The sequence below is a fragment of the Allomuricauda sp. NFXS6 genome (assembly GCF_040148835.1).
In the GTDB taxonomy this organism is placed as follows: domain Bacteria; phylum Bacteroidota; class Bacteroidia; order Flavobacteriales; family Flavobacteriaceae; genus Flagellimonas.
Genome location: NZ_JAGEMG010000001.1, coordinates 460203 through 517873 on the forward strand (window position 1 = coordinate 460203; position 57671 = coordinate 517873).

The following is a 57671-nucleotide window of genomic DNA, read 5'->3' on the forward strand; positions in this document are numbered from 1 at the left end:
GTTCAGCGCAGAATTCCAAAAAGCGACGGACATTGAATGGGAAATGGATGGCACTCTCTATACTGTTGATTTTGAAACAGCTTGGTACCTGAACCACACGGTATGGTATAACGAAGAGGGAAATATTGTGAAGCATATGGAGGATATTCAAGTAAGTAAATTGCCCAAAGCCGTTAAACAAAAGATCAAATCGGGATTTAGCAGCTATATCATTGATGATATTGAACGTATCACGGAAAATGAAAAAATAGTGTACGGCTTTGAACTTAACTCCATGATACACCAAGACTGGGATGTGGTTGTGGACAGCAAGGGAAAGATAGTGAGTAAAATAGTAGATTAGTATGTCCAAGAGTTTAGTTTCCGCACTATTTGGAATAATATGCTACTCCACCTGCCTTGCCCAAATCTCCCCTCCCGGGCTGGGTGATATCAATACTGCTGGTTGGTTTGCTATCGGATTAAAACAAGAGTTGTCAGAAAAAGAAGGGGTGACTTCAACTACTTATTTGGGTTTGGGAAGTAGTAGTAACCCAAACAACTTTAATCCATTCGAAAGAAATGTCATTTACGTTGTAAACCAAGAAATCAAGCATCGTTTCAGTACACAATGGCAATATTCAGGGGCACTGAGCTATCGTTGGCAGAACAATTATATCGATGAGCGACCTTATGTGTTGAATGACCCCAATGCCCGGCAAGAGTTTCGTGTTTATGGCAGGTTTTCTTATCTGAATAATGCATTTTCTTTGACCTATCGGCCGGAACTACGTTATTTCTTTGACCCGGATTTTAGTCCTGCTAAGGAAACCGTTCAGTTTCGTTCACGCATTAGAACAAAAATAGCGATCAACCTTAATTCATCAAAATCACAAAAACTTACCACAACCATGGAAGCCTTTTTTTCGGTGGGTAGAACAAATAATTGGGGCGTATTGAACTATAAAGAAGCTCGATTCTGTATCTATTATTCCATAAGTCCAATTAACAGGACAACATTCAATATTGGATACATGAACAACATTCTAGGTAAGTCCTTTTCAAAAACCGCTCATTATTTTGGCCTTGATATCATAGTTCACAATTTATTCTAAAATACAAGGCTGTTAATGGACTTGAATGAAAATATTGTCCATTACGGATATGATGCAAAAAACGGGCATGGTATACCACCCAAAACGGAAAAAAGTGAGTATAGCAAAATAACCAACAAAATACTGACCTACAAGCTAGTACAACGAAATATTGGGTGGTTCAATTTTGCCGTTTTTAGTGGCTCCCACAATCCGTCCCATGCACTGTAATACCTTAGTTTTTGAAGTGACGAAAAAGCTTGAATTCTCCGACAGCTTAAAATTGTCCCTTCAGGAAGCTTCGGACTACTATGGACTCCCTGGTTTGAGTTTTGCCATGGTAGAAGACCACTAAATTCTCTGGCATGGGCAGTGGGGAGTAAAAAATCAGGCGACCAAGGAATTGATCGATGAATATACGGCCTTTTCAACCGCCTCAATCTCAAAACCATTTACGGCCACGCTCTTTGCCCTATTGGAAGAACGGGGAGCAATAAATCTGGATGTACCTGTCTTGAACTACCTCAAGCGTTGGCGCTTCCCGGGAGTTTCCTCAAAAGAGGCTTCCAAAATAACCCTAAGAAGATTGTTGAGCCATACCGCAGGTACCTCACAGCATGGCTTTGTTGACTATTACTTTGGTGATACGATTCCCACCTTACCAAAAGCCTAAATGGTAAAATAGCTGGAAATGATGCGCTAAGACTCCAATTCGAACCAGGTTCGGATTGGCGATATAGTGGTGGAGGTTATGTAATAGCCCAAATGGCATTGGAGGATCATCTGGGCAAATCATTGGCCGATTTGGCCGAGACATATCTCTTCAAGCCATTAGGCATGAACTATAGTACGATGAGACAACCTCATGAGGCTGGGTTTCTCACAAATGTTGCCCAAGCTCATGATGAAAATGGCCAGATTATCCGCACTGGAACCCCTATTACACCACAGGTTGCTCCCTCCGGTCTTTGGTCCACCCCGCTTGACATCGCGATATTTATAATTGAATTTCAGCGCGCACTTGCTGGACAAGACACCAAGGTGATTTCCCAAGCAGTGGCCCAAAGTGTGGTGGATGTGGTCACCCTAAAGGTAATGGGAGGATGGAGTATGGGTTGGGGACAAAAATCCAATTTATTGTACCATTGATAGGTTGTTATAATATTGTCCCGTAGCTGATTCAATACAGGTATTCGATTGCCATTAGGGCCGTTGGCGAGCAGGATGATGGCTATAAGTATGTGGCGCCAGTAGGCTCTTTTGCTACAAATGACAAGGGTTTGTACGATATTCTCGGTAATGTTTGGGAATGGTGTTCGAGTCCGTTGTGAAACAGTACCCAATTGCGGACAACAAGCCTGAAGAAGACCAGTATGTTGATCGAGGGGGAGGCTGGGACTCCCCTCCATTTAGTGCAAGACGAAATACTCGAGGGGCGGCCAATGCTAAATTCAATGCTATCAATTTAGGGTTTCGGGTTGTATGCGATTGTGATTGAATTTTTTGATTTCTGACCTCTTCCTTTAATAACCCGCCATTCCAAAAAGATAATCTCGGCCATTTGCAATTGCATTAACAAATTCTAATACTTATCGAGCTCATGAGCATTATCATTAGAACAGAAACTGTACCTATCTATGGTATGAGAAATCCATACCCCGATGATTCAAGAAGACTAAGGTAGCAATGAAATCTGCACAAAAGCGAACGCAACGAAGTGAAGTGCTGCAAGCCCCAAATCTTACCATGTTAAAACATGCATTAAAATGAATGTTTTATTGATTTAATTGGAAACGCCGGACATGGTATACCACCTTCGCCGGATAGAATTGAGCACCCTCAAGACTAACGCAAAAGCCTGATCTTAAAATCACTAAATCCAAAAATTAGGTGGCTCTTATTTTCCGTTTTTGGTGGTCTCAACCATCCGGCTAATCCAATCGGACACCCCAATCTTGGACAGCGAAGTGTTCAAAGAACTGAGGACATCCTGCACATACAACTCTCCGATAACGTAAAGGCACGTCACATCGATCCAGCGTCCAGCAATGACTATGTCAAAGGAGGTATGGGCGACAAAAAAGTCAGATCCCAATACGAGATCTATGATTACCTAAAATCAAGATCCGTACTTTAATGGGTGGAACGGGTATGGGAAATACCGAAAGCGAGTTAATTGAACCAACGCAATTCGACCTTGATCATACCTGAAATAGTCGCCGTTTGTTTCGATCAAATAGTCCCTATTCTGGATTTAATCAACTTGATGTTCGTTTTTGTCACACCATGTTCGTCAGCCAAAGTTTCCCAATAACCAAGGGCATGCTTGGTTTGGTCTATGATTTCATTGACCTTGGATTCTTTTAAACTTGCTTCCTCCCCTAATTTCAATAAATGTCCAATGGAAGGCGATTGTCCCTCTCCCATGACCATGGTACTCTGTTGTCCCCGTGGACCTGATGAAAAGGTCAGGTCATAGGCGGGGGATAATTTCCACTCCCCGTTTTCACCCATAACAAAAGAAAAGTTCTTACCGTGGTCATCCCGGTTATGGGAGAGCACATTGAATACGGCAAGACGGAACATTTTCTCAATTTCCCGCACATCCTTGGTAAGGGCACCCGTAAGGGCAATCAAATCTTCATAGTCCAGGGATGGAGTCCTAAAGTTCGAATGCAATAGACCACTAGCTGTATGCATATGTAATCTTTTATCTCCCTCCCTATCAAAGCGTTGGGTAGCAAAATAGCCGGAACCTTTTGCCGCATTAAATAGATGTACGGGCATCATATCCACACCAGCTTCCTTGGCCATAAGGGCATATACATACTCGATTGCACCGGCATCGCTACCATCGCTACTGTTTGCAAATTTGACCAGCCAATGCTCATGGTCGGGCCCAAGGTCATGTTTTCCTGATATAATGTGGTTTTTTTTAGTATCCAAGCCAATAAGGGCTTTCGGACGGGCTCCCGCAGATGAACCATTCAGATTGATAAGTTCCTCCAGCACCTCATCGGCCGCTCCATCCAAAATCTCCTGAGTGTGCTGCGAAAGTATATCCAAATCTATCGTATCTTTTTCAGTATCCGTCATACTATAATCAGGCTCATACACCAAAGCCCCAAGTCCTGTTGCACCAACATGGGCCAACCGGTCCAAAGATGAAAAATCATCTGGCAACAAATTTTGACTTCGAATATACCGGTCGAACAGCAGCCTCCCCCAACCATCCGGCAAACTGTCATTAAAGACACCGGGCAACCCCTCGAAGGGTTGATAGTCGAACACCTGAAGTCCAGGACCAAGGGGAAGTTTGATCGGGGATATTTCCAATCCTGTTTTTATGAAATCCGTGTCGTATTCAAAATATGTTTTATAATCCCGAATGGCCAAACGGCCCACTGGAATAGTATTTTTTCCAAAATCTATCCCGACCCTTAATTCATTTATAGAAATATAAGTGCTCATTCGTGCTTACCCCTTTTGGGCTTTTTATCATCTTTGGCCAATACATCATCGATGGATGAAAAATTGCTTTCCACAGGTTCGGTAACTGTTATAAGCTTATCCATGAACCCCAGCGTCAGGGCCAACTTTAAAAAAGATTCCAGGGAAATGCTTCCCTTTTGTTCGAATTTACGCAACGAGGATAAGCTTACTCCCGAGCGCTCCGCCAATCCCTTTTGGGTCAATTCCCTTCCAAGGCGCAGATCCCTCATGTTCTGAGCTATTCTTTTTTGAGCTCTCCTTTGAGTAATAAGTGACATTATAATGATAGTTATATACAAATATACATAATAATTACCACTATAATAATAGTTACATTAAAACACCCCCATTTTTATTAAAAATCATTTCATAAATCCCATTGGGAAAAATCGGCCTAAACCCGCACCTAGAACGCTATCTGGTGGAAAGGACGTACATAGTATACCACCTCCGCCGGATTAATGTGAGCATAGCAATATTTATTGCAAACCCTTTATGGCGTAGTCTGAAACGCTTTCTTAATGATTCAAAAATATCCGCTTTCAATGGTTATCTTTGACCGTTTTTTGCAGCCTTAGTCTAAAATGTTCAAATGGAACATTCATTTTGCTTAGCTTGATAAACACAATTAGCTTTTTATTGTATTCCACAGTAAACAAATAAGATTAATCTGGTTAGTGATTCGAAACTGCAACTCGGTTCCCTTTTCGACTTACTAGTTGCTATGGCGAATCCTCTGTATTCTTTGGAATTTTCATTCAAAAATCAGCATAATCGTGTTTGCCTAAGTTTTTATCGTATATAATTGTATTTCAATGTATTAATATCAATTCAGTGAAAAGTGACCTATTCGGTGAGCATAAAATATCAAAAAGCTTGAAACCCTAATAAATAAAGGGTTCACAGAGGTAGGTTCTAGTGCCTATAGCTCCTCTAAAGTCAAAACTTGATGTTCTAATTCGAAAGCGAGCAAACAAAAAACTCACATTTTTGTTTTATGAGCATCGTATTTTACAATCCATTATTTGTTATGCATCAATAAAGAAAAAACCATACTCATTATTGAGACATGGGGTTATGGGGTTTTCCTTCCATTTCTTCATAATAAATGTTATCAATAATTATACCTTACAAAGGCCTCAATGGCGGCATAACTGACCAATCCCAATTGTTGATACTTCTGGGCCGTGTCCTTGTTCCTATCCTCCACGAGCACCCAAAACTCACGAAGACCTTCTCCTTGGAACATTACCACGTCCTTTTGAGTCTGGTGGAAGAAGATTGCCTTCCGTTTCCGTAGTACCTGCTCTGGGCTCATGGGCACCGCCATCTCTATTCCATAATCCCACTCGTGCCAAGCACCACGGTACAACCATACCCAACAATCTGTCATAAAGGGTTTTTCTCTTAAACGCTTAAGGGATTCAAAAAGAGCTTCCAAGCACACCCGGTGCGTTCCATGTGGATCAGCCAAATCCCCCGCAGCATAGATTTGATGGGGCTTTATTTCCTCAATAATTCTGTTCATTATCTCAATGTCCTATCCCCCCAAAGGGTTTTTCTTAATCGTGCCGGTCTCAAAAAATGGACCTGACTATCCGGAATTCTCAGGAAACGGGTAGCTCCAAGGCTTTCTGCCCTTCTGATACTCCCTTTGACCTTTCTGACCAGTTCCGAATCAAAGTCTCCTTCCGTTTTTTCACTGATATCTTTGATCACTTCTGAAAAAAGCCCCTTTTGCCCCATATTGGTGGCCACTTCCGCCACCTTCATCGCTTCATGGTCGGCCACAGTGATATTTCCAGATGTTTGGTATGCAATGTGCACCTCACGTCCCTGTGCCACTAAACGGTCAAAGGTTCCACCCATGGAAATGACATCGTCATCAGGATGCGGACTAAATATGATTACCCGTTTTTTGGCTGGTTCGGCACGTTCAGGGCGGTTGGTATCATCAGCATTTGACTTGCCCCCGGGCCATCCGGTAATGGTGTGCTGTAAACGATTGAAAGTTTTTATGTTGATATCATAGGATGATTGTTCGAAGCTGAGCAGGTCGGACATCCCCGAATCATTGTAATCCTTGTCCGTCAATTGGAGTAATGGTTTGTTCTTTTGTAAGCTGAGCCATACCATTGCTTTGTGGGTAAGGTCTTCGGTCCAACCACAACTGCTTACCAACCAAGGAGGTCAATCCGTGTAAGATGTGCTGCCGCCTCCCTGTCCAGCACGAAGGTGGTATTATCGTGTCCTTGTAGGTAGGTGGCCGGTACTTTGGGGCTTATCTCCCCTTCTATCGTTTCCTTGACCACATCCGCCTTATTCTGTCCCCAGGCCAAAAGCACGATATGCTTGGCCTTTCTTATGGTGCCTATTCTCATGGTAATGGCCTTTCTGGGCACATTTTCCAGACCTTTGAAGGCCGGGACCGCATCCACACGGGTAATGTGGTCCAAGGTAATGTCCCGGGTGGCGGAGTTGAAATGGGATCCCGGTTCATTAAAGCCGATGTGCCCTGTCCTACCGATCCCCAAAAGCTGAAAATCCGGTCCCCCCGGCCGCTTCAATCTTTCTTTCATATTCCTTGCAATACTCCTTTATGCCTTACAGTGGAACCGTACCATCAGGAACGTGGACGTTTTCTGGCTCGATGTCAACATGGTCGAACAATCCGGTCAACAGAAATACCCACCAAACCCAGTTGCCCGATACTCCGTTGGTCCGTACTATATCAGTTACAAGGTTGGGAGTATCGGTGGAAAAGGTCGTGGCCACCATGGACATCCCCAATAGCCACCAAGGCATGGACCGTCCCGACAAAAAATATTCAGCACTGCTTTTCCCGGAGCTTTTGGACACAAATAGGCCAATGCCCAACGTAATCGTGAAAAAGCTGAAGATGATGATGTAGTCCCAAAAATCCAATACAATCATAGTTGTTATTTTTTAAGAAGTTCCTGTTCATAAAATGCAATGGTCTCCACCAATGCGCTGTTCAGGTCATATTTGGGTACAAATCCCAGGGATTGGAATTTGGCCACATCCGCCTGGGAGTGTTTGACATCACCAGCCCTCTCGGGCTTAAAAGTGATATGGGACTTCGAACCTGTAATTGAAATGATTCGTTCCGCAAGCTCCAGTATGGTAGCGCTATGGCCCAGTGCTACATTGTACACTTCAGTACCTTTTTCCAATGCGAACATATTGGCGGCCACAACATCCTTGACATATACAAAATCGCGCGTCTGCTGCCCATCTCCATAAATGGTAATGGCTTCGTTCAAAAGCGCTTTTTGTATAAAGATGGGCACGGCGGCCGCATAGGCCGAATCTGGGTTTTGTCTTGGTCCAAAAACATTGAAGTAGCGCAAGGAAGCCGTGGGAACGTTCCACTGATCGGAATACATCCTCAGATAAAACTCCCCGTCCAATTTGGTCATAGCGTAAGGGGTAAGGGGTTCGGGCAACATGTGCTCCACTTTGGGCAACTGCGGATTATTGCCGTATATGGCCGCCGAACTGGACAAAATCAATTTGCAGCCTGATGTTTCCCTCGCAGCATCAAGTACATTCAGGGTACCTTCCACATTGATCTGCAAGCATTCGCTGATCTTTTGCAATGACTCAGGCACACTCACCAAAGCCGCCAAATGAAATATTCCCTTGGCATCACTGGCCAAATCGAGCATCAACTCTTTGTCCCTGATGTCACCCTCCACAAAATCAACATCCAAATGTGCTATGTTTTTCGTGAAGCCGGTCCTTAGATTGTCCACGACAACAACTTTATGGCCTTGCGAGCGTATTGATTCCGCAATATGGCTTCCTATAAAACCTGCACCACCTGTTATGAGATATTTATCCATTCTGGTGATTTTATTCCCAATCCAAAGTGGGATAGTGCTTTTCAAGATAATTTTTCACATCGATGATATCATCCTTAGCCGTAAGATCGGGGACATGCTCGGAAAAGGGAATGCCGACGGCAGTCTTCGGATACTCCTTTAACATGTTCAAAAATGCCGTGGGAAGTTCCTTTTCATTTCGGTCTGGATGCACGGGACAATTTTGAAGAAAGGAATCCATTTTGGCACCATCAAAGGTGAAGGCGTTCATGCTTACCCTGAGTTTTCCCATGGTATCGCGGTAGGCACCTACCTGGGGTGGTTCTGGCTTTTCCACGATGTCCGTCAAATAACCTTCATCATCCAATTTAACCAAGGCGAAGCGGGATATACGCTCTTCGGGAAACTCCATGGCATCACGATCATAGGCAATAAAGGCATTGGGAACATCTGTGTTTCTTAAGGCTGTAAAAGCTTCCACCGAGTACAGGTTATCACTGTTGCATACTGAATATCTTGTGCTCTTGAGTTCAGGATATTGTTCGGTGGCCTGATACAGGGCATCTGCGGTACCAAAAGGTTTGGCTCTATCTTTTGGAACAAATTGGGTGGCAAAAAATATTTCCATTCCATGGAACATGCTACTGTTTTCTCCCGAACCATAGAATTCCTTGAAAAGCTGCCCATTTTCTCCAATCACGATGTATATTTTTGCATATCCTGCCTTTTTTGCGTTGTATAGGACATAATCGAGCAAGGGTCGGCCTTGTTGCCCAACACCGATCAGGCCCTTGCTTCTTTCGTTCGCCTGCTTGATGTCTTCTTCACTTAGGTCTTTCTGGATAAGTGCCTCTTTTTTCATTCTGGAGGATGCTCCCCCAGCTAGGATTATTAAACTTGAAATTGGTTCCATTTTTATTCTTTTGATTTGTTAATGATTACTCCAGGATCTACTTGCACGGAATAGGCATCTTTTGCACCTGCATGCTTTATGGCATCAATAACTTTTTGCTGCTCTCCCGGACCTGCAAGCACTACTATGCTTCCTCCACGTCCGGAGCCGACGATCTTGGCACCCAGAGCACCAGCTTCCAATGCCGAATCGATCATGTTATCGATAAGTGGCAAGGTTATTTTTAAATATTCTTTCAAAACGAAATGGTGTTCGTTCATCAGTCTCCCTATCGCTTCTAAATCCAACCTAGGCTTTCGAAATTCCAATAATGCACGTTGTGTAACATCATAATTTAACACCGCTGCCTCGAAATATACCTTTAGATCGTCCGGAACGTAATTGGCATAATCCGGAAATTCTTTTTTTGATACTTGTTTTATATCAAATGTTGGTATCTTTTCCTTCACCTTGTTTATAGCCAGCATTGCTTTTTCCTTGAGTTCCCCCAACACCCCTGTGGTCTGTTTTGGAATACCGGATTCGGCCACCACCAATCCTGAAAGTTCAGCATGGAACACCTCATAATAAGGTCTATTCCCGGTCTCCAGATATATAATATTACCAATACCGATACTATAATGGTCCATCTTTCCTCCCGGGGACCCGTGGAACTCCACCTCTGCCTCATAGGCCAAGCGTGAAACAAATTCCTTGGTAATCGGCCGGTCACAACCAAAAGCAGTTAACAGAAACTGTATCCATCCAACAATTACTGCACTTGAACTTGAAGTTCCAGCATTTATCGCAATATTTCCAGATATGGATATATCGTATCCGGTATCCGGACGACATCCATAGTTTTCAAGGATTTTCATTGCGGCCAGGAGATGATCCTCTTTTTCAACGGATTCGATTTTGGAATCCAAATAGATGACGCGATACTCACCGATATCCGGTTTATCGATGCAGAACTTTCCTTTTGTATTCTTAGTAGCTCTAAGGGTAATGTGCCTGTTGATGGCACAGGCAATGACAGGCAAGCCTAAATAATCTTGGTGATCCCCGAACAAACAAGTTCTTCCAGGAGACTGTACAACTATGTCGCGCATGCTGAAAACAGAATTTAACGATTTATTAATCAAATATTTATACTTTTAAACTGATTGGACAAACAAGTTTAAACCAGCGATTTTGATGCAAGATATAAAAAAATGTGTACGTACACACTATTATTTTGTTATCGTACACACCGTAACAATCCTTTTTCTATATATTTGTTTGCGATGAAGAAAAAAATAACCATTAAAGACATTGCCAAGATTGCCAATGTCTCCATAGGAACGGTTGACAGGGTTATTCACAAGAGGGGAAAAGTTTCAGAAAAGGCCTTGCAAAAAGTAAATGATGCGCTAAAGGAGTTAGACTATAAACCCAATCCACTGGCCCGGTCCCTTAAAAACAATATAGTCTATGCCATTTCCATCTTTATCCCAAATCCCGAAAAAGATTCGTATTGGTTGCCATGCAAACAGGGCATACTGGAAATAATAAAAGAATACGAAGCATTTGATCTAGATATTTCCGTGAACTATTACGACCCTTTGAAGTCTGGTCATTTTTTTCAAAAAGGTTCGGAATTGATTGATAAATCACCAGATGCATTTTTGTTTGTACCTTTATTTGAACGTGAGAGTGACGTTTTATTAAAAAAGCTCAGCAAAAAGAACATATTGACCGCGACCTTCAATAGTTTATCTAGAAAACATGTTGACCAACATGTGGGGCAAGACCTGTATTTGAGTGGGAGGGTCGGGGCCAAGCTCATATCCAACTTTCTTCAAACATCATCCAAAATAGGTATTGTCCATATAGATGAAGCTTTCAGGAATGCTATTCATATGCAACAAAAAGAAAAGGGGTTTAGATCCTTTTTTAAAAGCTATGGTTTCAAACATGATATATGCACTAAAACCATCAATTCAGATGACATCCACAATGTTCTATTGAATTTCATAGAAAGCAATGGCATCAACACTTTTTTTGTGACCAACTCCAAAACATATGAGGTTGTGCGAACCCTTGAATTATTAGACAAAAAGGGTGTTGTTGTGGGATATGACCTACTACCGGAAAACACAAAGTACCTTGCCGAAGGAAAAATCCAGTTTCTTATTCATCAAGCACCAAGACTGCAAGCATCACTGTCACTTAAAAGTCTTGTGGAGAATTTATTGTTCAAAAAGGAGTTTCCCAAAAAACAATTCCTTCCGATTGAGATAATCAATTCAGAAAACCTAGGTAGTTACCATTAGTCGCTAACGATTTTCAAGGTTTGTTTTTATCAAATTTGATATATTGTGTTTGAGGCTCTTAAAAGATTAGAATAAAAAAATTGAGAAAACAATACGATTTCAAATCTATAGCATTGATTATCTTCCGACTGAAAAATTTCACAAAAAGAATTTCTTTAATTTATAAAATTCACTCAAATAAGCAGTTCGTTTGGTTCTTTCACTCTTTCAAAGTCGTTCATATTATATCTTAAAATAAATCTTATGCTTATTTAAAAAGTAGGTGAGATACCAAAACATGAAAAGAACAAAAAGTGCATTCAATACGAGAACAAGGTCATCAGGGAAGCCCATTGCTCCAAAAATACCATTTGTAAATATTAACCCAAAGCCCCTGAACCATTGAATACCAACGGTTTCTGAAAGGAGGTAAATAAAAATAGAATTGGTCCCGACAACTGAAAAAATCTGCAGCCATTTTTTTTGTTTTTTCCTTATGTCTATATACCAATAGAATAGAGTTAACGTTAAGAGGGTATACCCCCCTGAAACTAAGGTAAATGATGTTGTTGCTATCCTTTTTATAATTGGCGTAATGTCAGTTAAATCCAATATATAACCACAAAAAAGCATTGCCAAACCACCTAAAACAAAGATTTTCAATTTCTCCTTTTCTGTGCGTTTTGAAAGTAATAGTTGGCCACAAATCACGCCCCAAATCGTATGTGCGGCAGTGGGGATGAAATTTATTGTTACCCAACCACCATCGTTGATTTTGCCCATAAGGACCATATCCATAAAAGACCCAAAGCTTTCTCCATTGTTGTATGGGTTCTGAAAGTCATACATTCTATAAAGCACCTCAGTTAGGACAAGAAGTCCAAGAGAAATTAAAAATTGATATTTATAGGAAAGGTTCATAATGGCATAGGCAATGAGAATTGTGAATGCCAATTGGACCAATACATTCCATAACTCCCACACTAATGCATGACGGTATACACAATGCAGCAAGACACCAAAAACAAACAACAGAAAGCACCGTTTGAGAATATGTTTGGTTACTTGCCCCCTAGAACCGGTTGCAAGTCTTTTACGCAAAGAAAAAGGCATTGCAACCCCCACAATGAACATGAAGAACGGTTGGATCATATCCCAAAATCGAAGTCCATGCCATGGATGATGATGTAATTGCAGCGCTAAGGGCTCTAAAAAGGTATTTTTAGAAAATTCATAAAAATTATGGTGAAAACCCGCTGCTTCAGCAATAAGCAAAAACATAGTAAGACCTCTAAAGACGTCAAGTGAAAATAGGCGATTGGAAAAATTTTGTGTTGCTGACATTGGTTGGTTTGGTTGATTATCCTAATTGCAAAATGACAAAAGGGTTCACTTTAGTTTGATGTTTCTCAATACATATTCTCCAATAGCTTTACCTTGTGACAGGCCTTTTTCGATGGCTGGCCGATAATGGATGCCTCCATATAATCTACTTATGGCCGCTTCTTCGGCAGCCTGCATAAAGGACTGATATTTTCTTTCGGGAAGACCATAAGGTACTTCTGTAGAATCAATGAATGCATACTGAGCGCCTACCAATTCGGTTAAAACCGTTGCTGCTGCGCCAGAGGCCACACTATGACCTGAAGTATGCTCAGGAAAAGCAGGGGTCTGCAATATAGGGTTCCAATCTGGGTCTATATAGGTGTTTATGTATGTTTCAGGCCTAATAAGATTACTCCTGTATTTTTCATCCCAGCAACTTATGAATGCATCAGCTAAAGCCACACTTACCGCTGCCAAGGTGCCCTGCTTTGCTGAAAGACCTGCTTCCATGTCTTCCGTGGCTTGGCAAGTTATATGCATCCAATGACCTCCAGGGGAAATTTTTTGCTTAAAGTACATTACATGTCCTTGTGTTACCGATATATTAGGGTTACAATCCCAAAATTTTGCGATATCAACCTCCTCCTGACTTAATTCAATTACAATGGAATATACTTCCTTGGCTTCTTCATAAAATTTGGTCCCTTCTTTCTCACTGAAAGGAGTTGGAGGGCCAGGATCAAACTGTTTTGCCGAGTTTATTACAAATGGCCTCAGGGTGCTCCAATGGGGTTCAATGGCATCCATATATCCCGGAGGTGTTGGGCGCCAGCGACCTAGATTTTCCGTTACGCTGTACCTAGGAAGAGCGGTCCTTTCATTATAGCCGTCCTTTTTGGCCCATTTTAGAACTTGTTCACCTATCGCTTTTCCAAAATCAACCGAATTCTGGTAAATTTCTTTATCTATACCTATTTCCTTAACATCATCCAATATTGTTGTTTGTACCTCTTGAATACGCTCGCGGTCAAAAACAAGATTTTGTGCCACTTCGGTGAAAGCGACCATTGAAGCTAACGGAAAGTAATACAATTTGCCTGCTTGAGGTTCGGGTAAGCTTTGAAGCTCCTTTAGTTGGCCGGCAAATGATATATATTGACCATCTTCAAATCGAATGGCCTCATAACCAGCAATGTTTGAATATGCATAGATTCGACTGGCAACTGGCGGAGTAAAAATATCAGAAACTATTACATCCGTTAGCTTGTGGTTGAGCATTGTTGGACTGTTATCGAAATATAAATCCAGTGCTTCTTCATTGTACTGATTCTTGCATGCATTTAGAGCAATAAAAAGTACTAGACATAATCTACTGTAACGAACCTTCATTATATACTTTTTTAATGTTACCATCGCTATCCTCCAGAATAATGGTCTCAATGTTGTTATTTAAAAGAATACTTCTGCTATTTTGTGACAAGTAACCCTCGCCATGATAAAATTCCCGTTTATAGCTTGATCCATCTTTAAGGACAATTTCGGCGCTGACAATATTTGGGGAAACATCGAGACCTTTAAAATGACCTTGCTGCTGATTGAGTTGAAAGATTTTTAAAGTACTATCATTATTGGCAGCAAGCACATATACTTTACCGTCTGCTTTGGTCAGTTTAGATAAACCACTGGTGTCCCAATCATTTAAAAAACCGCTCTTCTCCATGGATAAGGTTGAGAATTTACCGTCGCCATTACCTTTTAAAACAATACCCTTGATTGCATCATACCTTCCAATAGAAACTTCTGTGGTATATGAATTTCCTGTCAATAATGCATCCAGAGCTCCATCTCCATCAAAATCATCAACAATGATGCCTTTAATTGGACCCATTTGACAATTTTTGGGCAACGCTCTAATGGAAAATCGTCCATCCCCTAGATTCTCTAAAAATGAACTTTCGAACAACGTACTGCGCACAATGTAGCTTCCCTCTATTTCTTCTGGCAGAAAGGCCTCCTCAAAAGTAACTTCTGAATAAGATTCATAGGTCTTAAAACGCGCCCTCATGGCATTGATTTGACCAATAATCTCATCTCTTGAGTGTACCATATATTCTTTGCCGTCTATGTAATGACTCATTACCGGATCCATTTTTCCATCTTTGTCAAAATCCTTGGCATAAATCGATACAGGTGTTTCTGCAGAAACATTGTACCTATTGTTAAGGCCCAGATTACCAACAAGATAATCAGTATCACCGTCGTTATCAAAATCGCCACCGGCCAAACTGTTCCACCATCCATTTGTATTAGACAAGCCAGTCCGTGATGAATCCAAATAATCAAGTTCCCCTTGGTTATTGTGAAATATTGTAATTGGCATAAATTCACCTACCACCAATAGGTCTCTCCAGCCATCGTTATCGTAATCGGTCCATAAAGCTGATGTAACCATAGTAAGTTTATCCCAGTTAGCTATGGACGAGCTAATATCTACAAACTTTATTTTTCCCGTGTTAGGGTCGGATACATTTTCCAAGAGATAACTTTTGGCAGGTATCGGGTAAGAACCGGGGTTTACTCTTCCACCGACAAAAAGATCCAAATCCCCATCATGATCAAAATCTGTGGCGGTTACAGTAGAACCACTAGAAGTGATTTCTGGTAAATTCATATGTCTCTTAAAATTACCCGATCCATCATTGATATATAAACGGTCTTGATACAGTTCACGGCCATTCTCCAAAGACACACCGCCACTTACCACGTATAAATCTACGTCTTGATCCCCATCGGCATCAAAAAAGAGGGCGCCCATATCTTCAAAATCAGCTTCCGGGCTAAAGGGGCTCATGCTAAACTGCCCCGTTGTATTCTGTAAAAATAATTTTCCGGGCAAGCCTGTCGCACCACCAATGTAAAAATCATCTATCCCATCCCCGTTAACATCTCCTACGGCAATTCCAGGTCCATTTCGGGAATGCATATGGGGGAGTATGGATTGCATCTTAAAATCTACCGTGGAATCTTCTTCATGTTTGTAGGTACTACCCACCAACGAATCATCCACATGATTAAAAAGTTTTGACGAGTCACTGTAGCTTTTGGAAACATAATTCTTCAATGCCGAGGCCTGGTCCAGGACAACCAATTGATTGGCCGTTATATCTGTTAATGTTTGATGCTTGTTGTCGGGCCATATAACTTCCAAAGAATCAATGGAATTATATCTTCCAATACCAAAATGTACTGTGGGATCAACGCCCGATTCATATCCCCGACTAAGATAATGTTCATAGTATTGCGTTATACTGTCCGTGGTAATCTTGATGGTGGCCCCAATTCCATCCCTGTTACCTTTTTTACCTTTCAGTTGAATCCGTAAATAATTTCTGTCTTCAAGCTTGTCCGCGGTATTTTCATATAGAAAAGCCGGTTGGTTGACATTGTTCACGACCAGATCTAAATCCCCGTCGTTATCCAAATCGGCATATGCGGCACCATTCGAGCAACTCGGCGTATCAATACCCCAGTCCTCAGTAACATTTTCAAAGGTTAAATCTCCTTTGTTTCTGTAAGCGTAGTTAATCAGTTTTGCAGGAGGAAGCTCTTGAATGGATTTAAGCTTTTGGTCAATCTTTGTTTGGGCATCTCCCAGTGGATTGTCATAAATGTTTTGATAATGAATGTAATCCAGATTTCCTAAGTCTCTTAAAAAACCATTGGTTACGTAGAGATCCTTGAAACCATCATTGTCATAATCCGCCAAAAGTGGGCTCCAGCTCCAATCCGTACTACTGATTCCTGACATAAAACCTATTTCACTAAACTCATCCTTACCCATATTGAGCTGCAAAGTATTCCGGCTATATTGGGGATCATAACCCGCTTTCAGCATCAGTTGGAACCTATCGTATCCCGTAGAGGATATAATCAATTTTTGTCTTTTGTTATCCTCTGGCCTCATATCCAGAACCATAATATCAGTTTTACCATCATTGTTGATATCGGCCACATCATTTCCCATTCCGGCGTAAGAGGTATGGTTAATGTATTCGCTAAGTTTATTTTTAAAAGTTCCGTCCTTTTGATTAATGTAAAGGATGTCACTACCAATAAAGTCATTGGATATATAAATATCAGGCCAACTGTCGTTATTGATATCAGATATACCAATTCCAAGGCCATACCCTTCCGTTAGGATTCCCGCATCCGTGGTTACATCCTTGAACTTACCATTGCCTTCATTTCGATAAAGACGGTCATTGCTAATAGACTCGCCATTAAGTTTTCTAGGTTTACTTACATTGACGCGTTGTTCATAGGCAGCCGGATTGACCATTAAATACATATCCAAATCTTGATCCTTATCATAATCAAAGAATGCAGCCTGCATGGATTGTCTTGTATCTGCAAGGCCATACTCAGGTGCCTTTTCCTCAAAAGTTAAATTCCCATTGTTTACATAGAGTAAATTAGCTCTTTCCGATTCCTTGTCTCCACCGGATACACAAACGTAAATATCCAACCATCCGTCCTGATTGATATCCACCATAGTAGCCCCAGTACCCCAACTAGAATCGAGGATTCCTGCAGTTTCGCTGATATCTTCAAACTTCAGCCCCCCTTTGTTTAAAAAGAGTCTTCCGGATACCATATTGCCACTAAAATATACATCTGGCAAACCATCGTTGTTTATATCGCCTATAGCTACCCCTGCCCCTGTATAAATATTCATGAATTGAAATACATTGACACTATCATTCTCGATAATGGTATTTTCAAATTGAAGACCTGTTGTTTTTGGGGAAAGGGATTTAAATAACACATGATCCCGACGACCACAAGAAAAAACAATAGGAAAAATTCCCATTAATAGAAAAATATATAAGTAAACCCTTTTCATTGAATTGGCAATATTTCGTGTTCATTCCCTGTATTATCTATAATTATCACGGAGCTTGCAGCAATTGGAATTGAAAATACCCTACTAGGCTGTGATAAATATCCTGAGGAACGACTGAATTCAAATCGTTGTAACGAACCATCGTCATAAGTAACCAAGGCAGCTATCTCATTTTGTTTTGGAGTATAGGTTCCATTTTTGGGTCCCTCATAATCCAAAAAAGACAGAGGTCCATCGTTGATGCTGGCAATTATTAGCTCTTTGTTTCCATTTTTTATATTAACCAAAGCCTTTGCATCTCCCTTTATATAGAAACCACTTTGCTTTGATTCAATATTAGTAAAGTTTCCTTTTCCATCACCTATCAGTAGCCAACCTATGGATGCATCATATTGGCCTGAAAAAACTTCGCTACTATAAAAATTTCCAACGGCAAGTACATCCAAATTACCATCTTGGTTGTAATCTCCAACCATAGTTCCGTACATGGGTGCTATTTGAGACATTTTGGGCAATGCGGAAAGTTTAAATTTCCCATCTCCTTTATTCTCTAAATAACTACTGGCAAAGTTTTCACTTTTTACAATAAAGGCATCTTCGAGTTCTTCTTTTAAGAATGTTTCCTCGAATGTAGCTTCGGCATAGTCGGTATAGGTTCTAAACCTACCTCTCATTGCATTTATCTGTTTTATTAGGTCGTTGCGTGAATGGGCCACATAATTTTCCCCGTTGATATAACAACTCATAACTGGATCAATTTGCCCATTTTTATCAAAATCCTTGGCATAAATTCGAAGGGGCTCATCTTTACTTACTTCAAAGCGGTTGTTTAGGCCAAAATTTCCTAGGATATAATCCACATCCCCATCTGAATCAAAGTCCCCAGCACTAATACTGTTCCACCAACCATAACTAGAATCCAATTCTTGTCCTGCCGAAATTTCTTTTAAAGAACCATTGTTGTTCTTAAAAATACGAATGGGCATAAACTCCCCTACTATGATAAGATCAATCCAATCATCATTATCGAAATCGGTCCAAAGTGCCGCTGTAACCATTCCCAACTCTTTTAAATCAGGATTGCTATTATCTTCAACAAATTCTATTTGACCAGCTTTACTTTTATTTTTGAGAAGCATACTTCTTGGTGTTAAAGGATATTCTCCAGGTCTTACCCTGCCGCCAACAAAAAGATCCATAAATCCGTCACGATCATAATCCGCAGCAGCTACGACCGAGCCGCTGAACCTATTGTCCGGCAAAGCATTTTTCTTTGAGAAATCACCAGAACCATCATTCTGATATATACGGTCTTCATAAAATTCACTGTTTTTACCAAAACTGCTTCCTCCACTAACAACGTACATATCTTCATCCCCATCATTATCTGCATCAAAAAATAAAGACCCCATATCCTCATAATCAGGATCTTGAAAGTCCATTTTGGTGAATTTTCCATTTTTGCGTTGAACCATAAGCGCTCCAGGTTGCCCTGCCGCACCGCCAATAAAAAAATCCTCCAAATCGTCACCGTTAACATCCCCTACGGAAAGTCCCGGTCCATTTCTTGAATGCATATGCGGCAATAAAGGTTGAATCTTATAATCCACGAAATCATCTTCTTTGTGAACAAATTCAACTACCGTGCTATCTTTAGGATAAAATAAGGGTGATACATTGTCTTCATCCTTTTTAATTTTAAAACCTTCGGTTGCATTCTTATGGTCTAAAGTAAGCTCATTATTTGCAGGCAAGTTTTTTAACAGCTCCTTTTTACCATCTGGCCATGTCACAATAATAGTATCTATAACATCAACGTTTCCAAGCCCAAAGTGCAATCCGGACTCAACGGAAGAAAGATAACCCCTGTAAGGAGTGTGATAACCAACTTGTTTTTTTCCCTGATAGCGAATCTCGATTTGGCTGCCCAAGCCTTCAATATTTTTGTCCTTTCCCTTAAACTTGAATTTAATGTAGTTAGAAGATTGGTTCTTGTTACTTTGGTTTTCATAAAGTCCCGCGGGATCATCTATATTATTAATGACAAGGTCTAAATCACCATCGTTGTCAAAATCTGCATATGCGGATCCATTGGAATACGTTGGCTTATCAAAACCTGCCTTATTCGTGATATTTTCAAAGCCCAGTTCACCGGTATTTTTATAAAAATAGTTTTTGATTTTAATGCCTGGTAATTTATTTAACTCCTTTAGTCTGGCCTTTCTGTTGGCCTCTTCAGTGCCCATGGTAAGGATCCTATTTCCATAAACCATAAAATCCAAGTTGGTGATATCCTGTCTGTAGCCATTGGTTATGTAAAGGTCTCGTAACCCATCTTGATCGAAATCGGCAAGCAACGGACTCCAACTCCATTCTGTTGCGGATATTCCCATCAATTGCCCCATTTCACTGAAAGAACCATTACCATTATTTAATTGAAGGGTATTCCTAATATATTGTGGTTCATATCCATAGGAAAGTGATGTTTGAAATTCATCATATTTATTCCCCACCATGGTCAGTTTCCAACGTTTGTTGTCCTCAGGCAACATATCAAGGACAATTACATCCATAAAGCCGTCATTATTGATGTCAGAAATATCATTACCCATCCCATTAAAGGTCAGATGTTTAAAATAGCTATCCAATTCATTTTTAAATGACCCATCTTTTTGGTTAACGTATAGGATATCGTTGGTCAGAAAGTCATTGGATACGTAAATATCAGGCCAACCATCTCTATTTAAATCACAAACTTCAACACCTAACCCAAAACCTTCAATAAGGATATTTGCTTCTTTGGATACATCAGTAAACGTGTTGTCCCCATTGTTTTTAAAGAGTTTATCCACTGAAGGTACTTTTCCTGATTCATCAATAGGACGTGCAGTATTTCTATTAAAGTCAACCAGTGCATTATTTAGCAGGTACATGTCCAAATCGCCATCCAAATCATAATCAAAAAAGGCAGCTTGGGTGGAATAGCCATCATAATCCAAACCCCACTCTGCTGCAGATTCGGTAAAGGTTAATCCCTGTCCTGATCCGGTGTTATTAATGAACAATAAATTCCTCCTAGCGTCTTTCTTATAACTTCTAGGTCCACCACAACTCACATATATGTCTGGATATGAATCTTGGTTTATATCAACAATAGCAACCCCATTTGACCAATTTTGGGTACCTGTATTTGATTTGACGGTAATATCCTCAAATTTCCAATCGCCCAAATTTCTGTATAATTTATTGCTCGACATATTGGCGGTAAAATAGATATCCTGAAGACCATCCAAATCAAAGTCAGCAACAGCAACACCTGCACCATTGTACATATATTCAAATTCAAGAACGGACAATTCATCGCTTAAGATTAATCCATTCGAGAAATTTACACCAGTTTCTTCAGCTGTTTTGGCTTTAAACAAAGATTTGTCATCATCGCCACATCCTAAGCTAAAAATTAAAACTGGAAATAATAGAAATAGTTTAACATTGATTTTTTTAAGAAAAGGACATGAAAACATAATCATACTTCATCTTAGCGTATTTGTACATAAACACAATCCAATCTAATAAATTAGATTGGATTGTTGAATTAAAAGTAAATAAATCAAACTAACTACTAAAGACTTATAATAAACTATTGAGTGTGATTGAAAAATTAATATCCAGGGTTTTGCTGTAGCAAACCATCAGAACGCTCAATTTCCGATAATGGAAAAGGAAATACGCTTAAACGGTCATTCCAGCTGCCACCGAATACTTCGGGACCAATACCCCATCTTGTAATATCAAACCACCTATGAGGCTCAAATGCCAGCTCAACTCTTTTTTCTTGTCTCATTGCAGTCAATAAATCAGCCCCTGCTGCTAAATCGTCCAAACCAGCTCTATTACGTATATCATTAATCTGTTGTTCGGCAATACCTAGGTCACCACCTCCTTCAATGAGTGCCTCCGCATATAACAACTTGAGTTCAGCAAAGCGGAACCAACGTTCATTATTAAATTCTGCGGCACCATTGGAGGAACTATTGGCATTTACCGTATTAACAGGTCCCCTATATTTCTTTGAAGTATAGCCCGTTGAAGACCATGTATTATCATAAGGCAATTCTATTTGCCCACCTGCATCAATGGTGTAATACATATCACCATCTTGATAAATGATTGAATTTAACCTAGGATCGCCAGGCTCAAAAGCATCAACCAAATCTTGGGTTGGAGCAAACCAACCATTCTTCCCTCCTGGGACGCCATTCCCTCCAGCATCCCAATAATAGCCTCTGGCAATACCTTGCGAAGCTTTGAAATCCTCAGAATGTGTATCGTCAAACACCCATATGTTGTCATCCGCAAACGGTCCTCCAAATTGTATTTCAAAAATGGATTCCGTATTGTTTTCCGTATTGAAATTAAAATTATCTTCAAAACTCGGCATTAACGAATAGGGGCCATTATTAACAACATCGGCCAATGCAATGATGGCCGTGGGCCAATCCTCCTTCCATACATTCACTTTTCCAATATATGACTTGGCCGCCCAAGAAGTTGCCCTTCCTGTATTTCCAGTATCCCAAGAATCTGGTAATCCAGCAGCTGCATCAGCCATATCAGATAAAATAGCATCGAACAAATCTGCTTTAGTGGCATTTGGCAAAGCTTGATTATTAATACCCTCAACAATCTCCATGGCCAATGGTGGTGTTCCATATAACTTTAATGCCTGAAAATGGAACCAAGCCCTAAGAAATTTGGCCTCTGCCGCCAAAACTGTTTTGTCATTTTCGGTAAGTTCATTCTCGCCTTCCAGCCTATCGAGTACAAGATTGGCCCTGTAAATACCTTCATAAATCTGTGTGTACGCGGCTGCATAAGGTACATCCGCTGCTCGAACCTGCAGCGCATCTATATCTCTTGAAATCTGATCTGACTGGACTGCATCAGCAGCAACGTCATCGGTAACTACCACCGTTAGTTTCCAAAACTCCCCTCGTTCGGATAAAGTTTCAGTACTCGTTCCCCATAAATCCTGAATTGAAGAATAGGATGCAAAGATAGCGCCATCAAAATCCGCTCTCGTTTTATAAAAGGTATCAGTAGTCAACCTATCCAAAGGTTGCAGATCCAATTGGTCACTACATGAGAATAAAGTACCCAAAATGCAAACAGCAACAATAAATTGGTTTATTTTTTTCATGATTATCTTATTATATTTTTCCTATTAATTAAAGTTTATCGTCCATCCTAACTGGATTATTCTAGGCAATGGTGAAGCACCGCCGTCCTGGCCTGTCGCGAGTGTAAACTCACCCTTTTGAAAACTTTGAGCACGTCCCACCTCAGGGTCATATCCTGAATATTTTGTAAAAGTAGCCAAGTTTTGTGCTCCTATGTAAAAGCGCATATTGGTTATAAAATTGTCTGTCCAACTTTTCAATTTTTCCTGTGGCAACGTATACCCTACAGAGATGTTCTGAATTCGTAAATACCCAGCATTCTCCACCCATCTATCCGAAAAACGATTGTTTCCGTTAGGATCGTTTAATGCCAATCGTGGGTTTGAACTTGAATTGGTAGTTCCCTCACCGGTCCATCTATCCAAAATCTGGGTACTAAAATTGCCTTGTCCCGTCATACCCTCTAAACCAATCCTACCAGAAAAGTAAATCTGTCGATCACCGACACCCCTTAAGTTCATGGAAAAGTCCCATCCCTTATATTCAGCATTGAAATTAAACCCATAGAAAAATCCTGGGAACGGACTTCCCAGTATAGTCCTATCGTTAGCATCCACAACACCGTCATTGTTAACATCCACAAAACGGATATCTCCAGGTGAAGGTGTTCCGTTTACATCTGGCACTGCCGCGTCAACCTCAGCATCATTCTGATAGAGACCATCGGTTTTGTAACCATAGAAATGTCCCAAACTCTCTCCAACAATAGTTCTGTGGGTCGAAGCACCCCCAATACCACTGATTATCGATGGTATCGGACCTAAATCCGTAACCTCATTCTTTACAGTAGTAAGGTTACCCCCAAAACTATAATTGAAATCACCTATTGAATTTGCGTAGTTGAATGAAAACTCTATACCTGAGTTCTTGATCTGACCAATATTTGCATCAGCAGGCAGAAAAAATCCAGATACATATGGAAGTGGAAAGCCTATCAAAACATCGTCCGTCGTTTTATTGTAGTAATCAAACGTAGATGTCAACTTACCGTTAAAAAAGCTGGCATCAACACCAATATCAAATTGAGTACTTGTTTCCCACTTAAGATCGGAGTTTGCAAATGTTGTCGGAGCCGGGGCAATTACCGTCCCATCTCCTTCACCTATGGCATAGCGAATATTACTATCTATAGCGCTGAGGTATGCAAAATTGAGGCCCGTAAACTGATTTCCAGACTGGCCCCAACCTGCCCTAATTTTTATATCATCTATAGCCGTACTTTCCGGAAAGAAATTTTCATCCGTTATTCTCCACCCAACAGAAACTGAAGGGAATATCTGATCCCTATTACCAGGGGCAAATCTTGAAGTTTCATCCCTTCTCACATTGGCAGTTGCAAGATATTTTCCCTTGTAATTATAAGTAACACGTCCTAGCCATCCCTGCAAGGTCCATAAATCTGCTTCATTGGCACCTGTAACAGCCCTTCCGGTAGAAGCGAAGTTCAAATTAAAAAGGTCATTACCCTGTAGCCTTAATTTATCGAAGCGAAATTTTGTCTGTTCAAATCCAAAAATAGCTCCTACATTGTGGTCCCCATCACCAAAGGTTTTATCATATTGAAGTGTCGCGGCAGTAGTAAGAGTCAATTCAATAGGCCTTTCCTGAACTAAGCGTGACGCCGGACTGCCACCATCCAATGCCGGAAGATTACTTGTAAAATAATCCCCAACACCTACATTGTAGTCAACACCCAATGATGTTCTGGCCTTCAAACCATCAGCTATTTTGAGTTCACCATAAAAATTCCCCAAAACCTTACGTGTCTGTATAGTCGTTGTGGTAAATCTATCATCGGTAAAATATAAGTAGTTGGCCGCCGATCCATTACCAACAGTTTCTTGGTTTATAAGGTTGTACCCCAATGGACCATCACCATAAGGCTGATAGTAGGGTGCATTGCTAGCGGAGTTGAACCCAGCAAATATTCCAGGTTCACTTTGGACCTGTCTATCAGTCTGACTTATCAAAATGGACTCACCAAATTTTAGTCTGTTTCCGATTTCAATATCCGAATTTGCCTTAAAGGAATATCTACTAAAGGCTTGAGCCCGCTCTATACCCTCTTGATCCATATATCCCCCGGATATGAAATAGGTTGCTTTTTCGTTTCCACCGCTCACTGAGACGTTGTGATTTTGGACAAAACCGGTTCTAAACATCAAATCCTGCCAATCCACAAACGGCTGTCCACTGAATTGTGATAAATCCGTTCCCAGCTGACCTTGAATATCGATATATTGCTCCACATCCAACACATCAATTTTATCTCGGATACTTGCAAAAGAAGTGTATCCATCATAGGTGACCCTAGCATCACCTCTTTTCCCTCTTTTGGTGGTAACAATGATAACTCCATTCGCAGCCCTTGCGCCATAAATAGCAGTGGATGCGGCATCTTTCAAGACATCTATAGACTCAATGTCATTGGAATTCAAACCTGCCAATGGATTGGAGTCTGTTGTAGATGAAGTATTGACCGTTATGTTGGTGGTTTGAACTATCGGCACACCATCAATTACCCAAAGTGGATCATTCACCCCTGGAGTCCCTACACCTCTTATACGTACACTTATGGGTGCGCCTGGGTCACCACTACGATTTGTAATATTAACCCCTGAAATAGTACCGGCCAGTGCTTGGTCAGGACTCGTAATTGGCTTGTTGACGATTTCAGAGGACGCAATTGAGCCTACAGAACCGGTCAAATCAGCCTTTCTCTGTGTACCATAACCAACAACAACAACCTCCGATAAGGATTGCGCATCAGGTTCCATGATAACATTAATAGTGGATCGGCCGTTAATTTCTACTTCCTTTTTTTGGTAACCAATATAGGTAAATACCAAAACATCTTCCCCTTGGGGTACTTCAATTGAATAATTGCCGTCGAAATCAGAAGAAACCCCGACGGTTGTCCCTTTGACAACAACATTCACCCCTATAAGAGGTCCAGATTCATCTGAGACATTACCCGTAACTACAGTTTGTCCGTGAACCCACGGTGTTCCCATAGCCATGAACATGAACATGAAAGCCGAGAGAACTTGAATTCGAAAGCACATAACAAGAATTCGTTTCATAATTTAAGTTTAGTTTAGTTTTAGATGGTTTTCAAAAGTATTTCACACGGTTAGTAAACCTTTTTTTTATGCAAAACATTTCTTTTTATTTCACTTTACAATGATGCTAGCGAAATTTTATTAATTACATTATAACCAATAATTTAACCGCTTATTAATCAAAGTTAAAAAAATATTAATATTACGCAACCTTTTTTTTTAATATTTTTATCTTATTTTTCCTTTTTAATTTTTAATTACTCAACTTGCAACAACATCAATAAATGATAACTCCCTTTACCACTCTTGAAATAGCACCAGATTTTGAGGGAGAATCAGGTTGAAGTTTTAAATCCAAGGATTTGAAGAACCCCAAGAGTTGACCAAATAAAATAAAACAAACCGCAAGATACTCTTCAGGAACATCATAGGAGTCACCCCCACCCACAGCAATACTTCTGTCTATCTGTATTTTATCGATAGATTTTACCGACATCCCAATTTGACCTAAAGGCTTTTTCCCAACATCCATACCAACCACAAGGTCGGTTTCATATCGTAAAACATCCTCTTTATTGGAAAAATAATATATAAGCAGTGTAGTATGGTCCACAACTGCTTTTGGACCATGACGAAAACCGAGATAGGAATCGTTCTTACAAACAATTTCGCCATCCGTTAATTCCTGTAATTTAAGGTGTGACTCCATAGCTGTCCCATAGAGAGGACCCGAACCCAAAAAAACGGCACGTTTGAAATCCAAAGACGCCATTTTTGTAATTTCATCTATGACACTGTTGCCCAAAATGTTGTTTCCATAATCCATTATTGCCTGGACAATTTTCCTTTGACCCTCCAACCTTTTATAATTGCCAATCAAAAGAGCCGTTAGGAGCATTCCTGAATAGCTTCCTGTCATGGCCAGGCTCTTGTCATTGGAATCCGGTGGCAAAAGAAAAACCAAACTCTTGTTCTTTGATTTGTAATTTGCCAAATCACCTTCCTCACTACAAGTAATAATCAGGTGAAAGCATCGGTCTATATGTGAATCTGCCAGAGATACTGCCGCCATACTTTCTGGACTGTTTCCAGACCTGGCAAAGGAAATCATTAAAGTAGGTCTTGCTTTTTCAAAATAATCCTGCGGGTGTGAAACCAAATGTGTTGTGGGTATCGATAGCGTTGTGATTCCAAAATTTCGTTGTAAGAGTCCCTCAACAGAGCAACCTATATATGCGCTGGTCCCAGCACCAGTTAGCATTATCTTTTGGGAAGTAAGCAAAGCCTCATCTAAAAATTCACTTATCCCATCCTTTTCCCTTAGCAATTTTTCAAATATCTTTTCCCATAGTTCTGGTTGACCTGATATTTCTTTAGCAGTATAAAGTGCACCAAAGTCTTTAAGTTTAGTATCTTCTATATTTAGGTACTTCATTAATTTAAATAATTACCAGTTTAAATTACATTTAGTTTCATTTCCTTGTGTTACAAATATATGTAAACTTATTTATACTTACTTTATCTATTATTATTTATTTGTTTGTTCCTTTAATTTAAATTATCGCTCTAAGTTTATATCTTGTTCAATAATTATTAAATGAATTTAAATGAAAGGCAAGAGGTCAAAGCGTTCCACGGTTGAGAGACGAAAAAAAATATTGAATATGCTTGAAACCAATGGACAGGTGTTTGTCCATGAACTTAGTGAAGAATTCAATGTTAGCGAAGTGACTATCCGTAACGACCTTGAATTGTTCGAATCAAAAGGGCTGCTCATACGTTCAAGAGGTGGGGCTATGCTTGTTGAAAATACCGTAGGCATGGATTACCGATTGTCCGATAAGGATAAGATTAATTATAATGAGAAAATACTTATCGGAAAAAAAGCAGCTGAGCTGGTTAATTCAGGAGAAACCATCATTCTAGATTCAGGTACTACTACTTTGGAAATCGCAAAAAATTTAAGCCCAAATAAATCTATAAATGTGATAACCAATGCCCTAAACATTGCCAATGAATTACTCAAGGTACCTGATATCAATATTATAGTTCCTGGCGGAACACTGAGGAAAAACTCACATTCCCTAGTAGGCCCATTAGCTGAAAAAAGCATGCGACATTTTTATGTTGACAAGGTTTTTTTGGGTGTCGATGGATTTGACACTACCGAAGGAGCTTTTACGCCTAACATAGAAGAGGCATCACTGAACCAAACCATGATAGATATCGCAAGAGAAGTCATACTGGTTGCAGATTATAGTAAATTTAAAAGAAAAAGCCTGGCATTTATATGTCCTCCAAAAAAAATAGATACTGTAATTACTGATGACAAAATAAGTTCCGAAGACAAAAAGTGGCTTCTTGATCAAGGTATTCAAGTAATAATCGCCTAAAAAAAGTCATGCAAATTATTGGCTTTATTAGCTTCAAACGACAAACAATTTGGTAGCGTGATAATTATTAGGTGCGCTAAAAGCATTAATAGCCATTATTTTTCACACTGCCAGAGCACACTCTTGGTTGTAACAGGATTTTAATTTTTTAAGGGATTGAGGGTTTTGGTCCATACTAAGACCGAGGAGTCCCTTCAAAATACCTCGTTCAAACTTAAACTTCTTGGTTTTCGGATTTACTCTAAAGTCCATTTCCTTAATACTTGTGCCATTTACCACTAATGCATTGGTACAATTCCGAACATGTAAACCAATAGATTACAACTTACTCAAAAAATAGCAGTACATTTTTAAATCGGCAGTCAACACACCCCATATCAGCAAACACAAGGAAATTGAAGCGCTCTAGGAACATGGCCTGGTTTGATGCTAAATAAAATATTTTTTTTAACTACATTTCATATTTGAAACAAAAAGAAACTATAAAAAAGATTTTTTAGTAGTTTAAAAAGCTTATGTAAGTTTTAAATTATATATTTACATAATTAATCTAATTACATGTTTAAACATGCAGATTAAAAACGCAGGGTTCTCTTTTAGATGCATTCATGATTATTTACAATAGTAATAATTGCAATTAATGAAATATTTCTCTTAAAAGAATCAAGAATGTAAATTGAGTATTGTAACACTATTCCTGCTTATGCACTTTTTTAGGGAAAAAATTGTAGAATAGTTGGGATTAAAATTCAAAAATAGGAACATAAAATGACTTCTTTTGATGTTTTGGTAATTGGAGAATTGAATGTTGATATTATCCTAGATGACATTCAAGGTTTTCCAACCGTTGGAAAAGAAATTTTAGCAAACGAGCTTAATGTAACCATGGGGAGCAGTTCTGCCATATTTGCGAGCAATCTGAGTTCGCTGGGAAAGTCTGTAACCCTTGCGGGGTTGATAGGCGAAGATAGCTTTTCCGATTTAATCAGAAAATCTTTAAATGGCAAAGGTGTAAACACTGATTTTGTTACAAATACTAACAAATATAGTACGGGATTAACCATAGTTATGAATTATGGAATGGATCGCGCCAATGTTACATTTCCAGGAGCAATGGAACATCAATTGGAAAAAGACATCACGGATGAAATGTTGTTGAGTTCCAAACATATGCACTTAAGCTCAATATTTTTGCAAAAGGGAATAAAGAATGAAGCTGTAAAACTCTTTAAACGTGCCAAAAAATTGGGGCTTACAACATCCATGGATCCCCAATGGGACCCTGATGAAAATTGGGACTTGGATTTGGAGGAATTATTGCCATATATAGACGTTTGGATGCCCAATGTTGTGGAGTTTAAAAAGATTACCGGTACGGATAAAATATCAACTGGTATTGAAAAAGTAAAGAAATATTCAAATCATATTGTGATTAAAGATGGTATAAATGGTGCTCATCTTTGGGAAAACGGAAAACTTACTTCTAAACCTGCATTTCAAAACAGTGAAGTAGCTGATTGTATTGGGGCTGGAGACAGTTTTGATGCCGGATTTATCAGCGAATTCCTAAAAGGGTCTAGCATGAGCCGTTGTGTGGAAGTAGGTAATATTATGGGGGCAATCAATACACTTGAACCTGGTGGAACAGCAGCATTTGCAAACATGGAAACTGTAAAGAAAATAGCCAATGAAAAATTTGAATTCACACTCTAACCAATGAAATTAAAACAAAGATTAAAGGAAAATAAAAAAACAGGAAGGGCTCTACTTGCAACAAACTTCTACAATTTTGAAACGGTTGCTGCGGTCTTGACAGCAGCCCGTGACACAAAATCAGATTTAATTCTACAGCTTTCAGAAAGTTCGTTACACTATATGGGATTGGAAGTAGCTTCCTCACTTGCCCGTGCAGCTATTTTGCAGTATGGCGTAAAAGCATGGCTTCATTTAGACCACGGTCAAAATGTAGCATTGGTAAAACAATGTATAGATGCAGGATTTGATTCGGTGATGATAGATGCCAGTGAAAAAACGTTTGATGAGAATATAAAGATAACCAAGGAAATTGTCGAGTATGCATCAGGATATGATATCAATGTAGAAGCAGAGTTGGGTTACATTTCAAAACTTGGGCAAGAACAAAAAATGGTTTACACGCGCCCAGACGAAGCTAAGGCTTTTGTAGAGGCCACAGGTGTAAATGCGTTGGCGGTAGCGGTAGGCTCTGCCCACGGATTTTATAAGGAAGTGCCCAATTTACAGCTCGACCTTATCGCTGAAATCAATGAGGCGACTGATGCCGCCCTTGTACTGCACGGAAGTTCGGGAATCCCTGACGACCAATTACAAAGTGCCATTAAAATGGGCATAACCAAAATAAATCTGGCCACAGAAATCAAGAATATTTTTATGAAAACACTTCAAGAAATTTTGAAAGATACAGACAACATCGACTTGAGGGAGGTATTTCCAAAGGCCACATCCGCAGCCACAGCGCTGGTAACCAATAAATTGAGAACAATAAACTTTAATCAATTATGAACAGAATAATTATACTCCTACTCTGTATTAGTTTCGGAATTTTGCCCAGTAGGGCCCAAGAGGATGTCTTACTCAAGGATTACAGGCCAAAATCAGTGTACAATATTCAAAAGACAGAAGTTGCCAAGGCTAAATACCCTGTAATCGATGTCCACTCCCATCCCTATGCATCTTCCGATGAAGAGATCAGGGAATGGATAAAGACCATGGATGAGCAAGGAGTTGAAAAAACCCTGATCTTATCCTACCAAACAGGTGATAAGTTTGATAGCATCTATAACGTATATTCCAAATACGGCGACCGCTTTGAAATATGGTGCGGATTCGATTACACCGGATACGAAGAAAAGGGATGGACCGAAAAGGCCATCAAAGAACTAGAACGCTGCTTTAAAGTAGGTGCCAAAGGTGTAGGGGAATTGGGCGACAAAGGTTTAGGTCTCTTTTATTCAGGACCGAGCCCAGCTCCCGGTATGCACATCAATGATCCTAGGATGCAGCCCTTACTAAAACGTTGTGGAGAACTGAGAATGCCTGTCAATGTCCATGTTGCAGAACCTATATGGATGTACGAGCCCATAGACAACCAAAACGATGGCCTGATGAATGCAGAAAACTGGCAGATTGATAAATCCAAACCAAATCTCCTGCTTCATGGGGAACTGATAAACACCTTGGAAGAAGCTGTTTCCAATAACCCGGGCACCACCTTTATCGCATGTCACTATGCCAATTGCAGTTATGACCTGAACATTCTGGGAAGGCTATTCGACAAATATGAAAACCTATATGCCGACATCTCTGCCAGATATGCCGAAACGGCGCCCACACCAAGGGCCACAGGAGCCTTTTACAAAAAATATCAGGACAGACTTTTATATGGTACGGACATGGGCATGGAGCCGTCCATGTACAGAACAACCTTCAGGATTTTGGAAACAGGTGACGAACACTTTTATGAACACGACCTGTTCGGTTATCATTGGGCCCTGAATGGTCTTGACCTGGATGATGAAACCTTGAGAAAGGTGTATAGTGAAAACGCAAAAAAAATTTTAAGATAAGATGAGGAACTTTAATCTTCGAATTATATTCTGGGTTGTTTTGATAAGTCTGGTCGGTTGCAAGACCGATTCGGGCAACAAGACGGTGCTTCAAATCCAACACGGTGCTTTGAACTATGAGGTGGATGGCCTGCTGCGAACCAAAATATCCAGTACCTTGCCCAACACCAAATCACTTGTTTCCTCTTTTCAACCATCGGAGAGCATCAAAGTGAACGATCATATCGTTATTGACAAGTTTGAACATCAAGGAACCAAAGAGTCTAATATTGTTGGAGAACTGTCAGGCAAACAATGGGTTTTGGAAGGGATTTATGACCATGATGGGATAAGAGTTCAAAAAACAGTACGGCTGACCACGTATGACTCCTTTCCAGACCTAGTGTCAACACAGGTGACCTACATCAATACTTCATCTGAAAACCTCATCTTGGATAATTGGTCCAACAACTCATACCATGTGGATTCCCAAAACGATGACCCACCCTTTTGGGCTTTTCAAGGAAGTTCCTCCTCTTCGCGAAGCGACTGGGTGAAGCCTTTGGAGGCCGGTTATTATCAAAAAAACTTCATGGGCATGAACGATTCCGACTATGGAGGTGGGATTCCTGTAACCTCCGTTTGGCGAAAAGATGTAAATGTCGCCGTGGGGCACTTGGCACTGGTCCCCAAACAGGTCAGCCTGCCCACAGAAGTAGTCCCAAACCCCACTCAAGCCAAGGTAAGTGTAAGAGAGGATTTTGAAGACCGTAAGCTATTTGAGCCCAATGACACTATTCAAACACTGGAAACTTTTGTTTCCATAAGTACTGGGGATTATTTTGCCAATTTGTCCAAGTATTCAGAACTCATGCAGGCAAAAGGAATTTCCATAGTGGAGCCTGAACAGGATGCGTTTGAACCCATTTGGTGCGCTTGGGGCTACGAACGTAATTTTACCTTGGATGAGGTAATTGGTACGTTGCCAAAAGTCAAGGAACTGGGAATCAAGTGGGCGGTACTGGATGATGGTTTTCAGATTGCAGAGGGAGATTGGAACGCTGACCCCAAAAAGTTTCCACAAGGAAATATTGAGATAAAAAGATTGGTCGATAAAATACATGAGTATGACCTGAAGGCCAAAGTTTGGTGGGCCCCACTGGCAGCAGATCCAGGCAGCTGGGTGCTCAGGGAACACCCCGACAGTAAGATTGTAAAGAAAGATGGTTCGCCACAATACATTACTTGGTGGAATTCCTATTACCTGTCACCAACAAAAGAGGCCGCAATTCAGCACACCAAGGAAACCATTCAGCTTTTTATGGAAGAATGGGGGTTTGATGGATTGAAAATGGATGGACAGCACATGAACGCCGTTGCTCCTGACCATAGCCTTGAACGTCCTGAAAATTCCGTAGAGGGAGTACCTGCCTTCTTCCAGATGATATATGATGAGGCCCGCAGGATAAAACCAAATGCAGTGGTGGAAAACTGTCCATGCGGCACATGCATGTCCTTCTATAACATGGCCTCAATGAACCAAGCTGTGTCCTCCGACCCCCTATCAAGTTGGCAAATTCGCCATAAGGGAAAAACATACAAGGCATTGGTTCCAAACACTGCCTACTATGGTGACCATGTCGAGTTAAGTGATGGAGCTGATGACTTCGCCACTTCGTTCGGTATTGGAGCGGTACTTGGAACGAAGTTCACCTGGCCCAAGGACAACCCCAGCGCTTCCGGTAAATATCTTCTGACACCAGAGAAGGAAAAAGTATGGAAGAAATGGTTCGATCTATATAATACCATGATGCTTTCCAAAGGGACCTACTTGGGAGGCGTTTATGACATAGGTTATGACAAACCTGAAGCACATGTCATCCAAAAGGATGGTAGTCTTTTTTATGCCTTTTATGCCGATACATGGGATGGGGAAATCACTTTAAAAGGTCTTGATCAAGATAAGACCTATCTTTTGAGAGATTACTTCAACAACAAAGCATTGGGTGAAATATCCGGAGCAAACCCGGTTTACAATGGCTCTTTCGATGATTTCCTCCTTTTGGAGGTCACACCAAAATAGTACCTGATATAACAACCAAGAACAATGATTATGAATACCAGAAGAGATTTTTTGAAAAACACCACTTTGGCAGGCGCCGGCCTCTTTGCTGTACCCAGTTTTGCCACTCAGTATTTCAGTGAAAATGATAAATTGAACGTAGCATTGATCGGAGTGGGACTTCGGGGCACCAACCACCTCAATAACCTCCTGTTACGGAAAGACATCAATATCACGGCGATATGCGACATTGACCCGGAACGCATCAAAATAGCACAGGACCATATTGGAAAAGCAGGATTCAAGGCTCCAAAAGTATTTGGAAGTTCTGATTATGATTATCGCAATATGCTGGAATTGAAAGAAGTGGATGCTGTCATCATTTCAACACCTTGGCTTTGGCACACGCGAATGACAGTGGACGCCATGAAAGCGGGCAAATATGCCGGGGTGGAGGTTTCGGCCGCCAATACCTTGGAAGAATGCTGGGATCTGGTCAATACCCATGAAGCGACCGGAACCCACATGATGATACTGGAAAATGTGAACTACCGAAGGGATATTTTGGCTGTTCTTAACATGGTAAAACAAAACTTGTTCGGTGAACTGGTGCACTTTAGATGTGGTTATCAACATGATCTTAGGCACGTGAAATTCAACGATGGAAAAACAGCTTATGGGAAGGGTGCTGAGTTTGGAGAAAAAGCAATTTCGGAAGCCAAATGGCGTACCGCTCATTCCGTAAAACGAAATGCGGACCTCTATCCCACACATGGATTGGGGCCCATTGCAGTTATGGCAGACGTGAACCGAGGCAATCGGATGGTTTCCTTGACCTCACACGCCACAAAGGCCATTGGTCTACACAACTATGTGGTTGCCGTAGGAGGTGAAGATCACCCTAATGCAAGCGTCAACTTTAAACTTGGCGATGTGATTACCACGACCGTTGATACGGCCAATGGAGAGACCATTATCATAACCCACGACTGCAACTTGCCAAGACCCTACTCACTGGGATTCAGGGTACAAGGAGCCAATGGGCTTTGGGAAGTAGATGGAAACAGAATCTATATTGAAGGTAAATCCAAATCGCATGAATGGGATGAGGCCACATCTTGGTTGGAGCAATATGACCATCCCCTTTGGAAAAAATATGGAGAGTATGCCCTAGGTGCCGGTCATGGCGGCATGGACTTTTTTGTACTCAATTCCTTTGTTGAATCTGCAAAAGCCAATATTGCACCGCCAATGGATGCCTACGATGCTGCAGCTTGGAGCGCAGTGACACCACTGTCCGAAGCCTCCATTGCCAATAATGGGGAACCCCAAGATTTTCCTGACTTTACCAGAGGCCAATGGATAAAAAGAAAACCCTATCCGTGGATGAAGGAAAACTATTAGGCCACACCATTTTTCTTTCATTACTCATGGATTGACCTTATAGCAATTCCCCCAAAAAGGACATACTTTCCCTATTTGACCAATTACAGGGAAAGTATGTCCAAATTTTAAATGTCCAACCTCTCCAAACTTTGGGATCTATACATTCAATTGAAATAGAAACATTGACCAACGTCTCCCAAATTATTCCAATAACATCAAGCTGCTAAACTTCCTCCGTTAATCACAACGAAAAAATGGTCTTGAATCATACTGCAGTTGTACCGGAATTTATTTATCCTTTACCGAATCCCCATGTAACCAAATAGGTTTCGTATCAGACTTGTGGTCCGCACCGATTATGTCCCTGTAAAGTTCCGGTCTCCGTGCGTTCCTGTACCTCCAACCTCCTGAAAGCCCGATTTTTTCTTTGGTAACCTTGGCCAAGGTTATCTCATCATCAAATGATTTTATTTCGGATAAAATTTCCCCATATGGGTCAATGATCATCGAATTTCCATTTTTCAGATGTTCTCCGTCATATCCAATCGGATTGGTGAAGGCATAGTAAACCCCATTGTCATAAGCCCTTGTCGGAAGCCAATGCATCAGCCAACCCCTCCCTTTTGGGCCATCAAATTCCATTCGAAGGGAAACTGGGTCATCTTCCCGATTTTGCCAATATTTGTCCGCAACATAATCTCTGTGGGGCATCGCTGAGGGCGTGCAACCCGTAACGTGCGGCGCAAAGATGATTTCAGCCCCCATCAGACTTGTTGCCCTAACGTTTTCAATGATATTGTTGTCATAACAAATCAAAATCCCGCATTTCCACCCGAGCAACTCGAACACACAATATTCATTTCCGGCAGAGAGATGTTTGTTGATGAACGGATGTATTTTGCGATATTTTGCGACTACGCCATCACCCGTTACACACACATAGCAATTGTACATCTTTCCTTTCGCCTTTTCAACCAAGCCTGCCAAAATAGGAATGTCCAATTCTTTGGAAATGGCAATCAATTCCTGGATACTTTTTCCATAGGGCACCTCTTCGGCCAGATCCATTAATTGTTCCCGGCTCAAGTCTTTGGTGAACGTGTAAGCTGTTATGGACATTTCGTGAAAGCTGATCAAGTCGGCTCCCAGGCTTTTGGCCTTATTGGCGAGGCTTCGGATTATGGACAAATTATATTTTTTATCCCCGTCCTTCGGTTGAAACTGGGCAACAGATATCTTCATGTTTTATTTTTTCAATATAAATTGTTCTAACTATTCTTTTTTAATTCTCACACCCACATTGATACGAAAACCATTAATATTGAATTCCCATATTTTCGATGTGAACCACATAATAAAAGTAAGACCTTAATGGGTAATATCTAAAAAGGCTGTCAATCCTAATCAGTATCATTTTTTCCTTCTGCAAGTGATATAGCATCCAGCTAAAATATAAATGAAACTGCATGAAGAATTCATCATGAAAGTGGCTAACTCAGTACACTTTAAAATTAATAACTTTATGAAAGTATAAAATAATATAAAGAAAGTATTTGAAATATTAAATATTATTTTTACTTTAGTTTAGATTACCCAAAGTAAACAACCTAAATCGAGCCAAATACATAAGAATAGCTGTCACTACTATAAGAAGTTCATTTTGCCCGACGGAAGAGTATTCTTAAGCAAACTTTTAGGGATTGTGTCCCGAAAACGGCAAAGAACATGAGTGTTGTGAGACGGGCATTCATAAAGCAGATTTTTATAAGCAGGACCAGCTCATCAACATTTGTCCCTGATCAATGGCAATGAACACTTTGGACAAGGTATGGGGCATTTGTCACTGAAATGTCAAAAGCTTTCTTTGTTCCATTTGTTTCACATGGATGCTTGGCAACCAAATAGGTGTTTCAACGCTAGAACAGGGATGAGCTTTTAGAGACCTTTATAACGCTGAATTTTAAATAAAATAAGACAGATTTAATCCATCATGCAAAAAGAGTTCATTTTTTTACTTTGCATTTATTCATTGGGAAGCTTTTTTGCGCTTCAGAGCGTAATTGACCCCCCACCAAATGTGAAAAAGCAAGAAGATTATTATCAACTTGAAGATTTTGGGATGGTCAAAAAATTCGATATCCACATCCATATCAACACATCGGAAACTCATTTTATCGAACAAGCTGTTGAAGACAATTTCTATTTTCTGGACATTGTGGATGACCGTCCATTTGGATTGCCCATGGAGAAACAACAGGAATTTGCCTTGTTGCACTTAAATAACTTTCCACAACAAATGGAATTTGCCACCACCTTTCCCGTTTCCGATTGGGCAGAAAAGGATTGGGTGCAAAACACCATAGCCGATCTTGAACAGTCTTTCGCCAAAGGCGCGTCTGCCGTTAAGATCTGGAAAAACATCGGTATGGACCTTAGGGATGAAAATGGGGCTTTTGTAATGGTGGACCATCCAAGAATCGATTCTGTACTGACCTACTTGACCAGAAAAGGAGAGCCCTTGTTGGGGCATAACGGTGAGCCAAGGGATTGCTGGTTGCCTCTGGAAGAAATGACCTTCAGCCAAGGATATTACAGTGAACACCCTGAGTACCATATGTATCTGCATCCAGAATATCCCTCATATGAAGACCAGATTACGGCTAGGGACAATATGCTTCAAAAGCATCCGGAGTTGAACTTCATGGGCGCGCATCTCGGCAGCTTGGAATGGAGTTTGGATGAACTCTCAAAGCGATTGGACGCTTACCCATTAATGAGGGTAGACCTTACCCGTATGCCGAACCTGAAGTTACATACATTAAAGAATCGGCAAAAGACACGAAATTTTTTTATGACCTATCAGGACCAACTGATCTATGGGACAGATTCTGCAATAAATCCAACGGACAACCCAGGGGAATTGAAACAACGCATCCATGAAAAATGGTTGGACGGATGGAAATTTTTTGCAACGGATGCTCCTATAAACCTAAAAGGGTTTGGTGAATTGCGAGGATTGAAACTTCCGAGGCAAGTTATTGACAAAATTTACTTTGAAAACGCTTCAAAGCTATTGGGATTTAAAACCAGGGAGTGAGCAACTCCTGGTAGAAACATAACTGTATGAGCAATAAGGACTACAACCGAAGAAAATTTTTAAGGCAATCCTCGGTTGCCATGGGGGGATTGACCGTGGCCGGTATGGGGGTTCCAATGAACCTTTTGGCCCACGAAGGTCCCACACAATCAAACAGAACAATAAGGCTAGGCTTCATCGGCATTGGTGGCCGGGGCTCCTATCATCTTGATGTAGCATTGGGAATAGAAGGAGTAGAAATACCGGCAATTTGCGAAATCAAACCAGATAGGCTGCACAGGGCCAAAAGATGGATTGAGGAAGCGGGGCAACCCTCCCCGAGACTTTATGATCGAGGCCCTACAGATTTCGAGCGCCTATGTCAAGAAGAGGAACTTGATGCCGTAATCATCAGCACTTCCTGGAAATGGCATGCCCCCATTTGTCTGGCCGCCATGAACTACAACAAGCATGCAGCTTGTGAAGTTCCATTGATTCAGACAATTGACGAGGGTTGGGACCTGGTGGAGACTTTTGAAAAAACCGGTAAATGGGCCAGTCTTGTGTTGGGTGGATTTGGCGATATGACCCTTCTCAACATGGTTCGAAAAAATCTGCTCGGTGATATTATCCATGTGGAAAGCGGTTATGTGCATGATCTGAGAAGGGTGAAGTTCGACCCGGATGAGGAACCCTGGAGATTACAACATGCGGTTGACCGAAATGGAAATCTATATCCCGATCACCCCATGAGAAATATGATGCCCGTAATGGACATCAATCACGGAGACCGATTTGACCATCTCGTTTCCATGAGTTCCAAATCCGTCATGCTAAACAGATACGCGGCTTCCATGTATGGTGATGACCATCCGTATGCCACTAAAAAAATGGCCTTGGGTGATTATAACGCAACCCTGATAAGAACGGTAAACGGCAAATTGATCACCCTAAACCACGATACGCATACCCCCCACCCCAGAGAGAGCTTCCGTATTCAGGGTACCAGTGGGGTTTATCTGAGGGATAGGGTAGATTCCAAAATATATATTGAGGGACTCAGCCCAGAGGAACACCAATGGGAGTCTGCAGAAAAATATGTGAAAGAGTACGAACACCCCATGATCAAAAATTACAATCCACCAAAAAGAAAAGGTGGAGCCATTAGAGGTCATGGAAGCAGCGATACAAAGACACCAATCAACTGGCATCGATTGATCGCTGCCCTTCGAGACAACACCTTGCCCGATTGGGATGTTTATGATTCAGTAACAAGTAGTTCAATTTCACCACTTTCAGAAGCTTCAGTTGCGGGAAGGAGCAAAGCTGTGGACATCCCTGATTTCACCAAGGGCAAATGGAAAGAACGAACTCCTTTATACAGTTAGAATTTCAAAAAACAATGAGACCAACCCTTTTTTTGAGAGCAACAATACTACTGGTCATTTTTTTGGGAACCACGGTATGTTTTTATGGACAAAAATCATTTCCCAAAGGAAAGCTCCTGAACGAAATCAAATCGCACAAGAAAGGTTTGGCGGTATGGTGGACTGGCCATAACGGCTGGCTCATTAAATACAACGATATACTGATCGGGACTGATCTTGCCCTGGAATCGAAAGATCGCGCCATAGAGGCTCCCATTTCGGCTAAGGAACTGGCCCTAGAACTGGATATATCCTTTATCAGCCACGAACACGGTGATCATTTTGAGAGGGAAACCAGTAAGATCCTGTCCCAAAATGGAAATTGTGCTTTTGTCATGCCGGCCAATTGCAAAGAAACGGCAATAAAGGAACTCAATATTCCAGAAGACCGCATAAAAGTGGCTTCCCCAAGAACACCTTTTAACATTGGCAATGTCAAAATTGAACCTGTCAGGGCCATTCATGGCAATCCAAAATTTGCCGTGTTCTATGGTGCCAATCTGGAAGATTGTGGTTATTTGATCACTATCGGCGGGAAGCGTTTTCTACAGATGGGCGATACTGTATTGTTGGAAGACCATTTGTTTCTTGAAAATGTAGATGTGCTTTTCTTCTCACCCACCGAACACAATACCCACATCGACCCCTCCGTAGTGTTGATAAATGAACTGGAACCCGCATATATATTACCACAGCACAGGAACACCTTTACAGTTACGGATCAAAATAGATACTGGACCAGTGGATATGCGCATGAAGTGAAATTTCGGTTGTCAAAACCGCTTCAAGAGCGATACCATATTCTGGGAATTGGTGAGCGAATCGATATTGACAATACGCTAAAAGCAGACAAAGATTAAATGAACATGCATCTTTTCATACCAAAACCTCCAAGCAAACATCATTAAACCAAAAGATTATGATAAAACTGAACAAAAGCGGTATAATACCAATCCTATTCATGCTCATTTTGATGGATATGTCGGCTCAGATAGGTGATCTAAAATTGGTGGACTGGCAACCCGTTAGCCAGCTCGTCACCAAAAAAACCAACATCACCAAGGCCAAATTTCCTGTCATTGACATCCATAACCACCTTGGTGATCTTGAGAACACAGAGCACTACTTGGCCGAAATGGATAAAGCAGGAGTATGGAAATGTGTAAGCCTCGATGCCCTATCAAAGGATGATTTTTACAAGGAACACATCAAGGTATCCACTGAAGTGGGCAATGATCGTTTTCTGCCTTTTTTCAGGCCCGATTTTAGCAAAATAGATGAACCGAACTTTGGTGTCAAAGAAGCTAAGAAATTGGAAGAAGCCTATAAAATGGGGGCTCGAGGAATAAAAATATCCAAGGCACTGGGTCTGGGCCATAAAGATGCCTCAGGAAAATTTGTCACGGTTGACGATCCCCGCATCGACCCAATCTGGGCAAAATGTGGTGAACTCGGCATCCCGGTTGTGATCCATGTTTCGGACCCCAAAGCTTTTTTTACACCCATTGACAAATACAATGAGCGTTATGACGAATTGGGTGAAAACCCCGAATGGTCTTTTTACGGAGAGGAGTTCCCATCCAAAATGGAAATCTTGGAAGCCCGGAACAGGGTCATTGAAAAACATCCGAATACTATTTTTGTTGGAGCACATTTTGGAAACCTTCCCGAAGACCTGTCGGTTGTGGGTGGTTGGCTGGATACCTATCCCAATTTTTATGTGGATATAGATGCCCGGATCAGCGAACTGGGAAGACAGCCCTATACTGCCCGGAAGTTTTTCATTAAATATCAAGACCGCATCCTCTTTGGAACAGACACTCCCTGTGATGCTGAGGCATACCGCCTATATTTCCGCTTTTTGGAAACCGATGATGAATATATAGACCCCACCCCGGCTCACAAATTACAGGGCCGCTGGATGATTTATGGACTTTACCTACCAGATGAGGTGCTGGAAAAAATTTACAACAAAAATGCCCTCAAAGTCTTGGGTATGTCAGAGTAACGATGTCAGGCAAAACTCAACAGGAAAATGATTTTTATCCAATTGAAAATCAAATAGGAACAGAATGACAGAAGTAAATACAGCGCTGATCTTCAAATAAAAAAAGTTGCCCTTATCCAAATCGTGGTCAAGGCTTTCATGTTTTAAATATTGTAGTAATGAAACAGATCAAAAGAAGGAGATTTATAAAGAACACCATATACTCCGGATTGGGGGCATCCTTGATACCATCGCACCTAATGGCTCAGACACAAGCTGAAATGGACGCTCTTGACATCAAAAAGCAGGCATCGGGCAAGGCCAAAAAAATCATCGTGGCAGGAGCTGGGATCAGTGGTCTTTGCTGTGCATACGAATTGATGAAAAAAGGGCACGAGGTAACAGTGCTCGAAGCCTCTGGGCGATTTGGTGGTGCAGTACTCTCCGTCCACGATGGATTGGCCGATGGACTTTATGCCGACTTTGGGGCCGAAAACTTTACCAAACCCGGCTATAAGAACTATTGGAAATATATCGAAGAGTTTAAACTTCCCGTCCTTCCATATCATCACAGGGAAGATAGGTTGACAAGAATTGATGGCGTGTGGCACACTGAGAAAATGCAAAAAGATGCTCGCGAAAAAAAGGTGCAAGAGATGGGAGGTTTCAATAAGAAAGAATTGAAATTTCTCCAATCGAACCCTGTCAGCAACCTACAATTGCTCTATCTGGAACCCTACTTTGAAAAATTTACGGACGAATACCAGCCTTTCGGGATCGGATACGACCATTTGGAAAACATATCGGTCTCCCAAATCTATAAAAAAGCGGGGGCTTCCAAGGCAGCAATGTCACTCTTGGGTGGAGATCAGACCTCTGCCCTGTACAGTATTTGGCAAGCCTATATCATGCACAAACGGGGTTACGACAGTCCATTTGAACTATTTCGCCTCAAAGGAGGGAATCAAGTATTGACCAATGAACTGGGGAAACGATTGGGAACAAAGGTAAAGTTGGGCTGCCAAATTTTGGAAATTGAACATAATGATTCAGGGGTCAATGTAACCTATAGAGAGTTTGGGGAAGTAAAACAGATGTCGGCCGATTACTTGGCTAGCTGCCTAAGGACAACGGCTCTTAAAAAAATCCTATTCAAACCAGCTCTCCCACCACAAAAGCAATATATAATTGATAACATAAAATATGACCAAACAACCAGAATTGTATTTCAAGCCCGATCTAAATTCTGGTTGAAGGACAATATAAGCATCAATCTGTCATTTGACCATCCAGCACTGGCCCATATTTGGCAAGTTGCCGATGAAGTTGATACAGACAGGGTTTGCTTGATGGCAAAAGCTCCGGGGGGAACCAATCCACTCCGTGCTTTGGAAACCTTTAAGGAGCTCTACCCGGGAAAAAAATCCAACATAGACATTGAACAAATATTGGTTAAGGATTGGTCAAAAGATACTTTTGTGCACGGTTGTGAGCGTCATGGTTTTTCAGGCTTGGGCGAATTATCCAAGTTCTGGCCCCATACGATGTCAGCCCATGGCAGAATCCATTTTGGGGGAGCCCATACAGACAACAGAAGCTGGGGAATGGAAGCGGCCACAAATGCTGCCAATAGGGTAGCCATGGAAATCGATAAGGCTTAATAATCAAATAGTTTAATAAAAGTGATGCGAAATATTGTACTTGTTATTTTTCTTGGTTCAGCATTGAGTATTGGAAACGGTCCCATAAAATTGCCAGACGGTCATAGTTTATCTGAAGTATTGACCAAACATTTAGAATTGTCCTTTTTTTCAACAAAAAACCAACAGGAAAAATCGATTCCCGAAGTAACATTACATCTTTCCGAAAATGAAAACCTTACTTGGGGTAGCTTTATCCGCTATAGCATTGAAGTTTCCGATGAAGAAGACGGAGAGTCAAAATATGGTGAGATACTGAAAAACAAAGTGCTATTGGAAATTGAGTTCAAGCCCATTATAAATGAAAATGGACAAAACCATAATACCGCGTCAAACAAAACGGAGCCCAACAATAAGGGGTTGTCATTGATGATGGAGTCCAATTGTTTTGCTTGTCATGCGGATAAAAAAGCAATGACCGGGCCTTCATTTTACGAAATTGCTGGAAGATATGAGAAAAACCAGAACAATATTACATTCCTGGCAAATCATATTTTGGAAGGATCATCGGGGCAATGGGGCAGCATGGAGATGCCATCTTATCCAAACTTAACGGTTGAAGAAACGGAGAAAATCGCCGCATTTATCCTTACCCAGGGCAGTAGAAGAAATCAGCAAATTTTAACCGGAATGGAAGGAGTATTCCAAATCATGGAAAAACCTGATGGTACCGATCAGGGAGTATATATTCTTAAGGCAAGCTATACCTCCAGTTCCTTGATGAAAGGACAGCATAGTATTACATTGCAAATCAAGTAATATGGCATAATTAAATTAAAAACATCTGATGATTCACATAAAGTACACTCAATATTAAAACCCTTTATTATAAAGATTTAGTGGTGAATGTCGATAGAATCATCTTTAAGATGACACATATATATTCTCGATATGGTAACAAACTAAAACAATAACCATGTTAAAATTAACATATTGTATATTGGCATTGATGCTATTCACATCATGTCAAAACGAGGACCTGCCCCCTACCTTGATTTACTATTCTTTTTCTGGAGGCGATAGTACCGGACAAGGTAGTTTCGCTAATCTGAAAAACCAAGGGACAAAGAATTCGATAGATCGGTTTGGAAATCCAAACAGTGCCAGATATTTTGATGGGAAGTCTGCCAGTATGCATGCAACAATAAAAGGAATGCCATCCATCGATAGTCGTCTCACAATCTCTTGGTGGTATAAAATTAAGGACGAACCTTTTTTCAAAGATTTCATGGATGCGGGCACTATGATTGCCCTTGTGGATACAACGAAAGCTATTGGGCTTCAATTTGGTTATAGGGCTCCAGGTTACAAAACAAAGGGATTGGACGTTTGGAACTGGGGAGGAGGAACCATTCTTGAATGTCAAAAACCCCAAATAAATCAATGGCACCATTGCGTATATGTTTATGATGGAAACGAGCACCGTTTTTTTCTTGATGGACAATCAGTTTCAAATTCGGAAATAAAACCTCAAACTGGCAGCCCCAAACTTTTGATGCTTGGCAACTATCCCGGCGGGACACAATTTTTTAAGGGCAGTTTGGACGAAATACGAATATATGATCAAGCACTGACCATAAATCAGATTCTAGAGCTGTTTGAAAAGGAAAAGCCATAGCTCCAAAAAAATTGCCTAAACACTTTGATGTGAAGCTCATCATTGCTATCAAAGGTTTTTATTTCATTTTCGACAATGATCAATTTTCAGATTGACCAGAAGCTTTATGGCAACCAATACGTTACGATATCTTTCTATATTTATATAAATTCTTTCTTAACATTTCATAAATACGCTTAAGAAAGTATATGAAATATTTATATATTTGATTAAAAGCATTTCCATCATTCATTTCAATGAAAAATAAAAAAGGCAAGTCCGCATTAACCCAAAAATTATGAAACGTAGATTATTTATGGTGACCGGCGGACTCACCGCGCTTTTTTCGGGTATCAATTTTGGATTTGCCTCCCCTAAAGGACAGGTAGATGAAATCCTGCACAAAGATTTTGGCCCACCCCCTCCCATAACAGATCGTTTATATCAAGGACCTTTTATAAACTATGGCCCTGTGGCGAATGTACCCGGAAGCGATGTTGTGATGACAACAACCCCCGCAACAGGTCATGTCAGAAATTTTGGCATGGGCCTGGTCACCTATGTCTGTGATGAAGTCGGCCCTCCAAAACCAAAATACGGGAGTCTTCGCAGCACAATAGAAAAATTGGCTAAATGGGAGCTTGGTGACGTACTTTACATAAGAGTGGATTGGCGGGACATTCAAAACGAACCAGGTAAATTGGAGTTTCCCGAGCATTGGGACCTTGCTTTTGAAATGGCCAAAAAATATGGAAAGCGTGTAGCTTTTCGCATCCAGTTAATGAGTCCGGTAATATCGCCCCAATCCATGCCGGATTTTTTAAAAGATAAAGTGCCCATGGTAAAATTGGGCACCACGGATCAAATTGGCTTACCAGGCAAAGTTCACTATGCCCCACGTTATGATCACCCTGAATTTTTAAAGGCTTTTAAGGAAATGGATGATCTATTGGCCGAAAGATACAACGGCCATGAGCTTTTGGAATACGTGGACACCTGGATGTATGGGTTTTGGGGAGAGGGCCATACCTGGCCGTTTGAAGGTTCACCGCTACCAGATTATTATATCGCCAGGAACACCTTTGTTGAAATATTTGAACATCAGGCAGCCAATTGGTCCAAAACCCCTTTAACCACCAACACGCAACCCGACTATAACCACGTAGGAAATGCCGAAGTGCTCGAGAAGACCATAAGGTCCTACAATTGGCTCAGGACGGATACCATTTTTATTGAAAACGAACAAATCGATATCCTAAGCAACCGGCCTCCTTGGATCGGTGCCACTATTGAACAGGGGATAACCAAAGGTAACACAGGAGATTTGCGCATGGTTGATGGTATCACGAGAAATGATAATATCATCGCACATGTAAAAGACGTAGGGCCCAATTATTTTTCACTTTGGAATTGGCACGACATTGCTTTGGAAAACCTTTTGAGCTATTATGAAAAGTACCCCAAAGCACTCGATGACTTATCCGAAAATATTGGGTACCGGGTGCGGCCTTCTTGGATCTGGTCTTTTGAAAAAGAAGGGTATCCTGGGTTGGTATTGGGAATGGTCAACGACGGTATAGCCGGTATACCTGGCGCCTTGCGCATTCACGTGCGTGATGCGGCACAAACATTTGAAGTCTCTGGTAGTTTGGACCCGGGCTACCCGTTACCTGGAAAAGTGAGACAAGTTATAATAATGTTGCCAAAAGGCACCAAATGGGAAGGCCTTAGGCTTTCTGGCGTTATAGAAATCAAGGGGGTGAGGCGACCTATTAGATGGGCTTGCGCACAAGGCCTTGAAAATGATGGAGCATTAATTTTAAAGAAGAATCTATAATTCAATTTATCTATGAAATCAAAATTATGGTTAGTTTTTGCTGTAGTAACAACAGTTTTTTGGGGTGTTTGGGGAGCTTTTACAGGTTTACCTACTGAAAATGGGTTTCCAGAAACCCTAGTATATTGCGTATGGGCGGTAACCATGATTCCACCGGCGATCATAGCATTGAAATTGGTAAACTGGAAGTTGGACAGGGACAAAAAATCAATTTTATACGGTTGTCTTATTGGTTTGCTAGGTGCAGGAGGACAAATGGTACTGTTTCATGCTGTCAGCGAAGGACCTACATACCTTATCTTTCCGATAATATCATTGTCACCCATGGTGACCATAATACTTTCGTATACCTTCCTCAAGGAACGAACCGGTATTTTGGGGACAATAGGTATTGTACTGGCCTTACTAGCCCTCCCTTTGTTTGATTATTCGGATGGAAATGACACGGCAGACTATGGATATCTTTGGTTTATACTTGCAGTCATTGTTCTGTTGGCTTGGGGCTTACAAGCTTACTTTATGAAGTTCGCGAACGAATCAATGAACGCAGAGAGTATTTTCTTTTACATGGCCCTGACAGGTGTGTCCATAATTCCCATCGCCCTTTTAATGACAGATTTTTCAGAAGAGATCAATTATGGGGCTGATGGTCCTTTGTTGGCTGCAGGAATACAAATTTTAAATTCCATTGGAGCCCTTTGTTTGGTATATGCCTTCCGTTACGGAAAAGCCATGGTTGTCTCTCCAATGACCAACGCTGGAGCACCATTAATTACGGCAGTAATTTCCATGATTGTATTGGGCTTCGTCCCAGGTACATTAAAAATTATCGGAATTATTTTAGCTGTCTTGGCTGCCTTTTTCTTGGCTTTTGACCCAGGGGATTCAGAAATAAAAGATGAAGATATATCTGCATAACGGATATATCTCCATCTAATTATTTTACCGTCAATCTGATATTTTTTCTATTGGTGTAAGGTTTATTTTTCGAAACTCCACTTCAGATCCTTCTGCCTGCAAAGCAATTTGGCCACTGTCCGTTGTGGCATTATAACCATAATTGACCAAATCTCCGTTCACCCAAACCTTTATTTCATTATTGACGCATTCCACGATCATTTCGTTCCATTCACCCAACGGGCTTTCTGAGTTATCAGTAAGATTGGGGATTCTTCGCTTTTTGCCCTCTGTGGTTCCCCACTCTGCCCTAGGCCCCCTGCGCTCTTCCATGTTATCGACTTCGATATCTTCCACAATGACCCAAAAATCCCCGGCATCGCCATGTTGCATTTGCACTTCGATTGATTTAGGGAACATCTTGTAAAGAGCTCTTGGGTCAGAGGAATGAACCAAAACACCGCAATTGCCCGGTTCCCCTGCAAAACGATATTCCACCGATAGCCTATAGTTTTGATAACTGGCATCTGTGATAAGATGGCCCCTTGGATCGCCCAAACTGACCAGCATTCCGTTTCTTACCAGAAAGGGATTCGTTGCGTTAGGAACTGTATCCATCTCAGGTACATCTACATGCCAGCCTGTTAAATCCTTGCCATTAAATAGGCTTATCGTCTTTTCACTTTGGCAAGAGGTCATTGTTGCCATAATCACAAGTAGTCCAATTGCCAACTTCATGATGTTGTTTTTAAATTCCATAATGTTTCATTTTAGTTAGTTGTTATTTCCTTTTCTCCAATTTCGGTTTTTAACTGATTCGTCGTGTTCCAGTGGCAAAATTTCTTGCCCATAAATTCTCTAGCGTTCGGAAATTGCCTTATGGCCATTTTGGGTGAATTTGACCAATTGGAGCAGTGCATCTACATCTTCCCTTCGCAAAATTCCCAAATCCTCGTTCATGCAATTCGCTGCTCCACAGGCAACACCGTAGCTGGCAATTTGGTCCAATCCTAACTCCTTAAAAATGGCATAAGCAATTCCTGCGGTTAGGCAATCCCCACTCCCAACGGTGCTTTTGACCTCTTTCAAAACTACATTGGCGTGGATATAATCATTGTCCCTATAGAGAAACAGACCGTCTTTTCCCTTGGTCAGTGCCAGTAAGGATACCCTATTTTTCAAAATTTTGTTTATCTCCGAATGATCAATGGTACCAAAATTGGTTTCTGCTTCGTGCTCGTTTATGTGTAATCCAAAAAACTTTCCTTTTAAGGCATTCTCCAATTGAATTCCCGAGCAGTCCAAAATGGCCTTCTTACCGGCTTTTTCACATAATTGCAATAGTTGGTGGTAGGCATCCTCTGGTGCACCCTTGGGCCATGATCCCGACAAACATACCAAATCGCAGTGGTTCAAGGCAAGGCAGAACTGGGACAAAAACAACTCCCAATCTTGGAAGGTCATATCAGGACCTGGTTCCAGTAGTTCGGTATTATCTATTTTTTTATCAATGTCCGATCGAAACGTAAAGCACTTTCTGGTATTCCCGCTAAGTTGTGGCCCCACAATTTTCATCCCTCGTAGCTTAGGACTGTTTTTTATCCATTCCCCATTGGGACCGGCCCAATTTCCCATTAGTGAAACCGGACAGTCCAGTTCCTTTAAAGCCATTGCAACATGTATCCCCTTTCCTCCAGGATATTCCTTAACCCGACCAATGCGGTTCGTTTGCCCTATTGTAAACGTTTCAAGCCATGCATAGGTATCGATTGATGGGTTCGGGCATACAGTCAGCACCATAATATTTAAGATTAAGAGCTATTTAAAAATTAACAATACAAATTAAATGAAAGTTAATATATAATCTATATCTTTCGTAACCTTTTTTAATTAAATTGTTTTATAAGTTTACTGTGGTTTCGTCCATTTTTTCAAAACAGCTATTGGACCAGGTTTGGATTCTGCATTCAATTGTATTCAAATTCCTTGAAATGTTGAAGCGGATTTCTAATGTATGACCTGTATAAATTATTGAATACCGAATTCATGAAACGTCTTCTTCTTTTAATCCTGATGCTACTATTCTCAATGGGGCATGGACAGAATCTTCCTGGAACAAAATTGAAGATTAAAAGATCTCATGGAGAAATTGTGTTGGATGGCGTTCTTGATGAGAAAGCCTGGGAGCAAGCAGATGTAGCGAAAAATTGGTATCAGAACTTTCCCGTGGACAGCCTTCCTGCGCCATTTCAAACAGAAGCCCGATTAACATTCGATGATGAATTTATTTATGTGTCGTTTGTTTGTTTTGAAGATGACACACCGGATGTTGTCAGCACACTTCGAAGAGACTTCAATTATTCTTTAAATGACAATGTTTCATTCATTTTTGGCCCGTACAACGATCGTCTGAACGGATATTTTTTCAATGTTACCGCTGCTGGGGCAAAACGGGACGGCACCTTGTCCAGTGGCGGTGTAGGAGAAAATGCGTTCAATATCTATTGGGATAACAAATGGTATTCGAAAGTAGTGCGGTACAAAGACAGGTGGATTGCAGAGTTGGCCATCCCGTTCAAAAGCTTTAAATACAAAAGTGATGTAAAAGAATGGAATATCACTTTTGATAGACTGGACAAAAAACGAAATATTAAATCGGCTTGGGTAAAAACGCCCCGACAATTCTATACAGGCACTTTTGCCTATGCCGGACAACTTGTCTGGGAAGACCCGATTCCAAAAGCCAAGACAAATATTTCCATTATTCCATTTCTGTCAGGTGGCGCATTCCAAGATAGGGAAGTGGAACCCATATCTTCTTCCAACAGCCTACAGACAGGATTTGATGCTCGAGTGGGCATAACCCCTTCCATGAATTTGGACATTACCATAAATCCAGATTTTTCCCAAATTGAAGTCGATGAACAGATACTTAATTTATCAAGATTCGAATTCCAGTTTCCCGAACGAAGGCAGTTTTTCCTGGAAAACACCGATCTTTTTGCAAATGCAGGTTTTGAATCTGCCAGACCATTTTTCTCAAGGCGGATCGGGATTGTCCAAGATACTGCCGGCATCACCCAAATAGTACCCATTTTATTTGGAACCAGACTCAGCGGCACATTGAACGAAAAATGGAGATTGGGTATCATGAACATGCATACCAAAAAAATGTTGGAATTGGGGTTGCCTGCCCAAAATTATACTGTCGCCACGGTTCAAAGAATGTTCTGGGAACAATCCAGTGTTTCCATGACTTTTGTCAACAAACAAAGTTTGGGAGTTCAAGAAGGTGATTCCCTTAAATATTTTCACCCAAGCATATTTCGCAAGATAGATAGAGAGGGCATTCGAAGACCGAACACATACAACAGGGTGATAGATGCCGATCTTGTTCTCCGAAGCAAGGACAACAAATGGTACCACAGCTCATTTTTGGCTCAATCTTTCGATGCTCAAAATAAAGCCAAGACATTGTCAGGTTCCGCATTTTTTGAGTACGCAGACCGTAATTTAAATGCAAATTTGGGAGGGTTTTTTATCAATGAGAACTTTAATGCGGAAGTCGGTTTTGTTCCTGGAAGCACAGTATATCCGGGGCAAATTGGCTATTATTCCGAAATAGGCTATAAAGTTTACCCAAATAGCACCCGTATTTTATCAACTGGTCCGCGGATAGGGACCAGCAGTATTTTATTGCCCGATGGAACCTTGGCTGATCGCGAATATACCATTGGGTACGGAATCGATTTTAAAAACTCCTCCAACCTATTGATCGAATACAATAATACCTTTCAGCGATTGACCCTTGATTTTAGCCCTATCAACAATATTGATAACAGAAAATTTTTGAAAGGTGAAGCATATCGTTGGAATACCGTTGCTGCCACATATCAGAGCAACACAACAAGAAAATTCAACTTTTTATTGAACGCAGCTTATGGAGGGTTTTACAATGGCACCAACCTTAATATGGGAGGAGAGTTCAACATGCGCTTTCAGCCTTATGCGACCATTTCTATGCGCTTCGATCACAACAATGTGAAACTGCCCGAAGATTATGGAGATGAAGCGTTGTTTCTTTTGGGTCCTAAGTTAGATGTGACTTTTACGGACAAAATATTCTTCACGGGCTTTTTCCAATACAATAATTTGATCGACAATATGAATTTGAACGCAAGGATTCAATGGCGCTATAAACCGGCTTCCGATTTCTTTATAGTTTATACGGAGAACTATTTCCCGGCAAGTTTTGCCAGTAAGAACCGTGCATTGGTTTTTAAGCTCACCTATTGGCTCAACATTTAAACAATGATTTTAAAATTGATAATCAGAAATTAAAAAGATTATGATGAAAAATTTAACCAGACGTGAATTCACAGTAAAATCAGCACTGATCGGTGCTGGACTAGCCACTTCCAATTTGGCGGTATTTGCTTGCAGACCCTCTACCCGCAATCATGCATTGGGGGTGTCCATACCCATGCCAATCCAGATAGTTATCGATGATGTTGGCTGGTGGTCCGGCGAAGATGGCCATGAAGTTCAACAACCGTACCGGACTGGAATAAACAGGAACCATGTTCCTGCGGATTATCAGGCCATCGTGGACTTGGGAAAAAAATTGGGAGTGCGGCCACAAGCTGCCACTATTCTTTGCGAATGGGACAAGGAGAATATTTTGAAAGATGTACCTACCATTACTTGGATGCGGGAGAAATGGGATAACAAAAAATGGGTGGGTCCTTGGTTGGATGAGGCTTCGGACATCATCACAAAAAATAAAGATCATTATGAGCTTACGCTGCATGGTGTTGGACACGAATATTGGAAAGATGAGAATATGACCAGGGCAGAATGGGCCGATAGTTCAGGAACGATGCGCCCGCTCGACCAGGTTGAACTTCACCTTGACTGTTTTAAAAAAATATTGGATCAAAACCATCTTGGCCCTTTCCCAACATCCTTTGTGCCGACCGCCTTCTTGCATGGTTTTGGTTTGACCGGTGATCATCAAATCAGTATGGCCGGAGTATTGAAAAAACGTGGGGTCAATTATATCAACACGCCTTTTTCCAATATGTATAATGCCGAAGGTGTCCAATTTGGATTGTTTGGTATCGATGCTGGTGTAATTACGGTTGACCGGGGGGACGACTTGCTCGGTTGGGATGACTTTGGCAAAAAACCAACTGGAACACTCACTGGGCCAACCTGTGGATTGCATTGGCCAAACCTCCTGCATGAAGACCCGAACCGTAATATAGAGATTGTAGATGCCTGGGTGAAATTTTTAAAACCCTATGATGACACACCTGAAACACTCTTGGCCAAAAATTCCGCATCATTTAGGACACAGCTCATACACCACGTATGTACAAATTTCCAGATCAGTGAAAATAAAATTGTACTCGACTTTCTTGAAACCAAAAAGTTAAAAGATCAATTGGTAGATGATTGGCTGACCGTTAAAATAGAATCCAAAAGAAAACTGTCCTTCAGTTCGAATGAGGTAGAGCTATCCGTATCAAAAATTAAGGAAGATAAAAGTGCTTTTCTACACACGTTGGAGATAAAAGGCATCAAAAATCTTGATAAAGCAGTAGTAAGTTGTGATTCAAAATGATATGGTTTGATGTATAAAAATTCGTATAGCAACGACATTTTATATCACTTAAAAGCAACCAGTGTGTAGATATCCTGAAATTTGATTGTCTCAAGCATTCCCTTTACTATATGGACAGCATGTTAACGATCATAAAATCAGGACAGCACAATTCTGTCGATACCAATGCCTTGTGCATTTCATTTATATAAAAAACAGTATATCAGTTATTTGCAATACTTCTCTTTTTTAAAGTTTCCAGCTATACATAAGTATCTATAAAATTATTTGGACATACAGAAAGAACCATATGATAATTTAATTATGAATAATGTAACGCATTAAACAAAATCAAAATTTCGTTCAAACAATTTATCTGTACTAGGCATTCTACAAGTAAATAGTAATGAAATATAAGTTTTGTAATTTAATCTTATCCAATTTTAATACTAAATCAAATTTTTTATTTTTTTTTACTTTCGATTAATGTTTACCTATCTTTTATTAAATTGCATGACAATGTGTGTTACTATCAGCAGATAGCCAGATTTCTGCACAGAAATACAATAATATTTAGATGAAGCGTAGAAATTTCATAAAAGATAATTTAATGCTCTCAGGAGCTTTAAGTATTGGGACCACAGGCCTATTTGCCCAAAATTCCATCATAAAAGACGCAAACCCGAAAACCGGGTCAGTTTTCAATCTGAATTATGCTCCACACTTGGGAATGTTCAAAGAATCTGCAGGGGATGAACCTGTTGATCAATTAAATTTTATGGCTGATATTGGCTTTACCGCCTTTGAAGATAATGGCATGAAGGGGCGAACCAAAAGCCTACAGGAGCAAATGGCCAGCACAATGGCCAAACGAGGTATTTCCATGGGTGTTTTTGTAGCCCACGAAATCTCCTGGGACAAGCCTAACCTTACCAGTGGAGATTCCTCGCTTCGTGATAAATTTTTAAAGGAAATTGAGGAATCTGTGGAAGTGGCAAAACGAGTAAATGCAAAATGGATGACGGTGGTTCCCGGCCATGTAGACCTCAAACTAAGGAATGGATACCAAACTGCAAACGTGGTGGAAACCTTAAAGCGGGCCTGCTCGATTCTAGAACCGCATGGACTGACCATGGTATTGGAACCGTTGAATTTCAGAGACCATCCTGGGCTTTTTCTGACCGATAGTCCCCAAGCCTATGAAATTTGCAAGGCCGTAAACAGTCCTTCCTGTAAAATTTTATTTGACATCTACCATCAACAGATACAAGAGGGCAATCTTATTCCGAATATTGATAAAAGTTGGGACGAAATCGCCTACTTCCAAGTGGGTGACAATCCTGGAAGAAAAGAACCCACAACTGGTGAAATAAATTACAAGAATGTCTTTAAACACATTCATTCCAAGGAATTTCAAGGAATCGTTGGTATGGAGCATGGGAATTCAAGACCGGGCAAAGATGGTGAACAGGCTGTAATTGAAGCATATAAACAAAGTGACTCATTCTAAATACGCGACCAAGATGAAAATTAGAACAACCAGTGTTTTGTTTGTCTTAATGGCAGCCTTTGGTAGTGCTTATGCTCAAAAGCAGTCCAACTACACTCAAGATTTACCCGGGGTAGATGTCTCATTGGATATGATAGCGATTCCTTCCGGAACCTTTCATATGGGCAGTAAGGAAGGGGAACCGGGAAGGAATATAGACGAGGGACCCGTACGTGAAATTAAAGTTGAAGGATTCTGGATGTCCAAATTTGAAATAACTTGGGAACTATATAATCTCTTTATAGATAGGGCAATAGACGACCTTAAATACGAAACAAAGGGAAACGAGGTCCAACTTGACACCGATGCTGTATCGGGGGCTACGACTCCTTATGTGGATATGAGCCTGGGCATGGGAAGGGAAGAAAATTATCCTGCGGTCAATATTACGCAAAGGGCAGCCTCTACTTTCTGTGAATGGCTCTCCTCCATAACCGGACATTATTACCGCTTGCCAACGGAAGCAGAATGGGAATACGCAGCACGCGCAGGAAATGAGCAATCATATTATTTTGGTGACGACCCATCAAACCTGGAAGAATATGCATGGTTTAAGGATAATAGCGAAGGAACATACCATCAAGTCGGAATGAAAAAACCAAATCCATGGGGTTTGTACGATATTTATGGAAATGTGGCAGAATGGACTTTGGATCAATATATTGAAAATGGATATTCAAATGCCCGTTTACCCTTTGAGCCTTCTGTTAATGAATATCCTGTGGCCATTCGAGGAGGTTCCTTCAGGGACGTAGCACAACAACTACGCAGTGCCTCTAGATTAGCTTCCGACCCCATTTGGAAGCAACGCGACCCACAATTTCCAAGGAGTAAATGGTGGTTCACAGATGCTGCATTCGTAGGTTTTAGAATTGTGAGGCCTTTTACTCCTCCACCAAAGGATGAATACTATAAATACTGGATAAAAAATCAATACTGATATTAAAATCAAATAAAATGAAACATAAAAACCAATCTAAGGCCAAATCACGAAGAGAATTTATAAAAAACACCTCCATGGCATCCGGTGCCATAATATTACCCTCCTTAGGCACCAACGCAATGATGAACGTTTTTAATGAGAAAAAATTGAAAATTGCCCTCGTGGGGTGTGGAGGTCGAGGAACAGGTGCTGCCAACCAAGCCCTTCAAGCCGATGATCATGTGGAACTCGTGGCTATGGCAGATTTATTCGAAGACCAATTGAATTCAAGTTATGGCAACTTATATGAAAAATATAAGGATACCGGAAAAATCAATGTAAAGGATAAGCATAAATTTGTAGGTTTCGATGGTTTTAAAAAAGCAATTGACCTTGCCGATGTGGTGATTCTTACCACACCTCCTGGTTTTAGGCCCTACCACTTTGCCTATGCCATTGAAAATGACAAACATGTATTCATGGAAAAACCTGTGGCAACTGATGCGCCTGGTATTCGCAAAGTGCTCGAGGTAGCCAAGTTGGCCGAACAAAAAAAGCTCAATGTTGTTGTTGGACTACAACGTCATTACCAGGAAAACTATATCAAAACCAATTCACTTATTAAAAATGGTAATTTAGGTAAAATTGTGTCTGGACAGGTCTATTGGAATAGTGAAGGTGTTTGGGTACGTCCAAGAAAGCCCGGACAATCGGAACTTGAATATCAAATGCGAAACTGGTACTATTTCAATTGGATTTGCGGCGACCATATTCTAGAGCAACACATTCACAATATTGATGTGGCCAACTGGTTTATTGGAGAATATCCTTCATCTGCCCAAGGTATGGGTGGAAGAATGGTAAGAAAAGGTCCCGATCATGGTGAAATATTCGACCATCACTTTGTTGAGTTCACCTATCCTAGCGGAGCGGTCATCGCAAGTCAATGCCGACACCAGCCCGGCACTATGTACAAGGTGGGTGAGGCGTTTCAACTTACCAACGGCACAGTGGTCACAACTGATGCAGGAGTAGCAAAAGTATACGATCTATCAGGTCAAGAAATAGAATCCATCAGTAATCCAATGGGACACAATCCCTATCAAGAAGAACATTATAAGCTTTTTGCCTCCATACGCGACAAAGGCGTTATCAATGATGCTTATAATGGTGCCAAAAGTACGATGAGCGCCATAATGGGGCGTATGGCCACTTACAGTGGAAAGGTCATAGAATGGGATGAAGCACTGGCTTCGAACCTGCAGCTTATGCCCGAGGAGTTAAACTGGGACTCCCCCACCCCGACCAAACCGGACAGTGAAGGAAATTATCCTATTCCAATTCCAGGAAAAACCAATGTACTTTAATCGTACAATTTTAGTAATAACCACCAATTTTTAACCATTGGGAGTCACTTTCTCTCTTTTTAAAGTGATTCCCAATATTTTTTTGTTAGCCAGAAGAACAATTGACAATTAAAGTGAGCCCGAAAGTATTCTTTCTATTGTCTGAATTTCATCAT

45 protein-coding genes and 2 pseudogenes (2 of these 47 cut by a window edge) are annotated in these 57671 nt (G+C 40.8%); 29 read left to right on the forward strand and 18 right to left on the reverse strand.

Features of this window, described 5'->3' with window-relative positions; genetic code table 11:
- The 8 genes in view from J4E06_RS02000 to J4E06_RS18390 are tightly spaced (at most 53 nt apart) and all read left to right on the forward strand, a layout consistent with a single transcriptional unit that may run on beyond the window.
- Positions 1–343, forward strand: partial view of a PepSY-like domain-containing protein gene (locus J4E06_RS02000; RefSeq protein ID WP_349522376.1) — the 3' portion only. 101 nt of this gene lie to the left of the window's left edge; 343 of the gene's 444 nt are visible here — the last part of the coding sequence; its start codon lies beyond the left edge, outside the window; the stop codon is at positions 341–343.
- 1 nt (position 344) lies between these two features.
- Entirely contained in the window at positions 345–1094 is a 750-nt protein-coding gene (locus J4E06_RS02005) for a DUF2490 domain-containing protein (RefSeq protein WP_349522377.1), read from the forward strand.
- A gap of 15 nt (positions 1095–1109) precedes the next feature.
- A complete protein-coding gene (locus J4E06_RS02010) occupies positions 1110–1304 on the forward strand; it encodes a hypothetical protein (protein WP_349522378.1) in 195 nt (64 codons plus the stop codon).
- Entirely contained in the window at positions 1294–1428 is a 135-nt protein-coding gene (locus tag J4E06_RS02015; RefSeq protein ID WP_349522379.1) for a hypothetical protein, read from the forward strand. The genes J4E06_RS02010 and J4E06_RS02015 overlap by 11 nt, the downstream gene beginning before the upstream one ends.
- Positions 1429–1746: a serine hydrolase domain-containing protein gene (locus J4E06_RS02020; protein ID WP_349522604.1), complete on the forward strand. Its 318-nt coding sequence runs from the start codon at positions 1429–1431 to the stop codon at positions 1744–1746. It begins immediately after the preceding gene.
- Between the two features lie 8 nt (positions 1747–1754).
- A complete protein-coding gene (locus tag J4E06_RS02025; RefSeq protein ID WP_349522605.1) occupies positions 1755–2222 on the forward strand; it encodes a serine hydrolase domain-containing protein in 468 nt (155 codons plus the stop codon).
- Between the two features lie 53 nt (positions 2223–2275).
- On the forward strand, positions 2276–2404 hold the full coding sequence (locus tag J4E06_RS02030; RefSeq protein WP_349522606.1) for an SUMF1/EgtB/PvdO family nonheme iron enzyme: 129 nt from the start codon (positions 2276–2278) through the stop codon (positions 2402–2404).
- The gene (locus tag J4E06_RS18390) at positions 2383–2571 is read left to right on the forward strand and encodes an SUMF1/EgtB/PvdO family nonheme iron enzyme (protein ID WP_502877330.1); all 189 of its coding nucleotides are present in this window, start codon (positions 2383–2385) and stop codon (positions 2569–2571) included. The genes J4E06_RS02030 and J4E06_RS18390 overlap by 22 nt, the downstream gene beginning before the upstream one ends.
- Before the next feature lie 734 nt (positions 2572–3305).
- Here J4E06_RS18390 and J4E06_RS02035 read toward each other — a convergent pair.
- The 7 genes and pseudogenes from J4E06_RS02035 to J4E06_RS02065 form a co-directional block, all read right to left on the reverse strand.
- The gene (locus J4E06_RS02035) at positions 3306–4544 is read right to left on the reverse strand and encodes a type II toxin-antitoxin system HipA family toxin (RefSeq protein ID WP_349522380.1); all 1239 of its coding nucleotides are present in this window, start codon (positions 4542–4544) and stop codon (positions 3306–3308) included.
- Entirely contained in the window at positions 4541–4843 is a 303-nt protein-coding gene (locus J4E06_RS02040; RefSeq protein WP_293167427.1) for a helix-turn-helix domain-containing protein, read from the reverse strand. Before J4E06_RS02040 ends, J4E06_RS02035 begins: the two co-directional genes overlap by 4 nt.
- An 836-nt stretch (positions 4844–5679) precedes the next feature.
- Positions 5680–7259, reverse strand: a pseudogene (locus J4E06_RS02045) (PIG-L family deacetylase); the annotation flags it as partial.
- Positions 7233–7499: pseudogene (locus tag J4E06_RS02050) on the reverse strand (Na+:solute symporter); the annotation flags it as partial. The pseudogenes J4E06_RS02050 and J4E06_RS02045, both read right to left, overlap by 27 nt.
- 5 nt (positions 7500–7504) lie before the next feature.
- Entirely contained in the window at positions 7505–8431 is a 927-nt protein-coding gene (locus J4E06_RS02055; protein ID WP_349522381.1) for an NAD-dependent epimerase/dehydratase family protein, read from the reverse strand.
- A gap of 10 nt (positions 8432–8441) precedes the next feature.
- Positions 8442–9323, reverse strand: a complete 882-nt coding sequence (locus J4E06_RS02060; RefSeq protein WP_349522382.1) for a sugar phosphate nucleotidyltransferase — start codon at positions 9321–9323, stop codon at positions 8442–8444.
- Positions 9324–9325: 2 nt separating this feature from the next.
- Complete coding sequence (locus tag J4E06_RS02065) at positions 9326–10414, reverse strand: mevalonate kinase family protein (protein ID WP_349522383.1); 1089 nt, start codon at positions 10412–10414, stop codon at positions 9326–9328.
- A gap of 174 nt (positions 10415–10588) precedes the next feature.
- On the opposite strand from J4E06_RS02065, the gene J4E06_RS02070 reads away from it, so the two are divergent.
- Positions 10589–11617, forward strand: coding sequence for a substrate-binding domain-containing protein (locus tag J4E06_RS02070; RefSeq protein WP_349522384.1), 1029 nt, complete (start codon positions 10589–10591; stop codon positions 11615–11617).
- Between the two features lie 222 nt (positions 11618–11839).
- Here the strand turns inward: J4E06_RS02070 and J4E06_RS02075 are convergent, their stop codons facing one another.
- The 7 genes from J4E06_RS02075 to J4E06_RS02105 all read right to left on the reverse strand — a co-directional run bounded on the left by J4E06_RS02075 (position 11840) and on the right by J4E06_RS02105 (position 27562).
- Positions 11840–12940, reverse strand: coding sequence for an acyltransferase family protein (locus tag J4E06_RS02075; protein ID WP_349522385.1), 1101 nt, complete (start codon positions 12938–12940; stop codon positions 11840–11842).
- A 45-nt stretch (positions 12941–12985) separates the two neighbouring features.
- Complete coding sequence (locus J4E06_RS02080) at positions 12986–14311, reverse strand: vanadium-dependent haloperoxidase (protein WP_349522386.1); 1326 nt, start codon at positions 14309–14311, stop codon at positions 12986–12988.
- Complete coding sequence (locus J4E06_RS02085; RefSeq protein ID WP_349522387.1) at positions 14292–17657, reverse strand: VCBS repeat-containing protein; 3366 nt, start codon at positions 17655–17657, stop codon at positions 14292–14294. The genes J4E06_RS02080 and J4E06_RS02085 overlap by 20 nt, the downstream gene beginning before the upstream one ends.
- 164 nt (positions 17658–17821) lie before the next feature.
- A complete protein-coding gene (locus J4E06_RS02090) occupies positions 17822–21250 on the reverse strand; it encodes a VCBS repeat-containing protein (RefSeq protein ID WP_349522388.1) in 3429 nt (1142 codons plus the stop codon).
- 236 nt (positions 21251–21486) lie between these two features.
- Complete coding sequence (locus tag J4E06_RS02095; protein WP_349522389.1) at positions 21487–23025, reverse strand: RagB/SusD family nutrient uptake outer membrane protein; 1539 nt, start codon at positions 23023–23025, stop codon at positions 21487–21489.
- A gap of 24 nt (positions 23026–23049) precedes the next feature.
- Positions 23050–26148 carry a SusC/RagA family TonB-linked outer membrane protein gene (locus J4E06_RS02100; RefSeq protein ID WP_349522390.1) on the reverse strand — a complete coding sequence of 1033 codons (3099 nt, stop codon included), beginning with the start codon at positions 26146–26148 and terminating at the stop codon, positions 23050–23052.
- Between the two features lie 256 nt (positions 26149–26404).
- Positions 26405–27562 carry an AgaS family sugar isomerase gene (locus J4E06_RS02105; protein ID WP_349522391.1) on the reverse strand — a complete coding sequence of 386 codons (1158 nt, stop codon included), beginning with the start codon at positions 27560–27562 and terminating at the stop codon, positions 26405–26407.
- Positions 27563–27734: 172 nt separating this feature from the next.
- On the opposite strand from J4E06_RS02105, the gene agaR reads away from it, so the two are divergent.
- The 6 genes from agaR (at position 27735) to J4E06_RS02135 (ending at position 35570) form a co-directional block, all read left to right on the forward strand.
- Positions 27735–28520 (forward strand): transcriptional repressor AgaR, encoded by a 786-nt coding sequence (gene agaR / locus J4E06_RS02110; RefSeq protein WP_349522392.1) that lies wholly within the window; start codon positions 27735–27737, stop codon positions 28518–28520.
- A 768-nt stretch (positions 28521–29288) separates the two neighbouring features.
- On the forward strand, positions 29289–30233 hold the full coding sequence (locus tag J4E06_RS02115; RefSeq protein ID WP_349522393.1) for a carbohydrate kinase family protein: 945 nt from the start codon (positions 29289–29291) through the stop codon (positions 30231–30233).
- A 3-nt stretch (positions 30234–30236) separates the two neighbouring features.
- A complete protein-coding gene (locus J4E06_RS02120; RefSeq protein WP_349522394.1) occupies positions 30237–31061 on the forward strand; it encodes a class II fructose-bisphosphate aldolase in 825 nt (274 codons plus the stop codon).
- Positions 31058–32125, forward strand: a complete 1068-nt coding sequence (locus J4E06_RS02125) for an amidohydrolase family protein (RefSeq protein WP_349522395.1) — start codon at positions 31058–31060, stop codon at positions 32123–32125. Before J4E06_RS02120 ends, J4E06_RS02125 begins: the two co-directional genes overlap by 4 nt.
- Before the next feature lies 1 nt (position 32126).
- On the forward strand, positions 32127–34187 hold the full coding sequence (locus J4E06_RS02130; protein WP_349522396.1) for a glycoside hydrolase family 36 protein: 2061 nt from the start codon (positions 32127–32129) through the stop codon (positions 34185–34187).
- 30 nt (positions 34188–34217) lie between these two features.
- Entirely contained in the window at positions 34218–35570 is a 1353-nt protein-coding gene (locus J4E06_RS02135; RefSeq protein WP_349522397.1) for a Gfo/Idh/MocA family protein, read from the forward strand.
- Positions 35571–35840: 270 nt separating this feature from the next.
- On the opposite strand, the gene J4E06_RS02140 is transcribed toward J4E06_RS02135, so the two are convergent.
- On the reverse strand, positions 35841–36794 hold the full coding sequence (locus tag J4E06_RS02140; protein WP_349522398.1) for a nitrilase family protein: 954 nt from the start codon (positions 36792–36794) through the stop codon (positions 35841–35843).
- A gap of 835 nt (positions 36795–37629) precedes the next feature.
- Here J4E06_RS02140 and J4E06_RS02145 point away from each other — a divergent pair.
- The 9 genes from J4E06_RS02145 (at position 37630) to J4E06_RS02185 (ending at position 48094) form a co-directional block, all read left to right on the forward strand.
- Positions 37630–38649 (forward strand): amidohydrolase family protein, encoded by a 1020-nt coding sequence (locus J4E06_RS02145; RefSeq protein WP_349522399.1) that lies wholly within the window; start codon positions 37630–37632, stop codon positions 38647–38649.
- Positions 38650–38675: 26 nt separating this feature from the next.
- The gene (locus J4E06_RS02150) at positions 38676–40016 is read left to right on the forward strand and encodes a Gfo/Idh/MocA family protein (protein ID WP_349522400.1); all 1341 of its coding nucleotides are present in this window, start codon (positions 38676–38678) and stop codon (positions 40014–40016) included.
- Between the two features lie 32 nt (positions 40017–40048).
- Positions 40049–40915: an MBL fold metallo-hydrolase gene (locus tag J4E06_RS02155; protein ID WP_349522401.1), complete on the forward strand. Its 867-nt coding sequence runs from the start codon at positions 40049–40051 to the stop codon at positions 40913–40915.
- 59 nt (positions 40916–40974) lie between these two features.
- Positions 40975–42063 carry an amidohydrolase family protein gene (locus J4E06_RS02160; RefSeq protein WP_349522402.1) on the forward strand — a complete coding sequence of 363 codons (1089 nt, stop codon included), beginning with the start codon at positions 40975–40977 and terminating at the stop codon, positions 42061–42063.
- 158 nt (positions 42064–42221) lie between these two features.
- On the forward strand, positions 42222–43703 hold the full coding sequence (locus tag J4E06_RS02165) for a flavin monoamine oxidase family protein (protein ID WP_349522403.1): 1482 nt from the start codon (positions 42222–42224) through the stop codon (positions 43701–43703).
- Between the two features lie 24 nt (positions 43704–43727).
- Positions 43728–44501, forward strand: a complete 774-nt coding sequence (locus J4E06_RS02170; RefSeq protein ID WP_349522404.1) for a c-type cytochrome — start codon at positions 43728–43730, stop codon at positions 44499–44501.
- A 157-nt stretch (positions 44502–44658) separates the two neighbouring features.
- Positions 44659–45360 carry a LamG domain-containing protein gene (locus J4E06_RS02175; protein ID WP_349522405.1) on the forward strand — a complete coding sequence of 234 codons (702 nt, stop codon included), beginning with the start codon at positions 44659–44661 and terminating at the stop codon, positions 45358–45360.
- Positions 45361–45637: 277 nt separating this feature from the next.
- Complete coding sequence (locus tag J4E06_RS02180; protein ID WP_349522406.1) at positions 45638–47176, forward strand: hypothetical protein; 1539 nt, start codon at positions 45638–45640, stop codon at positions 47174–47176.
- 12 nt (positions 47177–47188) lie between these two features.
- Entirely contained in the window at positions 47189–48094 is a 906-nt protein-coding gene (locus J4E06_RS02185; RefSeq protein ID WP_349522407.1) for an EamA family transporter, read from the forward strand.
- Between the two features lie 30 nt (positions 48095–48124).
- On the opposite strand, the gene J4E06_RS02190 is transcribed toward J4E06_RS02185, so the two are convergent.
- Together J4E06_RS02190 and J4E06_RS02195 are read right to left on the reverse strand one after the other, a co-directional pair.
- A complete protein-coding gene (locus J4E06_RS02190; RefSeq protein WP_349522408.1) occupies positions 48125–48832 on the reverse strand; it encodes a 3-keto-disaccharide hydrolase in 708 nt (235 codons plus the stop codon).
- 99 nt (positions 48833–48931) lie between these two features.
- Positions 48932–49873, reverse strand: coding sequence for a 1-phosphofructokinase family hexose kinase (locus tag J4E06_RS02195; protein WP_349522409.1), 942 nt, complete (start codon positions 49871–49873; stop codon positions 48932–48934).
- 246 nt (positions 49874–50119) lie between these two features.
- Between J4E06_RS02195 and J4E06_RS02200 the strand changes: the two genes are divergently transcribed.
- The 5 genes from J4E06_RS02200 to J4E06_RS02220 all read left to right on the forward strand — a co-directional run bounded on the left by J4E06_RS02200 (position 50120) and on the right by J4E06_RS02220 (position 57516).
- On the forward strand, positions 50120–52381 hold the full coding sequence (locus J4E06_RS02200; RefSeq protein ID WP_349522410.1) for a carbohydrate binding family 9 domain-containing protein: 2262 nt from the start codon (positions 50120–50122) through the stop codon (positions 52379–52381).
- A 40-nt stretch (positions 52382–52421) separates the two neighbouring features.
- Positions 52422–53699 carry a hypothetical protein gene (locus J4E06_RS02205; protein WP_349522411.1) on the forward strand — a complete coding sequence of 426 codons (1278 nt, stop codon included), beginning with the start codon at positions 52422–52424 and terminating at the stop codon, positions 53697–53699.
- 556 nt (positions 53700–54255) lie between these two features.
- Entirely contained in the window at positions 54256–55188 is a 933-nt protein-coding gene (locus tag J4E06_RS02210) for a hydroxypyruvate isomerase family protein (RefSeq protein WP_349522412.1), read from the forward strand.
- Between the two features lie 13 nt (positions 55189–55201).
- Positions 55202–56167, forward strand: coding sequence for a formylglycine-generating enzyme family protein (locus tag J4E06_RS02215; RefSeq protein WP_349522413.1), 966 nt, complete (start codon positions 55202–55204; stop codon positions 56165–56167).
- A gap of 17 nt (positions 56168–56184) precedes the next feature.
- Complete coding sequence (locus J4E06_RS02220; RefSeq protein WP_349522414.1) at positions 56185–57516, forward strand: Gfo/Idh/MocA family protein; 1332 nt, start codon at positions 56185–56187, stop codon at positions 57514–57516.
- 108 nt (positions 57517–57624) lie between these two features.
- Here J4E06_RS02220 and J4E06_RS02225 read toward each other — a convergent pair whose 3' ends face one another.
- Positions 57625–57671 carry the 3' end of an aldo/keto reductase gene (locus J4E06_RS02225; protein ID WP_349522415.1) on the reverse strand. It continues 958 nt past the right edge of the window, so the window shows 47 of its 1005 coding nt (coding positions 959–1005); its start codon lies beyond the right edge, outside the window; its stop codon occupies positions 57625–57627.

Excerpts from the sequence above, each read along its gene's own strand:
- J4E06_RS02065 (WP_349522383.1), bottom strand. The coding sequence starts at position 10,414 with ATGCGCGACATAGTTGTACAGTCTCCTGGAAGAACTTGTTTGTTCGGG.
- J4E06_RS02205 (WP_349522411.1), top strand. The coding sequence starts at position 52,422 with ATGATGAAAAATTTAACCAGACGTGAATTCACAGTAAAATCAGCACTG.
- J4E06_RS02135 (WP_349522397.1), top strand. The coding sequence starts at position 34,218 with ATGAATACCAGAAGAGATTTTTTGAAAAACACCACTTTGGCAGGCGCC.
- J4E06_RS02165 (WP_349522403.1), top strand. The coding sequence starts at position 42,222 with ATGAAACAGATCAAAAGAAGGAGATTTATAAAGAACACCATATACTCC.
- J4E06_RS02010 (WP_349522378.1), top strand. The coding sequence starts at position 1,110 with ATGGACTTGAATGAAAATATTGTCCATTACGGATATGATGCAAAAAAC.
- J4E06_RS02180 (WP_349522406.1), top strand. The coding sequence starts at position 45,638 with ATGAAACGTAGATTATTTATGGTGACCGGCGGACTCACCGCGCTTTTT.
- J4E06_RS02195 (WP_349522409.1), bottom strand. The coding sequence starts at position 49,873 with ATGGTGCTGACTGTATGCCCGAACCCATCAATCGATACCTATGCATGG.
- J4E06_RS02130 (WP_349522396.1), top strand. The coding sequence starts at position 32,127 with ATGAGGAACTTTAATCTTCGAATTATATTCTGGGTTGTTTTGATAAGT.
- J4E06_RS02075 (WP_349522385.1), bottom strand. The coding sequence starts at position 12,940 with ATGTCAGCAACACAAAATTTTTCCAATCGCCTATTTTCACTTGACGTC.
- J4E06_RS02220 (WP_349522414.1), top strand. The coding sequence starts at position 56,185 with ATGAAACATAAAAACCAATCTAAGGCCAAATCACGAAGAGAATTTATA.
- J4E06_RS02105 (WP_349522391.1), bottom strand. The coding sequence starts at position 27,562 with ATGAAGTACCTAAATATAGAAGATACTAAACTTAAAGACTTTGGTGCA.
- J4E06_RS02015 (WP_349522379.1), top strand. The coding sequence starts at position 1,294 with ATGCACTGTAATACCTTAGTTTTTGAAGTGACGAAAAAGCTTGAATTC.
- J4E06_RS02055 (WP_349522381.1), bottom strand. The coding sequence starts at position 8,431 with ATGGATAAATATCTCATAACAGGTGGTGCAGGTTTTATAGGAAGCCAT.
- J4E06_RS02080 (WP_349522386.1), bottom strand. The coding sequence starts at position 14,311 with ATGAAGGTTCGTTACAGTAGATTATGTCTAGTACTTTTTATTGCTCTA.
- J4E06_RS02125 (WP_349522395.1), top strand. The coding sequence starts at position 31,058 with ATGAACAGAATAATTATACTCCTACTCTGTATTAGTTTCGGAATTTTG.
- J4E06_RS02120 (WP_349522394.1), top strand. The coding sequence starts at position 30,237 with ATGAAATTAAAACAAAGATTAAAGGAAAATAAAAAAACAGGAAGGGCT.
- J4E06_RS02035 (WP_349522380.1), bottom strand. The coding sequence starts at position 4,544 with ATGAGCACTTATATTTCTATAAATGAATTAAGGGTCGGGATAGATTTT.
- J4E06_RS02095 (WP_349522389.1), bottom strand. The coding sequence starts at position 23,025 with ATGAAAAAAATAAACCAATTTATTGTTGCTGTTTGCATTTTGGGTACT.
- J4E06_RS02190 (WP_349522408.1), bottom strand. The coding sequence starts at position 48,832 with ATGGAATTTAAAAACAACATCATGAAGTTGGCAATTGGACTACTTGTG.
- J4E06_RS02140 (WP_349522398.1), bottom strand. The coding sequence starts at position 36,794 with ATGAAGATATCTGTTGCCCAGTTTCAACCGAAGGACGGGGATAAAAAA.
- J4E06_RS02210 (WP_349522412.1), top strand. The coding sequence starts at position 54,256 with ATGAAGCGTAGAAATTTCATAAAAGATAATTTAATGCTCTCAGGAGCT.
- J4E06_RS02200 (WP_349522410.1), top strand. The coding sequence starts at position 50,120 with ATGAAACGTCTTCTTCTTTTAATCCTGATGCTACTATTCTCAATGGGG.
- J4E06_RS02215 (WP_349522413.1), top strand. The coding sequence starts at position 55,202 with ATGAAAATTAGAACAACCAGTGTTTTGTTTGTCTTAATGGCAGCCTTT.
- J4E06_RS02070 (WP_349522384.1), top strand. The coding sequence starts at position 10,589 with ATGAAGAAAAAAATAACCATTAAAGACATTGCCAAGATTGCCAATGTC.
- J4E06_RS02175 (WP_349522405.1), top strand. The coding sequence starts at position 44,659 with ATGTTAAAATTAACATATTGTATATTGGCATTGATGCTATTCACATCA.
- J4E06_RS02060 (WP_349522382.1), bottom strand. The coding sequence starts at position 9,323 with ATGGAACCAATTTCAAGTTTAATAATCCTAGCTGGGGGAGCATCCTCC.
- J4E06_RS02185 (WP_349522407.1), top strand. The coding sequence starts at position 47,189 with ATGAAATCAAAATTATGGTTAGTTTTTGCTGTAGTAACAACAGTTTTT.
- J4E06_RS02085 (WP_349522387.1), bottom strand. The coding sequence starts at position 17,657 with ATGAATATTTATACAGGGGCAGGGGTAGCTATAGGCGATATAAACAAC.
- J4E06_RS02170 (WP_349522404.1), top strand. The coding sequence starts at position 43,728 with ATGCGAAATATTGTACTTGTTATTTTTCTTGGTTCAGCATTGAGTATT.
- J4E06_RS02100 (WP_349522390.1), bottom strand. The coding sequence starts at position 26,148 with ATGAAACGAATTCTTGTTATGTGCTTTCGAATTCAAGTTCTCTCGGCT.
- agaR (WP_349522392.1), top strand. The coding sequence starts at position 27,735 with ATGAAAGGCAAGAGGTCAAAGCGTTCCACGGTTGAGAGACGAAAAAAA.
- J4E06_RS02160 (WP_349522402.1), top strand. The coding sequence starts at position 40,975 with ATGATAAAACTGAACAAAAGCGGTATAATACCAATCCTATTCATGCTC.
- J4E06_RS02040 (WP_293167427.1), bottom strand. The coding sequence starts at position 4,843 with ATGTCACTTATTACTCAAAGGAGAGCTCAAAAAAGAATAGCTCAGAAC.
- J4E06_RS18390 (WP_502877330.1), top strand. The coding sequence starts at position 2,383 with ATGGTGTTCGAGTCCGTTGTGAAACAGTACCCAATTGCGGACAACAAG.
- J4E06_RS02005 (WP_349522377.1), top strand. The coding sequence starts at position 345 with ATGTCCAAGAGTTTAGTTTCCGCACTATTTGGAATAATATGCTACTCC.
- J4E06_RS02115 (WP_349522393.1), top strand. The coding sequence starts at position 29,289 with ATGACTTCTTTTGATGTTTTGGTAATTGGAGAATTGAATGTTGATATT.
- J4E06_RS02150 (WP_349522400.1), top strand. The coding sequence starts at position 38,676 with ATGAGCAATAAGGACTACAACCGAAGAAAATTTTTAAGGCAATCCTCG.